Annotated in this window: 54 protein-coding genes and 3 pseudogenes (1 of these 57 cut by a window edge); 29 read left to right on the top strand and 28 right to left on the bottom strand. The window is 69.0% G+C overall.

The genetic code is table 11. The features are described from left to right. Positions 1-619, bottom strand: the 5' portion of a protein-coding gene (locus tag I8N67_RS24915) for a DUF433 domain-containing protein (protein WP_200305677.1). It extends 38 nt beyond the left edge of the window; 619 of the gene's 657 nt are visible here — the first part of the coding sequence; it begins with the start codon at positions 617-619; its stop codon lies off the left edge, out of view. A 314-nt stretch (positions 620-933) separates the two neighbouring features. Between I8N67_RS24915 and I8N67_RS24910 the strand changes: the two genes are divergently transcribed. From I8N67_RS24910 to I8N67_RS24900, 3 genes are all read left to right on the top strand, one after another. Further along, complete coding sequence (locus I8N67_RS24910; RefSeq protein ID WP_200305675.1) at positions 934-3,408, top strand: AAA family ATPase; 2,475 nt, start codon at positions 934-936, stop codon at positions 3,406-3,408. Continuing rightward, positions 3,405-3,785: a hypothetical protein gene (locus I8N67_RS24905; protein WP_200305673.1), complete on the top strand. Its 381-nt coding sequence runs from the start codon at positions 3,405-3,407 to the stop codon at positions 3,783-3,785. The genes I8N67_RS24910 and I8N67_RS24905 overlap by 4 nt, the downstream gene beginning before the upstream one ends. A gap of 109 nt (positions 3,786-3,894) precedes the next feature. Then, complete coding sequence (locus I8N67_RS24900) at positions 3,895-5,580, top strand: TIGR04141 family sporadically distributed protein (RefSeq protein WP_234046236.1); 1,686 nt, start codon at positions 3,895-3,897, stop codon at positions 5,578-5,580. Positions 5,581-5,698: 118 nt separating this feature from the next. Here I8N67_RS24900 and I8N67_RS24895 read toward each other — a convergent pair whose 3' ends face one another. After that, positions 5,699-6,181 carry an NUDIX domain-containing protein gene (locus I8N67_RS24895; RefSeq protein ID WP_307835367.1) on the bottom strand — a complete coding sequence of 161 codons (483 nt, stop codon included), beginning with the start codon at positions 6,179-6,181 and terminating at the stop codon, positions 5,699-5,701. 10 nt (positions 6,182-6,191) lie between these two features. Further along, positions 6,192-7,412, bottom strand: a complete 1,221-nt coding sequence (locus I8N67_RS24890; RefSeq protein WP_200305711.1) for a helix-turn-helix domain-containing protein — start codon at positions 7,410-7,412, stop codon at positions 6,192-6,194. 215 nt (positions 7,413-7,627) lie between these two features. Here I8N67_RS24890 and I8N67_RS24885 point away from each other — a divergent pair, with 215 nt between their 5' ends. The 10 genes from I8N67_RS24885 (at position 7,628) to I8N67_RS24840 (ending at position 17,499) form a co-directional block, all read left to right on the top strand. Beyond that, a complete protein-coding gene (locus I8N67_RS24885) occupies positions 7,628-8,521 on the top strand; it encodes an aminoglycoside phosphotransferase family protein (RefSeq protein ID WP_200305670.1) in 894 nt (297 codons plus the stop codon). Positions 8,522-8,601: 80 nt separating this feature from the next. Further along, the gene (locus I8N67_RS24880) at positions 8,602-9,852 is read left to right on the top strand and encodes a methionine adenosyltransferase (RefSeq protein ID WP_200305668.1); all 1,251 of its coding nucleotides are present in this window, start codon (positions 8,602-8,604) and stop codon (positions 9,850-9,852) included. Further along, positions 9,852-10,778: a phosphotransferase gene (locus I8N67_RS24875; RefSeq protein WP_200305666.1), complete on the top strand. Its 927-nt coding sequence runs from the start codon at positions 9,852-9,854 to the stop codon at positions 10,776-10,778. The genes I8N67_RS24880 and I8N67_RS24875 overlap by 1 nt, the downstream gene beginning before the upstream one ends. Further along, positions 10,775-11,485 carry a histidine phosphatase family protein gene (locus tag I8N67_RS24870; RefSeq protein WP_200305664.1) on the top strand — a complete coding sequence of 237 codons (711 nt, stop codon included), beginning with the start codon at positions 10,775-10,777 and terminating at the stop codon, positions 11,483-11,485. The genes I8N67_RS24875 and I8N67_RS24870 overlap by 4 nt, the downstream gene beginning before the upstream one ends. Beyond that, entirely contained in the window at positions 11,478-12,770 is a 1,293-nt protein-coding gene (gene serS, locus I8N67_RS24865; protein ID WP_200305662.1) for a serine--tRNA ligase, read from the top strand. Before I8N67_RS24870 ends, serS begins: the two co-directional genes overlap by 8 nt. A 1-nt stretch (position 12,771) precedes the next feature. Continuing rightward, positions 12,772-13,794 (top strand): glycosyltransferase, encoded by a 1,023-nt coding sequence (locus I8N67_RS24860; protein ID WP_200305661.1) that lies wholly within the window; start codon positions 12,772-12,774, stop codon positions 13,792-13,794. A gap of 83 nt (positions 13,795-13,877) precedes the next feature. Beyond that, complete coding sequence (locus tag I8N67_RS24855; RefSeq protein WP_307835366.1) at positions 13,878-14,795, top strand: hypothetical protein; 918 nt, start codon at positions 13,878-13,880, stop codon at positions 14,793-14,795. A 116-nt stretch (positions 14,796-14,911) separates the two neighbouring features. After that, complete coding sequence (locus tag I8N67_RS24850) at positions 14,912-15,703, top strand: SPDY domain-containing protein (RefSeq protein ID WP_200305659.1); 792 nt, start codon at positions 14,912-14,914, stop codon at positions 15,701-15,703. 402 nt (positions 15,704-16,105) lie between these two features. Next, complete coding sequence (locus I8N67_RS24845; RefSeq protein ID WP_200305657.1) at positions 16,106-17,083, top strand: hypothetical protein; 978 nt, start codon at positions 16,106-16,108, stop codon at positions 17,081-17,083. After that, the gene (locus tag I8N67_RS24840; RefSeq protein ID WP_200305655.1) at positions 17,080-17,499 is read left to right on the top strand and encodes a hypothetical protein; all 420 of its coding nucleotides are present in this window, start codon (positions 17,080-17,082) and stop codon (positions 17,497-17,499) included. The genes I8N67_RS24845 and I8N67_RS24840 overlap by 4 nt, the downstream gene beginning before the upstream one ends. 81 nt (positions 17,500-17,580) lie before the next feature. Here I8N67_RS24840 and I8N67_RS24835 read toward each other — a convergent pair whose 3' ends face one another. From I8N67_RS24835 to I8N67_RS44305, 7 genes are all read right to left on the bottom strand, one after another. Then, positions 17,581-19,305, bottom strand: coding sequence for a relaxase/mobilization nuclease domain-containing protein (locus I8N67_RS24835; protein ID WP_200305653.1), 1,725 nt, complete (start codon positions 19,303-19,305; stop codon positions 17,581-17,583). Continuing rightward, positions 19,302-19,802, bottom strand: a complete 501-nt coding sequence (locus I8N67_RS24830) for a plasmid mobilization protein (RefSeq protein ID WP_200305651.1) — start codon at positions 19,800-19,802, stop codon at positions 19,302-19,304. Before I8N67_RS24830 ends, I8N67_RS24835 begins: the two co-directional genes overlap by 4 nt. Positions 19,803-20,099: 297 nt before the next feature. After that, positions 20,100-21,362: a hypothetical protein gene (locus I8N67_RS24825; protein ID WP_200305649.1), complete on the bottom strand. Its 1,263-nt coding sequence runs from the start codon at positions 21,360-21,362 to the stop codon at positions 20,100-20,102. Then, positions 21,362-21,796: a DUF2637 domain-containing protein gene (locus tag I8N67_RS24820; RefSeq protein WP_200305647.1), complete on the bottom strand. Its 435-nt coding sequence runs from the start codon at positions 21,794-21,796 to the stop codon at positions 21,362-21,364. The genes I8N67_RS24825 and I8N67_RS24820 overlap by 1 nt, the downstream gene beginning before the upstream one ends. Positions 21,797-21,968: 172 nt before the next feature. After that, complete coding sequence (locus I8N67_RS24815; protein WP_200305707.1) at positions 21,969-22,658, bottom strand: zinc finger domain-containing protein; 690 nt, start codon at positions 22,656-22,658, stop codon at positions 21,969-21,971. 6 nt (positions 22,659-22,664) lie between these two features. After that, positions 22,665-23,507: a helix-turn-helix domain-containing protein gene (locus I8N67_RS24810; protein WP_200305645.1), complete on the bottom strand. Its 843-nt coding sequence runs from the start codon at positions 23,505-23,507 to the stop codon at positions 22,665-22,667. A 1,109-nt stretch (positions 23,508-24,616) separates the two neighbouring features. Continuing rightward, on the bottom strand, positions 24,617-26,059 hold the full coding sequence (locus I8N67_RS44305) for a recombinase family protein (protein WP_200305643.1): 1,443 nt from the start codon (positions 26,057-26,059) through the stop codon (positions 24,617-24,619). A 23-nt stretch (positions 26,060-26,082) separates the two neighbouring features. On the opposite strand from I8N67_RS44305, the pseudogene I8N67_RS24800 reads away from it, so the two are divergent. Beyond that, positions 26,083-26,520: pseudogene (locus I8N67_RS24800) on the top strand (aminotransferase class I/II-fold pyridoxal phosphate-dependent enzyme); the annotation flags it as partial. A gap of 81 nt (positions 26,521-26,601) precedes the next feature. On the opposite strand, the gene I8N67_RS24795 reads toward I8N67_RS24800, so the two are convergent. Both I8N67_RS24795 and I8N67_RS24790 read right to left on the bottom strand, forming a co-directional pair. After that, positions 26,602-26,952, bottom strand: coding sequence for a hypothetical protein (locus I8N67_RS24795; protein WP_200305641.1), 351 nt, complete (start codon positions 26,950-26,952; stop codon positions 26,602-26,604). Further along, positions 26,949-27,434, bottom strand: a complete 486-nt coding sequence (locus I8N67_RS24790; RefSeq protein WP_234046233.1) for a prevent-host-death family protein — start codon at positions 27,432-27,434, stop codon at positions 26,949-26,951. Before I8N67_RS24790 ends, I8N67_RS24795 begins: the two co-directional genes overlap by 4 nt. Before the next feature lie 129 nt (positions 27,435-27,563). Here I8N67_RS24790 and I8N67_RS24785 point away from each other — a divergent pair. After that, positions 27,564-28,001: pseudogene (locus tag I8N67_RS24785) on the top strand (aminotransferase class I/II-fold pyridoxal phosphate-dependent enzyme); the annotation flags it as partial. A 132-nt stretch (positions 28,002-28,133) separates the two neighbouring features. Here I8N67_RS24785 and I8N67_RS24780 read toward each other — a convergent pair. From I8N67_RS24780 to I8N67_RS24770, 3 genes are all read right to left on the bottom strand, one after another. After that, a complete protein-coding gene (locus I8N67_RS24780; RefSeq protein WP_307835365.1) occupies positions 28,134-28,880 on the bottom strand; it encodes a UPF0158 family protein in 747 nt (248 codons plus the stop codon). 109 nt (positions 28,881-28,989) lie between these two features. After that, on the bottom strand, positions 28,990-31,083 hold the full coding sequence (locus tag I8N67_RS24775) for a hypothetical protein (RefSeq protein WP_234046232.1): 2,094 nt from the start codon (positions 31,081-31,083) through the stop codon (positions 28,990-28,992). A gap of 213 nt (positions 31,084-31,296) precedes the next feature. Next, the gene (locus I8N67_RS24770; RefSeq protein ID WP_200305639.1) at positions 31,297-31,851 is read right to left on the bottom strand and encodes a Uma2 family endonuclease; all 555 of its coding nucleotides are present in this window, start codon (positions 31,849-31,851) and stop codon (positions 31,297-31,299) included. A gap of 173 nt (positions 31,852-32,024) precedes the next feature. On the opposite strand from I8N67_RS24770, the pseudogene I8N67_RS24765 reads away from it, so the two are divergent. Continuing rightward, positions 32,025-32,462: pseudogene (locus I8N67_RS24765) on the top strand (aminotransferase class I/II-fold pyridoxal phosphate-dependent enzyme); the annotation flags it as partial. Between the two features lie 212 nt (positions 32,463-32,674). Then, positions 32,675-33,418 (top strand): hypothetical protein, encoded by a 744-nt coding sequence (locus I8N67_RS24760; protein WP_200305637.1) that lies wholly within the window; start codon positions 32,675-32,677, stop codon positions 33,416-33,418. 9 nt (positions 33,419-33,427) lie between these two features. Here I8N67_RS24760 and I8N67_RS24755 read toward each other — a convergent pair whose 3' ends face one another. Together I8N67_RS24755 and I8N67_RS24750 are read right to left on the bottom strand one after the other, a co-directional pair. Further along, positions 33,428-33,808, bottom strand: coding sequence for a hypothetical protein (locus tag I8N67_RS24755; protein ID WP_200305636.1), 381 nt, complete (start codon positions 33,806-33,808; stop codon positions 33,428-33,430). A gap of 680 nt (positions 33,809-34,488) precedes the next feature. Continuing rightward, on the bottom strand, positions 34,489-34,962 hold the full coding sequence (locus tag I8N67_RS24750) for a hypothetical protein (RefSeq protein WP_200305634.1): 474 nt from the start codon (positions 34,960-34,962) through the stop codon (positions 34,489-34,491). 405 nt (positions 34,963-35,367) lie between these two features. Between I8N67_RS24750 and I8N67_RS24745 the strand changes: the two genes are divergently transcribed. Continuing rightward, the gene (locus I8N67_RS24745) at positions 35,368-35,598 is read left to right on the top strand and encodes a hypothetical protein (RefSeq protein WP_200305632.1); all 231 of its coding nucleotides are present in this window, start codon (positions 35,368-35,370) and stop codon (positions 35,596-35,598) included. A gap of 289 nt (positions 35,599-35,887) precedes the next feature. On the opposite strand, the gene I8N67_RS24740 is transcribed toward I8N67_RS24745, so the two are convergent. Further along, positions 35,888-37,063: a DUF3500 domain-containing protein gene (locus I8N67_RS24740; RefSeq protein ID WP_307835364.1), complete on the bottom strand. Its 1,176-nt coding sequence runs from the start codon at positions 37,061-37,063 to the stop codon at positions 35,888-35,890. Then, the gene (locus tag I8N67_RS24735; protein WP_200305630.1) at positions 37,053-38,156 is read right to left on the bottom strand and encodes a zinc-dependent alcohol dehydrogenase; all 1,104 of its coding nucleotides are present in this window, start codon (positions 38,154-38,156) and stop codon (positions 37,053-37,055) included. The genes I8N67_RS24740 and I8N67_RS24735 overlap by 11 nt, the downstream gene beginning before the upstream one ends. Before the next feature lie 254 nt (positions 38,157-38,410). Between I8N67_RS24735 and I8N67_RS24730 the strand changes: the two genes are divergently transcribed. From I8N67_RS24730 to I8N67_RS24720, 3 genes are all read left to right on the top strand, one after another. Further along, positions 38,411-39,196 (top strand): SDR family oxidoreductase, encoded by a 786-nt coding sequence (locus I8N67_RS24730; RefSeq protein ID WP_200305628.1) that lies wholly within the window; start codon positions 38,411-38,413, stop codon positions 39,194-39,196. 29 nt (positions 39,197-39,225) lie between these two features. Next, positions 39,226-40,167 carry a dihydrodipicolinate synthase family protein gene (locus I8N67_RS24725; protein ID WP_200305626.1) on the top strand — a complete coding sequence of 314 codons (942 nt, stop codon included), beginning with the start codon at positions 39,226-39,228 and terminating at the stop codon, positions 40,165-40,167. Between the two features lie 125 nt (positions 40,168-40,292). After that, positions 40,293-41,198 carry a LysR family transcriptional regulator gene (locus I8N67_RS24720; protein ID WP_200305624.1) on the top strand — a complete coding sequence of 302 codons (906 nt, stop codon included), beginning with the start codon at positions 40,293-40,295 and terminating at the stop codon, positions 41,196-41,198. On the opposite strand, the gene I8N67_RS24715 is transcribed toward I8N67_RS24720, so the two are convergent. The 3 genes from I8N67_RS24715 to I8N67_RS24710 are packed head-to-tail and all read right to left on the bottom strand — an operon-like array spanning position 41,199 to position 42,476. Beyond that, positions 41,199-41,426, bottom strand: coding sequence for a hypothetical protein (locus I8N67_RS24715; RefSeq protein WP_200305622.1), 228 nt, complete (start codon positions 41,424-41,426; stop codon positions 41,199-41,201). It lies immediately after the preceding gene. 38 nt (positions 41,427-41,464) lie between these two features. Then, entirely contained in the window at positions 41,465-41,599 is a 135-nt protein-coding gene (locus tag I8N67_RS42885) for a DUF397 domain-containing protein (RefSeq protein WP_307835363.1), read from the bottom strand. Beyond that, positions 41,559-42,476 (bottom strand): helix-turn-helix domain-containing protein, encoded by a 918-nt coding sequence (locus tag I8N67_RS24710; RefSeq protein WP_200305697.1) that lies wholly within the window; start codon positions 42,474-42,476, stop codon positions 41,559-41,561. The genes I8N67_RS42885 and I8N67_RS24710 overlap by 41 nt, the downstream gene beginning before the upstream one ends. A gap of 176 nt (positions 42,477-42,652) precedes the next feature. Between I8N67_RS24710 and I8N67_RS24705 the strand changes: the two genes are divergently transcribed. After that, positions 42,653-43,222 carry an ATP-binding protein gene (locus I8N67_RS24705; RefSeq protein WP_200305620.1) on the top strand — a complete coding sequence of 190 codons (570 nt, stop codon included), beginning with the start codon at positions 42,653-42,655 and terminating at the stop codon, positions 43,220-43,222. Positions 43,223-43,499: 277 nt separating this feature from the next. Here I8N67_RS24705 and I8N67_RS24700 read toward each other — a convergent pair whose 3' ends face one another. Next, positions 43,500-44,045, bottom strand: coding sequence for a YbjN domain-containing protein (locus tag I8N67_RS24700; RefSeq protein WP_200305618.1), 546 nt, complete (start codon positions 44,043-44,045; stop codon positions 43,500-43,502). 209 nt (positions 44,046-44,254) lie between these two features. Next, positions 44,255-46,903, bottom strand: a complete 2,649-nt coding sequence (gene clpB / locus I8N67_RS24695; RefSeq protein WP_200305616.1) for an ATP-dependent chaperone ClpB — start codon at positions 46,901-46,903, stop codon at positions 44,255-44,257. 150 nt (positions 46,904-47,053) lie between these two features. Between clpB and I8N67_RS24690 the strand changes: the two genes are divergently transcribed. Then, positions 47,054-47,467 (top strand): pyridoxamine 5'-phosphate oxidase family protein, encoded by a 414-nt coding sequence (locus I8N67_RS24690; protein WP_200305614.1) that lies wholly within the window; start codon positions 47,054-47,056, stop codon positions 47,465-47,467. Positions 47,468-47,664: 197 nt separating this feature from the next. Here I8N67_RS24690 and I8N67_RS24685 read toward each other — a convergent pair whose 3' ends face one another. Both I8N67_RS24685 and I8N67_RS24680 read right to left on the bottom strand, forming a co-directional pair. After that, the gene (locus tag I8N67_RS24685; protein WP_200305611.1) at positions 47,665-48,000 is read right to left on the bottom strand and encodes a Rieske (2Fe-2S) protein; all 336 of its coding nucleotides are present in this window, start codon (positions 47,998-48,000) and stop codon (positions 47,665-47,667) included. 6 nt (positions 48,001-48,006) lie between these two features. Then, the gene (locus I8N67_RS24680; protein WP_200305695.1) at positions 48,007-48,189 is read right to left on the bottom strand and encodes a hypothetical protein; all 183 of its coding nucleotides are present in this window, start codon (positions 48,187-48,189) and stop codon (positions 48,007-48,009) included. Positions 48,190-48,305: 116 nt separating this feature from the next. On the opposite strand from I8N67_RS24680, the gene I8N67_RS24675 reads away from it, so the two are divergent. Then, positions 48,306-49,319 (top strand): helix-turn-helix transcriptional regulator, encoded by a 1,014-nt coding sequence (locus I8N67_RS24675; protein ID WP_372443795.1) that lies wholly within the window; start codon positions 48,306-48,308, stop codon positions 49,317-49,319. A gap of 27 nt (positions 49,320-49,346) precedes the next feature. Here I8N67_RS24675 and I8N67_RS24670 read toward each other — a convergent pair whose 3' ends face one another. Further along, complete coding sequence (locus I8N67_RS24670) at positions 49,347-50,426, bottom strand: helix-turn-helix transcriptional regulator (protein ID WP_200305609.1); 1,080 nt, start codon at positions 50,424-50,426, stop codon at positions 49,347-49,349. Positions 50,427-50,815: 389 nt separating this feature from the next. Here I8N67_RS24670 and I8N67_RS24665 point away from each other — a divergent pair, with 389 nt between their 5' ends. Genes I8N67_RS24665 through I8N67_RS24655 form a run of 3 tightly spaced genes read left to right on the top strand, consistent with a single transcriptional unit; the run spans position 50,816 to position 54,176 of the window. After that, positions 50,816-52,360 carry a circularly permuted type 2 ATP-grasp protein gene (locus tag I8N67_RS24665; protein ID WP_200305608.1) on the top strand — a complete coding sequence of 515 codons (1,545 nt, stop codon included), beginning with the start codon at positions 50,816-50,818 and terminating at the stop codon, positions 52,358-52,360. Further along, a complete protein-coding gene (locus I8N67_RS24660; RefSeq protein ID WP_200305606.1) occupies positions 52,357-53,292 on the top strand; it encodes an alpha-E domain-containing protein in 936 nt (311 codons plus the stop codon). Before I8N67_RS24665 ends, I8N67_RS24660 begins: the two co-directional genes overlap by 4 nt. 8 nt (positions 53,293-53,300) lie before the next feature. Continuing rightward, entirely contained in the window at positions 53,301-54,176 is an 876-nt protein-coding gene (locus tag I8N67_RS24655; RefSeq protein WP_200305691.1) for a transglutaminase family protein, read from the top strand. Between the two features lie 55 nt (positions 54,177-54,231). Here I8N67_RS24655 and I8N67_RS24650 read toward each other — a convergent pair whose 3' ends face one another. Further along, positions 54,232-55,386, bottom strand: coding sequence for a sugar ABC transporter substrate-binding protein (locus I8N67_RS24650; protein ID WP_307835362.1), 1,155 nt, complete (start codon positions 55,384-55,386; stop codon positions 54,232-54,234). A gap of 346 nt (positions 55,387-55,732) precedes the next feature. Between I8N67_RS24650 and I8N67_RS24645 the strand changes: the two genes are divergently transcribed. Beyond that, positions 55,733-56,389 (top strand): formylglycine-generating enzyme family protein, encoded by a 657-nt coding sequence (locus tag I8N67_RS24645; protein ID WP_234046230.1) that lies wholly within the window; start codon positions 55,733-55,735, stop codon positions 56,387-56,389. A gap of 260 nt (positions 56,390-56,649) precedes the next feature. Further along, positions 56,650-56,872 (top strand): hypothetical protein (locus tag I8N67_RS24640; protein WP_200305600.1); only part of this gene is annotated, 223 nt, incomplete at its 3' end.

Here is a 56,872-nt window from a genome sequence, read left to right as displayed (position 1 = left end):
CCACCTGCGCGGGTGTCATGTCGTAGTCGTACGCGATGTCCTCGACGGTCTCCCCGGCCTCCCACAGGTCGGTGATGGCCTGGACCGTGACGCGGTTGGCGGCCACCACAGGGAGACCGTGACCGAACCTCGGATCGATCACGACGGGCACGGAATCCGGGTACTGCCTCAGCCGCAGGCTGGAGGGGAAGTCCTCGCCCGGCTCCCAAGTGAGGTATCGGAGATAGTCGGAGACCACTTCGTGGATGGGGACCTGGCCGTCGCGGGCTCTGCGGAGATCGCCCCAACCGTGCTCGATGAAGATGTCCACGCCGTCCGTGGCGATCCGCTTCGACACGAGCCCGTAGGGGGTGTCGAAGGCGTCCCGTACGGCGGCGGCGGCCTCCCTGATCTCGCTCATGCGAAGCCCCAGGGAACGCAGAGAACGAAGAACGTGCGCCTCGGCCACCGCGATGAACGGCACCGAAGGCTGCCCCCTCCGAACCGGCTCGACCTGGTGGACCAGTGGCGCTCCGGCCGCCCTGCCCTTCAGCCACGACGTGAGGGTCGACTGCGGGATCTCAAGGCAGGAGGCCGTTTCCGAGGGCGTCAGCAGCCCGTCATTGAACCTGTCGACCATGCCCCACCTCCTCTTGGCACCAGATTTCGCATCGTGCCACATCAAACATCCCACCTGCAGGTGGACCGCACACCAAGTCATCGGCTCAGCCAGCCGCAGGGAGTCAGTCTTTGGCTTGGCAGCCCCGGCAGCACTCAGGCAATTGAGAGTGCAATTCTCGATAACCAGGGTTATCACCCAAATCTTGGATTCAAGAACTTTGCCGCCTCTACCGTCGGTTCTGTCACACCGGGCTCACGCAAAGCGAGAGGTTCACCCCTCTCGCCCACCGCAGAGCCCGGCCCCTGAACCAACCACGGAGGGCGGGGAGCACCATGACGGAACACCCCACACAGAACGAGCCGAACGAATCCGATCATCAGGTCGATCACCGCCGAGGCGCCTCCTCGACGCTCTCCCGCCTGACCGCCCGCCTCGAAAGCTCGGCGCTCGCCGAGGCACCCCGGGAACTCCTGCGAGAGGCACTGAGCGCCACCGCGACAGAGTCCTCCAGCACCCCCGCCGCTCCGCACCCAGACCAGCGGGTGTTCCTGGACTCCATCAGCGTCAACGGCTTTCGCGGCATCGGCCGCAAGGCTCGTCTGCCGCTGACCGCGAGGCCCGGCGTCACCCTCGTCGTGGGACGCAACGGCTCGGGGAAGTCCAGCTTCGCCGAGGGCGCCGAGACGGCGCTCACGGGCCGGACCGCCCGCCTGGACAAGCAGCGGGGCGAGGTGTGGCGCCGGCACTGGCGCAACCTCCACGACGGGGCCGACCCGAAGGTCGAGGTCCGCCTCGCCATCGCGGGCGACCCCCGGCTGTCCACTCTGACGTGCACCTGGCCCGGCGACGACGTCACCGCCCCCGAGGTCGAGTTCAGAAGGCCGGGCCACGGCCGTCGGTCCTTCGCCGACATCGGTTGGGAGCGGGCCCTGAACGACTACAGCCCCTTTCTGTCGTACGCGGACCTCGACAAGGTCCTCAACGGCAGGCCCAGCGAGCAGTACGACTCGGTCGCCGCCATCCTCGGACTCCGCGAACTGACCGACGCGGACGAGCGGCTCCAGGGCATCGAGAAGGCGCTCGACTCCGCGTTGAAGCAGGCCGAGGCTGAACGGCCCGTACTCGTCGAGGCGTTGTCCACGCTGGACGACCCGCGGGCGGTACGCGCGCTCGCGGTCGTCGGCAAGGCGGGCGACCCCGACTTCGTCGAGCTCGATGCCCTCGTGACCGCGCTGCCCGACGCGGACGAGGGCCGTCTGCGGGAACTGCGGACGACCGCCGCGCTGGCTGGACCGGACCTCCGAGTGGTCGGCGCGGCCGTGGACCGGCTACGCGAGGCCGTCGCCGTACTCGACGACGTACGTGCGTCGGGCGCCGAGGACGCCCACCAGCGCGCGGAACTGCTGGCCAAGGCCCTGGAGCACAGCCGCCGGCACGAGGACGAGGACACCTGCCCGGTGTGCGGGTCTGACCGGGCGCTCGACGAGGCGTGGGCCGAGCGGGCATCCGAGCAGGTGGCGAGCCTGCGGCAGGAGGCCGCGACCGCGCGGGAGGCCCGCACCGGGCTGCGGGACGCGGTGGACGCCGTCCGCTACCTCGTCACGCCGGTCCCCGCGTGGCTGCCCGCCCCGCTTGTCGACCCGTGGGAGGAGTGGCAGGCGTGCCGGGCAATCGACGACGCCGAGCGGCTCGCCTCCCGCGCCGAGACCGCCGCGCTCGTCCTCGCCGACGCCTGCGCCGCGCTGCGCGAGGAGGCGCTGCGGGAGCTGGAGAAGCTCGACGAGGAGTGGCGTTCCTGTGTCACCCGCCTCGCGGGCTGGCTCGACCGGGCCCGGCCCGCGTACGCCGGGAGGTCCCGGCTGTGCCAGGTCAGGGCGGCCCGCAAGTGGCTGAAGGAGGCGCGTGCCGAGCTGCGCGAGGAGCGGCTGCGGCCGTTCGAGGACCACTCGCAGCGGATCTGGGAGGAACTGCGCCAGCAGAGCAGCGTGGACCTGCGTTCCGTACGCCTGACCGGCAGCGAGAAGGCCACTGTGCGCAAGCTCGTGATGGACGTGTCCGTCGACGGCACCGAGGCGGCGGCCCTCGGCGTCATGAGCCAGGGCGAACTGCACTCCCTCGCGCTCTCGCTCTTCCTGCCGCGCGCCGCCGCGCCGGACAGCCCCTTCGGGTTCGTCATCATCGACGACCCGGTGCAGTCCATGGATCCCGCCAAGGTCCACGGCCTCGCGAAGGTGCTTCACGACCTCGGGGAGACCCGGCAGGTCGTGGTCTTCACCCACGACACGCGACTCCAGCGGGCCTTCACCAACCAGGAACTCCCGGTGACCGTACTGGAGGTCGAGCGGGCGAGCCGGTCCGTGGTGACCGTGAACCGGGTGACCGATCCGGTCGGTCAGGCACTGGCCGACGCACGCGCCCTCATCCGCACGCGAAACCTCCCGCCGGTCTCGATGACCCATGTGCTGCCCAGCCTCTGCCGCGCCGTCCTGGAACGGGCCTTCTCCGAGGCCGCGTGGCTGCGGCTGCACCGGGCGGGGATGGCCGAACACGAGGCGGAGAAGACCGTAGCGGGGGCCGTCACGCTGATGGACATCGCCGCCCTCGGGCTCTTCGGAGACCCGTCGAAGAGGGCCAGTGACGTCTACCGCGAGCTGCGCAGGCGGTGCGGACCCGAGGCGGTAGACCTCATCCGGCAGTGTCAGGAGGGTGCCCACCCGTCGGGCACTTCGATGCCGGACCCTCACCGGTTCGTGGACGACATCAAGGCCGTCGCCCTGACGGTACGCAAGCCCGAGGAGGGGCCGTGAACCAGACGATTCGCCAGCTGCTCGACACCGCCGACCTGCTGCTCACGGACACCGGCGAACCCGCCACGTCCACTGCCGCCACGGCGAGCCGGTGTCGAGGTGCAGCGTTCGCCCTCCGGGTCGCGCTGGAGAGCGCGGTCGCCGACCGCCTCACCGCCCACCGGGCGCCCCGCGCGATCCGGGAGGGCACCCAGCGGGCCGCGTTCCTCTGGCTCCGCGGTTGCGCCGAAGCCGGAACGGCCCGTCGCACGAAGGCCGTGTGGACCCAGCTCTGTCTGGGATGCCATTACCACCAGTACGAGATCGGTCCGACGGAGGACCAGGCCCGCGCGTGGCACACCGAAGTCGCGGCGCTCGTCGCCCTGTTGACCCGCTGATCAGCAACGGCGCCAGGAGAGGCACTGCCGGGAGGAGACACGCATGAGAACGAAACCACGAGGGCGGTTATCGCCACGGTCCACAAAGATCGGAACGAGGAGCAGCACCATGACGGCCCGTACATCCAAGCGAACCCTGTACCGACTCAGGGGCGTGCCTCCCACTGCCGACGCGATGTTCTACGCCTTGGACGCGGACCAGTTGGAAAGGGTCCACGCGGACTTCGACGTCCCCGAGAACCTCGGTGTACCGGCGGTCCTGGTCACCGGCAGCTTCGAGCAGCCCGTCGCGAGCTGGTGCGACGAGATCTTCCGTACGACAGCCATCGAAGTGTCGCGGCCGGTCAACCGCTCGGCCGGCCTGCTGATGCTGGCCGTCGACGGTGAGGTGTACGCGATCGGTTACGACCAGGGCTTCCGCCTGGTGCCCGACCGCCTGAAGGACCACCGCTTCGGCCTGAGCTTCGCGTCCCGCCGGGTGGACCCCGCGAAGATCCGGGACCTGGTGTCGCACACCCCGGGCGGAGGGCGCACCGACATCACCCTGATCCCGAGCGGGGCCTCGGTGTGGAGCCTGGGCATCGTCGAACACGCCCAGATCGTGCGCCGCCTCGGCGGCCACCTGGACAACATCCCGCTCACCATCTCCCGGGACAACCCGGGGAAGATCTCCAGTGCCGAGGGCGGCGCCGGCCTGCGCATGCGGCTCGGTGTGGAGGGCGCCGACCTGATCGCCGACATCCGTGCGATCGACCGCGTGCTGCGCGAGGAGAAGCCGAGTCCGGAGCTGGAGTTCGTCGAACACGTCGTGCCCATCGACGATCCCAGCCTTGTCACCCGCCTGGAGGCCGCCCTCGACGATCTTCTGGGACAGGAGCCTGACGGGAGAATCAGCGTCGCCGTCCCCGCCGACCATTGGGACGACTACATGGCCGCCCGGGCGTTCAGGGCCAGGATCAACAGCGACGCGGCCGGCCGGTCGACCGACGACTTCGACCTTGAGTACGTCCTCTGCCGTGCGCGCATCCAGCGTGCGGGCAGCCGCGTGGCCGCGCTCCGGGAAGGAACAGTCACACTCTATCGGCACGACCGCGCCGACCGGGCCGACGAAATCTGGACGTCCAGCGCTCTCCGGTGGATCGAGGCGGAAGTGTTTCTCGACTCTCGCCGGTTCTTCCTGATGGACGAGCACTGGTACGAGATCGACCAGGAGTATCTGAAAGCGATCCGCTCGCACGCCGAGCGGCTGATCTCCGACACCCCGTCCGTCGACCTGCCCCCGTGGGTCCTCGGGGAGAAGGAGCGCACCTACAACGCGTCCGTGCCGGACCAGCGGCCCGGGTACGTCTGCTTCGACCGCGACAACGTCCAGACCGCGCTGCACCGCGGGAACGGCGTGGAGATCTGCGACCTGCTGAGCCCCGACAACGCCCTGGTCATGGTGAAGCGCGCCAAGGGCTCCGACACGCTGAGCCATCTCTTCAGCCAGGCGCTCGTCGCCGTACAGACTCTGCGGAACTCCCCGGAGGGACGGGAACGGTTCGCTGAGAAGGTGGTCGCGGCCCGGAACGGACGCGGCCTGCCGGAAGGCTTCCGGCCGTCGAATCTCGTCTTCGCGATCTTGCTGAAGGACGGCACCGACCTCACCGCAGACACCCTGTTCGCGTTCTCGCAGGTCACTCTGGTTCAGACGGCCAGGACACTCGAAGCGTGGGGTGTTGAGGTCGAGGTCGTCGGCATCGCCTCCACTCCGCCGACCGTCACCCCGACCGGGTTCCGGCGGATTGCGGCGTAGCCGCCGCGCGTAGTCTCAGCCGAGCTCAGGGACATCTCGAAGCCGCGGCTGATCTCACCTGGAGGCATCCAGTCTGAGCGCTCACCGTTTGCCGACCAACATCATGTTTGCTCGCTTGTCAGCCTTCGGCTTCTAGGCACTTCCCGTGTTCCAGGTACGCAGTTGTACCGTCGGCGCGTGCCTCGATCCCGGCGGTGATTCGGCGCATGAGGCGCGGGATGGTGAGTTCTGGTAGCTGCTCGGCGCGATGGAAGTCGTAGCTGCGGAGCTCGTCGGCTTGCAGCGCGATCTCATGACGCTGGTCCTTGCTGAGACGGCCGCCGTCGAAGAGGTAGAGGACCTTGTCTCCCTCTCCCGGATTCGGTGCCCAGTCCACGACGAGCAGGCGGCCGATGTGGGGGTTGATGCCCAGCTCCTCTTCGACTTCGCGCACGCAGGCTTGTCGGGGGGACTCCCCTTGCTCGACGTATCCGCCGGGGATGTCGTGGTAGTCCTTGTACGAGGGTTCGACGAGCAGGACCCGGTCGGCGTCGTCGAAGAAGAGTGCGCCGGCTGCCATGCGCGGGTGGGCCATCTTCGCTTCGTGCTCGTTCTCGCTCACGGGACGGACTCTAACCGCCGACGACGCCGAGCCTGCGTGCCAGGTCTGCCACCGGCTGGGACGGGCGGCCTCGGGTACCTCGAATCCAGCCGATGACCAGTTCCCGGCTCAGGTAGTGGTGGCGCACCTGCTCGGGGGCAGCCTGTTCGGCGTCCAGCAGGGTGGCCAGGGCTTCGTCGGTCCGGTTCCAGGCGCTGAGGGCTCGGGCGACTTCCAGGCTGTGCCTCACACGTCGTTCCACCGGCAGGTCGCTGGTGTCGATGCGTTGCCCGAGGTCGGCGGCTATCTGGACGTCTCCGAGCTCTCCGGCGGTGGCGACGCAGTGGATGGCCACGTTGGTCGGGCCGAAGGCCGTCCACAGGTGGTTGGCGTCGGCGCCCAACCGCTGCGCGGCTTCCTCGGCTTCTCGGAGGAAGGTCCGCGTCGTCGCCCGGTCCTCCGCTCGGGCCGCCGCCATGGCACCGGCGAGGAAGAGAGTGCCGTAGACCGAGAGGTATTCGTCGTTCGCGGTGCCCAAGCCGGGCTGCATCACGGCCGCCGCATCGTTCACCAGCTGGACCGCCGGGGTGAAGCGCCCGGTGGCCAGCAGGCAGTGTGTGACCGCCCGGAAGAGCGACCCCGTCACCGCGCTCTGGCCGCTGTGCTGCGCGGCCGCCAGGCCGCGGTCGGCGGCGATCCATGCCAGCTCTGACTCCCCGACCTTGCCCAGCACCATGGCCGCGCCTTGGTAGGTCAGGGCGAGTAGGGCATGAGCCTCCTCCCTCTCGCGCCCCGAGTACCCGCGGGATGCGGCGAGGGCATCGGCCAGTACGAAGGGAAGGCGTCGTGTGGCGAAGCCGTAGCGAGACGCCTGATAGGCATCGAGGATCTCCTTCACGTTGGCCCGAAGGTCCTTCAAGCCGGGCGGTTCGTCATCGGGCGGAGGCCCCAGCAGCGGCGTGAGCTGCTTGTAGTCCATAAGGGCTTCGCGCAGGGCGGGGACCGTGCGGCGGCCGCTGTCGTTCGACCACTCCATGAGGGTCGGCTCGGCGAGTAGGTCTCCGAGGGAGACGTCGAGGGCCTCGGCGAGTGAGGTGATCACCGAGAGCCGGTCGAGCTCGATCCGATTGTTCTCCGCCTTGCTCAGCCAGTCCGTGGTCCGCCCGACAAGGCCGGCCAGGACTTCTTGGGAAAGGCCGCGTCGGCGCCGGTACCAGGCGACGCGCTCGCCGATGGTCAGGTTCTCTGTCATCCCTCGCATGTCCTGAGCATCACCTCGTGGCCGGAATCGACCCCGGAAGGATTTTCCGGGGTGCTGCGGGGTGCCGTACCTACTGTCGCAGTAGATCGAAAAAGCCGCCGGGCAATGTGGTCAACTCCTCCCGCTTCGGCTGGCTTTGGCGATCGGCCCTGCTTCTCAGGTGGGAGCAGGGCACGGCTCGCTGATACGTACTGGAGGTGTGGAGGGTGCGCAGCACGAAGACGGTGGAGCCGTGGACTGAGCAGGGTCTCGGCCCGTTCGGACCGGCAGCTCTCAAGCCGTACTCCAGAACGCGGTTCGCCACGGACGGCAGTGCCTTGCTGAAGATCTACGTCGGCATCGACCCCGAAGGTCGGCGTCGGCGTGAGGTCGCGACGGTCGAGCGCGCTGTCCTGTGGGGTATCTCGGTCCCGGCCGTCCTGGCCACGGGAAACGATGAGCCCGGGTCTTGGACGGTATTCCGGACGGTGGATGGGACGCCGTGCTCGGTAAGCACGCACTCAGCGATTGAGGAGTACATCGGTCACGTCGTGGCTGTGAGCGGCAGGCTGCACCAGCCTACCGCTGGCGCCACTCCCGGCTCCGGCTGGGAAGCACGGCAAGCAAGTGTCGCTTCCTCGCACCGGTTCCTGCTCGATCAGTTCTCTCCTCGCTGCCGGTCGCTGCCCTGGTGGACGGTGCTGAGTGAGGCGCTCCAGCCGATCGATTCCCATCCGGTCGTTCACCTGCATGGCGATATCAAGCCCGAGCACCTCCTCGTGGACGGCGAGCGCCTGCACGTCGTCGACTGGGAGGCGAGCGCCTGCGGACCGGCCGTACTCGACTACACCGACGTGGTGTTCCACCTCGTACGCGACCTGCTGTACCGGGGCGTGCCGCCCGGACGTATCCCGGTCGATCTCCTGACCCGGTTGCCGTTCAGCGGGCCGGTCCTGGCCTGGCGCCTCCTCCTCTGGCTCGATCGCCGTCGGACGCGGGACATCGACCTCATCACCGCCCACGACGTCTATCGACTCGCTGCCGAGGAACAGGCTGCCTCCGCGTACCGATCACTCGCTCAGACGGTCGCGCTCCTCCGCGCTGCTGGCGTTCCTCGCTGAATCCTCCACTCCAGCGCTCGTCCAGGCGTGCTGACGCCTGCGCTCATCCCCTTCTACCCACCCCTGAACGGGAGTTCGTGATGCCTCGTACGAGCACGACCATCGACAACAGTCACATCGTCATCGACACCGGCATGGCTCAGCCGGACGCGACGAGCATCGTGGAACGCAAGGGCCTCGGCCATCCGGACACCCTGGCCGACCATCTCGCCGAGCGGTTGTCCCGCGCCTATAGCCGCTACACCGTTCAGCGCTTCGGCGCCGTACTGCACCACAACTTCGACAAGCTCGCCCTCCTCGGTGGAGCCAGCGAAGTGCGGTACGGGGCCGGCCGGATGACATCGCCGGTGCGGGTCCTGGTCAATGGGAGGGCCGCGCCAATGTGCGGCGGCGAGCTGATCCCGGTCGAGGACATAGTGGAGGCCGAGGTCCGGGCGTTCTTCGCCGAGCGACTGCCCGAGGTCTCGGCCCACCTCGACATCGTCTTCAACATCACCAGCAATTCGAGCCCGGGTGCGGTCCTCACCGGCGACGGGGTGCCCGACCGCACCCGCTGGTTCAACCCGCGCTCCGTCGAGGATCTCCGCGAGCGGCGGGTACGGCTCTCCAACGACACGTCTCTCGGCACCGGCTGGGCGCCGGAGAACCCGTTCGAGTCGTTCGTACGGGAGCTGGTGGACCACTTCTCCGGGAGGAGCGAGTTCACGCTCGCCCACGCCTGGTGCGGCTCGGACGTCAAACTCATGGGCTACTGGGACGGAGCCCAGGCCGACATCGTGTTGTGCGTCCCCCAGAAGTCGCGTCACGTCGCCAGCCGGGCGGAGTACGTCCGCAACGCGGAGACCGTCCTCGCCGAGTGCTACCGCCTCGTCGGCCTCTGGCTGCCTGGAGCGGAGGCGCGCTTTCGGCTGAATGCTCGCGACGTTCCGGAGAAGGACGAGCTGTACCTCACCTACACCGGCAGTTCGATCGAGTCCGGTGACGAAGGCGTTGTGGGGCGAGGAAACCGGGTCAACGGGCTGATCACACCGTTGCGGCCGATGAACCTTGAGGGCGCCAACGGCAAGAACCCCGTCTACCACGTCGGCAAGCTGTACAACGTTGCCGCGCAGCGGCTCGCCAACCGGCTCCACGAGGCGACCGAGGGGCACGCCGAGGTTCACCTGGTGAGCACGACCGGGCAGCGACTCGATCAGCCCTGGCGCATACTCGTCCGCCTGTCTTCTCCCGACGCCGAGGTGGACAAGGTACAGGCCCTGATCGCCGAGGCTCTCGGCGAGTTCCCGGCGCTGACGGACGAGTTGGTCTCCGAAGGGATCGTGCTGAGCTGATGGCGACGCGGACGCTCGGAGAAGTTCCCGCAGGGTGCCAGCAGCGACTACTCGCGCACTACGGGCCGGAAGCACAGGCGTGGCTGGACGCCGCACCAGATCTGCTGGAACAGGCCGCCGAACGCTGGAAGTTGTCCCTCGGCGATTACCACGACGCCGGACACGCCTCGGTGATCGCGACAGCGACCGCCCTCGACGGGCGTCCGCTACTCCTCAAGGCATGGACCGACCGCGCCCGGCATCGCCACGAAGTCAGTGCACTGCGGCTGTGGGCCCGCGGACCGACGGCGGACGTCGTCGAGGCCGCTGACGACCTGGCGGTGGCCGCCCTGGAGCTGGTGGGAGGGCGCCCTGGCGGCGCTGAACGGCCAGAGCGCGAGGTTCAGATGGTGGCGGCCGCCCTCCAAGGGTTGCACACTCTCGGTCAGCGCCGATTGCGACCCAACAGCTTCCCCCCGCTCGCCAGCCACATTCGTACGGAGATGCTGCCGAGGATCCGGCGACGGATGGAGACGCTCGACCTCGACGCATGGCATCTCCTCGTCGACGCCACGCTCCCGGCGCTCGCCGGACTGCAGGAAGACATAGGCAGGACGACTGTCCTGCACGCGGACTTGTATCGGGAGAACGTGCCATTCGACTGGCTGGGGCACCCTCGGCTACTCGATCCGCTACCCATGCTGGGTGACGCGGCATTCGACTGGGCTTTCTGGACCGTCTACTACGACCTTGGACACGGGACCGACGGACGGCTGGCCGCTGCCGCCCGGATCTCGCGGATCCCCATTCCCGTACTCGCGCCGTGGTGCAGAGCGCTGGCCCTCGACGGACTCCTCTACTACCTGGAAGCCGGGGACTCGAGAGCACCGCAGATGGCGGAAGTGCTCGCCGGCCTTTCCGCGTCGACCCCGAGGAGAGGCTCGTGACCACCTACATTCTCCGTCACGGCCAGACGGACTACAGCAAGCGGTACCTCGTCAACGGCGACCCGGCCCAACCCATCCACCTGACCAAGGAGGGTCGGCAATCGCTGAGTCTGGGCTGGTCCACTCTCCCCCTCCACGCGGTGCGGACGTGGCTGACCAGTGAATTCCCGCGCTCCCAGCAGACAGCTTCTCTGCTGATGGGTGTGCCGACAGAGGACCTCGTCATCGACCCTCGGCTGAACGAACTCGACTATGGGGAGTTCGAGGGCCGCCCGTTCCTGGAGTACGCGGTCTGGCTTGACGGCCACGGTTCGGGCGAGAGGCCGACGGGTGGCACCGAGTCACAGCGCGACGGCATTCGGAGGATGCTCGCGGGAGTACTGGCCGCCGTGGAGCGCCCAGGTCCCCGTGTTCTGGTAGGGCACGGCCTTTTGGCCTCCGTGCTCCTCTGGCATCAGAGCCGATCGCCGAAGGAGGTCATGCCGCTGTTCTTCCCGGAGGCACCGTACGTCGAGCCGATCGCCGTACCTGACGACAAGTTGCCGGACTGGATCACGGCGCTGATGAGTGATCTCGACAAAGACGTTCCCGAAGGTCGCGCCGACCGCGGAGGCGCGGACATATTCCGGATCGGCGAGGGCTCGGCGGTTGCTACCGTCGATTCTGTATCCCACTCGCCGGATCAGAAGGATCTTCCTGATGCATGATGCCCGCGCCCTAATCGAAATGGGTGCCGAAGCGGTTCGTCGGCTCGCTCGTCGCGGCTACTCTCTGGACCTGTCCGAGCTGGAGTCCCTCCAGTCCCGGCGCAACCAGAACATCCGCTCGGCAGACGAGCTGCGGGCAGAGTCCAAGCGGACGGCGAGTGAGGTCCAGCAGACGGCCAAGCAGGGCGGCGACATCTCCAAGCTGAAGGAGCGCGCCCGCGAACTGAAGGACCAGATCCGGGACATCGAGGCCGGGCAGGTGCTGGTCGAGGAGCAGCTCCGCGACCTCCTCCTCAGCATCCCGAACCTGCCGGACGACGCGGCCCCGGACGGCGACTCCGAGGACTTCGCGGTCGAGATCCGGCGGGTCGGCACTCCGCCGGCCTTCCCGTTCGAGCCGAAGGACCACGTCGACCTCGGTGAGGCCACCGGCATCCTCGACTTCGCTCGGGCGACGAAGCTGTCCGGCCCGCGCTTCGCGGTCTCGCGCGGCGCCGGAGCAGCACTGGAGCGCGCTCTGGCCACGCTCTTCCTCGACCTGCACACCCGTCGGCACGGGTACGTCGAGCACGCGGTCCCGTTCCTGGTCACCCGTAAGACGATGACGGGCACGGGGCAGCTGCCGAAGTTCGAGGAGGATCTGTTCAAGACCGGCGTCGCCGACCGCGAGCTGTTCCTGATCCCGACGGCCGAGGTGCCGCTGACCAACCTCTACGCCGACGAGATCATCCCGCCCGCCGAGCTGCCGATGGCACTCACCGCGCACACGCCGTGCTTCCGCTCCGAAGCCGGCTCGTACGGCCGCGACACCCGGGGCCTGATCCGGCAGCACCAGTTCGCCAAGGTCGAGATCGTCCAGATGGTCGACCCGGCGGACGCCGACGCCACACTGGAGACGATGGTCGGCCATGCCGAGGCATGTCTGAAGGAACTCGGCCTCGCCTACCGCGTCGTCAAGCTGGCCGCCGGTGACACGGGCTTCTCCGCCCAGCTCACCTACGACATCGAGGTCTGGATCCCGAGCCAGAACACGTACCGCGAGATCTCCTCGGTCTCCAACTTCGGCACCTTCCAGGCCCGCCGGGCCAACATCCGGACCCGCGGCGAGGACGGCAAGCCCAAGCTCGTCGCCACCCTCAACGGCTCCGGCCTCCCCGTCGGCCGCACCCTGGCCGCTCTCCTCGAGCAGGGCCAGCAGCAGGACGGATCCATCGTCCTGCCCGAATCTCTCGTCCCGTACCTCGGCTTCCGCCGTATCTCGGCGGACGGAACACCGGAGGCATAACGTGCTCGTCGGCGTCTGCGACTTCCCTGGTAGCTACGCCTTTCCACCTGCCGGCTACGGCGGGATCGAACGATGGCTGTGGGCGGTCGCCGTAGGCGCCCGAGCCGCAGGCGCCGACGTACACCTCCTGGGGCCGGGCTGGCTCACGGACCTGCAGAACGACTGGGTCCGACGGCCGGTCCGCCTGGAGGACCTCACCACCGGATCGCTCGCCGAGCGCGAGTTCCGCAGCACCGGATACGACCTCCTGGTCGTGGGGCACGAATACCCGTCGCTTCCGGCCTGGACCCGCACGTGGAGTGAGCTGGACTGCGACGTCGCCACATTCCAGCACTCGCCCGTCTTCCAGCACGCCGACGCGGCCTTCGACGGCAAACGGTCACGGCTCTACTGCTATTCGCCCGAGATGATCGAGCGTTACGCAGACCACCATCCGATCCCTGAACTCGCGGTACACCTCGGTCTGGACGAGGACGAACCGCCGGCCGTCGCCGGTGACGACCTCGTGTGGCTCGGCCGCATAGATGAGGAAAAGGCCCCGCACATCGCGGTCCGAGCCGCCCAGATCCTCGGCCGCCGGATACAGATCGTCGGCCCCGTCTTCGACGAGACATACGTGCGACGCCACGAGCGTCTCTTCAGCGCAGGCCACGTGAAGCGGGCCGGCGAACTCGGCGGCCCCGCCAAGACCGCTGCCATCCGCGACGCCTCCGTCTTCGTCTACACCTACGCCCGTACCTACGTGGAGGCCGGTGCCGCCGTCTTCGGCGAGTCCCTCCGCGCCGGCACCCCCATGGCCGCGCTCACGTGGCGCGAGGGAACCTGCGCCGAGGCGGCCCTGTGCGATCAGACAGGCGTGATCACGGTGGCCGACCCCGACGAGGACGACGAGGCAGCAGCGGAGCTTCTCGCCCTTGCGATCGAGCAGGCCGAGGGCCTCAAGCACACGGAGGTCCAAGAGGTCGGGATGCATCGCTTCGATCCGGCACGCCACTTCACCGCGATGTCGACTCGGTCATGCTGACGAGCAGTTCCAGAGAGCTCGTACTCGGGCCGTCGGCCTGTTCGGAGGTCCGCCTACCTGCGGTCCTCCGTCAAGTCCTCGGAGTGCAATGGGAGTTCACCGTTTCCGACGGACGGATCGCGATCGAGCATGCGCACAGAGGATCGCCGTACTGTCCACCTCGTCGGACCCCGTCATGGGAAGAGCTACTGGCAGGGCTCAAGGCGGGCTTCGCGGCCCAGGGGGTCCCGCAGGACGCCTGCTTGCCGATTCGGTGGGGCCGCGAGACCGAGCTGACGATCTCGGCCGTCCAAGCCCTTGACCCCCTCCTCAAGGACGGGCGTCCGCTGACCTACCGCAGCGGCTTCCTGCCCCAGCCTGTTGTCCGTTTCACCGGGCAGCGTGACGCTTCGGGCGACCTCCGGGAAGGATTCCTGACCTCGTTCGTCAACGTTTCCCGTGTCCAGCCGATTCAACGCATTGACGAATACGGTGTGATCTTGGACGGCTGGCTCAGCGTGCTGTCGCGATTGGGTTTCCATGCGCGCCACATCAGCGTCCAGGGCAAACTGACAACATGGCGACGCCGTCAAGTCGAAGGCATCACCCTTCGCTTCAGCCACCTCGACCTGACTCTCGGCGACATCGTCCTCCTCTGGAACGCCGACAACCCTGAGCGCATGGCGGTAGACCTCGGCACCGGACTGGAACGGCTGGCCTGGGCACGTACGCAACTGGGGTGGAGAGACCTCGTCTTCGGCAGGTTCGCGACCCTGGCTCCCCCATCAACCCTGGACGCCGTCCGAACCGCCACTCTCCTCCTTGGACATGGCATCCGGCCCGCCGCGCGGGGAGCCGGCGGAATCACACGCCGGGTGATCGGAACGATCGACCCTGATTCGGCGAGGCTGGGTGTCAGCTCTCTGGTCCGCGCCTCGTATCGCTATTGGCGACTGTTCGACGAACCGAATGTCCCATGGCCAGCCGTGGCCATGGCGATCGAGAAGGAACTGGGCATCTGAAGGCGAATTCTGGCGAGATCGAGCTCGCTTGCCGGGACAAATATGTCCACTTTTGCGCCAGTTCGCCGGAGGCAGACGGGAAAGATCCAGAAGGGACTGGTGCTATGCGGAGAAGGATGCGAACGTACAACGCCCTGCCGGAAAAACACCCTGAGTCCACGGAGGCGCCCCTGCACCCGCACCACCTCAACGACCCTGCCCGTCCCGACTCGCCGGACCCGGTGTACTGGGTCACCCCTCGCCATCTCGCCGGTGACGACGGTGCTCTCGCCGAGCGGATCGGCGACACCCTGGCCGGCCTCGGCTGGCGCATGTGGCCCACGGCCCGCCACACCCTGCTGTACGTGAGCCCGGACGGGCTGTGCGGCGCCGAGTGGATCCTGGCGGCCTACCCGTTCGAGCTGGGCGGACTGCCCGTTGCCTGGCAGCTGAGTGCCCGCCCGCATGCCACCTCCGCGCTCGCGGAGTGGAACGCGTACTTCACCGCCGGCGTCCCGTACGAGGCGCTCGCCGATCTCCTCGTCGCGCTCGACGCCCGTGAGGCGCCGGACGTCGGCTGTACGGGGCCCGACACGGTCGTCAACGCCCTCAGCGCACGGGGCTGGGTCCGCGACGTGGACCGGCCCCACACCACCGCCATCGACCCCGGGTTCTCCTCCAGCGTCTCCCTGGAGATGCTGCCGCCGCTGATCGAGGACGCAGATCCGCGTCCCGACCTGGTGGGTTGGCAGGCATGGGCGCAACCCGTTCTCCGCGCCCCGTATTTGTGGTGCGCCAACTTCAGCGCCAGCGTCCCGCATGACCTGGTCGCTGACTTCGCCTCCTCACTCGCCTCACCCGACCCGGTGCCCCGCCGCACGCTGCCCGAGAGCGCCGAGGGCCGACTCAGCGTCGTCCGCCGCGACTGACGCCTCTCAGCCTGCAACCGGCTATCTCGTATCCCGCGCGACGTCACCCACGTCGGTGCTCCTGCGCTGTGCAGGACCGGATGAAGGATGCACCTTCTGGCAGTGGTCGTACGTAGATGCCCCTGCCGCCATCCCTTCGGGGACGGCGGCAGGGGCATCTTTGCTGTGCGGCTGAGTACGCGGACTGCTTGTCGCCGCCCAGTCCGTGCGTTGAAGAGCGCGAATTGTAGTGCCGCGTAAGGGTTCTCGGGCTGGATGCCTTCGAAGGGAGAAGGGACGCGTGGACCGCACCTGACGCTGGGACTACGACGACAGAACAGCAGCACGAGAGTCTCGAAGCCGGTGGGTGGAGCCGTCGGCCGAGGCGTTCAACCCCACGTCATGCCGATCAAGGGAGAACCCGTGAACACCGCAACCGAGTCGACCATCGATGAGCAGTCGGCTGCTCCTGCGACCGAGTCCTTGCCTGCCCCAAGCGACAGGCGCCCCAACACCGCTTCCCGTACGAACGTGGACCCTGACAGCCTCATCGTTGCCGATGGCAAGCTCACCGAGGCCGGGGAGGCACTCGTAACGGAGCTGACCGCTGAGATCTCGCCCCTGATCAATCGCGCGCCCGACCCCGCCGCCGCGCTCGCCCTGTTCGGGCAGCTCTTCCAGAAAGAGCTCGCGTGTATCGCCGCCACCCGCTCAGCCGCAGAAGGCCGTTGCACCGTACATGGGTGGTGCGTCGAGACCGGCTACCACTTCGACCACACCAGCTCCGATCACGTAGTCACCAGCATTTCCCGGGAAGAGCCCCTCGTATACGCGCACCTGTTCCACCTCTCTACCTCGAAACCGGCCATCGGCCTGCAGGGCGATGACCTCGACGCCGGGCAGGCCCGGGCAAAGGCGGCCGAGTTGCGCAAGCTGGCGGAAGCGATCGACGAGATGGCTGGCCTCCTCACGGAAGGCAGGGCGGCAGCCGAGTCCGGCCACTGGTCGTGGTGCCAGCCCGACGAGTGCGTCACCCGCCAATACGACGATGGCGAGACGTACATCGAGCACTACGGGCGCAAGGCCACCGCGGTCATAGTCGACACAGACGGCTCCGACACGGTCCGGCTCCATGCCCATCTCGGCTTCGACGAGGGCACAACCAAGGAATACCCAGACGTCTTTCTAGAGGACCCCGACGGCCCCGGTGTGTTCCTCGACGCGCCCTCCCTCGACGCCACGATCTCCCGGCTTTCGGACTTCACAGACACCCTGCGCGTCATGCGTCTACAGATGACCGAACGGCCGGTCGAGGGCCCGACCTCGCAGGAACGTGTCGAGCGGGCGGTTGACCGGATCATGGCCGCGATCTCCGAGCCGCGGCCGGAGGTAGGGGTATGACGACAATCGACAGGCAAGCAGCTTTCGACAACTTCCGCGAGCGCATGTGCGACCACCTCGCCGCCGTGTCCGAGCGACCGCAGCGCCGCCTTCACGTCGAGCAGGCTCTTCTCGACGATTGCACCGTCTTCACCCACCGGCTCGACGGCGACGACCATCACGTCGTCTACGACCCCAAGCAAATCAGCCCACTCAACGTCCGCCAGTTCCTCGGCATCTACGTGTCGTACACCGAGGGTCGCATCCTCGACCAGATCCGCGAGGCCGCCTACCGGTTCGACACCGACGGGTGGAGGCAGTTTCACGAGGGGGTCATCAGCTGGATCGATCGCACCCAGGACCCCGAGGGCGTCATAGATCGGATACTGGATCTCATCTCCAGCGAGCAGACCGAGAAATCGGAAGCGCGGCCGTGAGCGCCGAACCCACGGTGCCTCGGGCCACACTCCGTGTGGCCCGAGGCACCTGACCTGCCGCCAGGTCCCGAATTCCATAGATCATCTGGCCTTGCGGCGCGGGTCGGTCTGGCTCGTGGAAGGCCCGGTGGTGCGCCCGGCCGACGGCGCCGTGGGGCTGCTGTTGGGCTGAGATATTGCGGAGGCGTCGGCGGGCAGGTCGGCCATGCGGCGCAGTCGCCACACCAGCACGTCGCTGACCGACTCCGCGGTCTGAAGCTCCCGCCGCCCAGCCGCCTCCGTCAGCAGTGCGGTCGGATCGTGTCCGGCCGCCTCGGTGTCAGCGAGGGTGGCGGCCAGCGCATACCAGCCAGGTTCGGCCAGGACCTGTTCCGCCAGCTCCGGCACCCCCTGACGTAGGTGGGAAGCCTGCATCTGGCGGAGGGGCTGGGACAGGCGCCGGCCTCGTTGGTACAGCGCGGCCAGTGGGATGTCGGCCGCGGCCCGGTAGGCGGCACGCAAGTGCTCGGCCGACTGGTGGGCGGCGGCGGCCTGCTGCGCGTGCTCCTTCTTCGCGTGCCAGTGGGCGGCGGCGGTGACGAGGAAGAACGCCATGTCGATCAGCATCGCCGTGGTCGCCCCGTCCTCTCCGCGGCCAAGCGCGGGGCCGCCGTAGACGAGGTCGCGGGCGGCCTGGCGCAGGGCACGGTCGTGTCCGCGCTCAGCCTTGATGTGGGAGCGGGTGGCCCGCTCGAACGCGAAGGCCGCCTCGCCCAGTTCGGTCCGGGTGTGGGCGGCGGAGGTCTTGGCGAGCGCGTCCAGGATCTCCCCGGCCGCCGCGATATGTGCGGCCACCTGGGCGTCCTCACCACCGTCGATGACCAACACCGCCTGCCACGCGGCCGTGGCCGCCCGCCGCCGTGCCGCCGCGGGGCTGCTGGGTGCCGGGCCTGTGGGCTGCTCCGAGAGTGTGTCGGTGCTCTGGGGCGGGGTGTCGCCGGACCAACGTTCGCAGATACGGGGCAGGGAAAGGTCGGGAGAGAGCGTGGAGCCCGCGTAGAACACTGGTTCCTGGTCGTCGTTACGGTCATCGGGCAGCGCAACCTTGTACCCGAGCAGATCGCCGGAGGGTGCGACGCGCTGCCGGATCAACACGCCGGCGGCAGCCAGGCGGTCGAAGAACTCCTTCTCGCTGGTGGCGCCGGCCACCGCACGGCGGACGGTTTCGCGCAGTTCGTCGCGCGCCGCACGCTCCTTGCCCAGGCGTTCGGCCTTGTGCAGTTCGGCGCTGGTGGTGCGCTTCGCGGCGGTGCCGTCGCCGGGGGTGACGCGGTGGAGGCCGTAGTCGGCTTCGATGAGGCGGGCTTCGGCCTGGGCGCGATTGCCGGAGCGATGGTGGTCGGGGCGGCGGCCGTCTTCGCGTACGAGGGTGGCGATGATGTGGATGTGGTCGTCGGCGTGGCGGACGGCGGCCCAGCGGCAGCCCGCACCGTCGCCGGGGTCGATGCCGGTGGCCGCGACGATGCGGCGGGCGATGTCGGCCCACTGGCCGTCGGTCAGGATCGGGTCGTCGGGGGCGGCGCGCACCGAACAGTGCCACACGTGCTTCTCGGGCCGCTGGTCTGCGTCGAGCAGATGGAGGGGCTGGTCGAGGAGCTGCTTGAGGTCCTCCGTCGTGGCCGAGGGGTCGCGGCCGGGGTCGGGCGCCATGTGGTCGAAGGAGGCGACCAGGTGCGGGTCGGTGTGCTCCTCGTGGGTGCCCTTGCCGTAGAGGTAGCGGAGCAGGCCGAGGGTGCGGCTGCCCTGCTTGTGGATGCTGGGGATCAAGCCGCCTCACCTTCTTCCTCTTGGCGGTTGGTGACCCGGTCGGCGGCCTTCTTCACGGAGTGGGCCGCGCGGTGAATGTCGGCGAGCACCTCCTTGAGGTGGGGCACACCGCTACCGGAGTTGAGGGCCTTGGCCACCTGGTTGAGGTTGCTGCCGGCCCAGCCGAGCTGACGGCGCATGGCGAACAGCTCTGTGAGCACATCGCGTTCGGTGGCAATGGTGGCGGCGGTGCGGGACTGGTCGCGGGCGGCTGCCAGCGCGGAGTGGGCGAGGAAGCCGGCCAGACTCATGCCGACGGCATCGGCGCCGACCTGGATGATGGCGTGCTCGTGATCGCTGAGGCGGACACTCTGGGCGGGACGCTGCTTCTTGTCGCGCGGACGCGCCTTCCCCTTGATCTTGGTCCGGCGCTCGCGGCCGACCTTTCCTGGCTGCGATCCGCCCTCGGTCGCAGCCTTCCCGTCCGGCGCCCCCTGGCGCCGGACGGACCCCGCCACCCCCGGGGCGGGGCCGGGTTCGGGCGCTCCCCCTGCGGGGGAGTGTCCGGACCTCCAACTTGCTGGCGTTGTAGGGCTGGTGGGGCTCTCGTGCCGTTCGTGGTGGTGGGTGGGGACTTCGTGGTGCCGGTGGTGCATAGAGTGCTCCTCCATGGTGCGTGCGGTCGTGGGGTGCGGTGGGTCGCGCAGGAGAGGGTTGGCCGGGCCCGTGTGCGCACGGCGGAGTGGCAGCCAGGAATGCCGGAATGGGGGTACCGGAATGACTTCCGGCGCCCCTGCCGGTTGAGGTTCGTGGCGCTACCCGCCGCTGCCACCGACTGCTTCCGGGACGCCGGTCTCGACCTTGACGGTGTCGAGGATCTGCGCGATCCGGGTGTTGGCAGCTTTGCGTTCGAGCTTGCGGAGCTCTGCGCGGATCGCATTGTGGGAGACCGTTCCGGTGCGGTCGACGATGTCCCGTGCGAGGGCCAGCAACTCGTCAACGGACATGTTGGGCGGGCGACCTGTACGGCCGGGCTTCGGTTCCGGCACGCCTTGTTCCGGAACGGCGGATGACGGTCCCGGTTTGGGCAGGGCTGCGGTCTTGTTCCGCCGACTCCTGGGGGTAGCCACTTCCGGCTCACCGGCCCGTGAGGGATGCCGTCGGTCATGGGAACGTGGACCGGTACCGGAAGTCCGTAGTGCCGAGGGCTCGATCGCCGTGCGCTGGTGGGTGCTTCGCGCCCAGGGAGAGTTCAGGTCGGCGTCGAGTAGCGCCGCAGCGTGCCGGCGGGCCGCGAACCGGGCCACGAGTTGCTCGTGCTGCTGCGGGTCGGTAGCCACTTGGGCCCGGTCGATGGCATCGGACAGGCGGCGCATGATACGTCGGCCCCGCCAGGTCACACGGTGGGCCTTGGGTTTCTCGGCAAGCCGCGCGGCCAGGGCGACGGCCTTGGTGATGGCGCGGTCACGGGCGATCTGTTGGGCGTCACGGCTGCGATCGGCGATGCCGAGGCGGGACAGGAGCCGTTCGCGTACCTCCCGGCCGATGCGGGCGACGAGGCTGTTGGAGGCGGCCTGCGAGATGCGGTGGCGCAGCTCGATGCCCATGGCGAGGTGCCAGAGCACGGCAGCCATGACCGGCCCGAGGAAGGCCCTCACGGTGCCGCCGACCAGACCCGATTCGGCGTACGCGGGGATGATCTGTACCGCGGTGATGACCCAGACCAGGACGCCTGGCAGGCCCGGCGCCCTCTTGGCGCTGTGCAGGTTCTGCCTGGCCAGCAGTGCGGTGGCGAAGAGAGCGAGCTCTCCGGCGGCGAACATCGCGATCCGCTCCGCCGTGCTGTACATGCCGAGGTAGTGGCCCGCGAACCGCCAACTGGTGTCGGCGCTGTAGCCGGTGCAGACGGCCGCGGCCACAGCAGCCAGCCGGAGCGCGAATGGTCCTCGTCGCTCTTGCTGATGGCCGTTGTTGCCGCGTCGGCCTCGTCGGATCAGCCACGTGGCGAGCACCCCGGCGACGAAGGACAGCGCGACGAGCACGAGGGAGCCGGCGTCCCAACGTGGCAGAGGCGGCATCAGCCGTCACCGTCCCGAGTTGGCTCCTGGCCGTTGGCCAGCACGTCATAGGGGATCACCTTCGGGGCGTGGCGGGTGACGAGGACGTACAGGTGGACGGTGCCAGCGAGGACGAGCGGCGCGAGGCCGCACATGGTTACGGCGATCACGTCGCCCACGTGCCAGTCGACTTCGGGTCTCTGTTGGCCCACCAGGACGCCGAGCACGGCGACCGCCGAAGCGCGGATACCGATCGCGATGCCGGTCAGCGTCCACGCGTAGGCCCGAACCCTGAGTGGGGCCGCGCGCAACCGAACCAGCACGTAGACGGCGAGGGCGATGAACCCGTCGATGGCGAGAGGAAAGGCGTAGGTCAGGTATCCGGGGACCCGCATCGCGGCGGCGAGCGACTGCAGGGGATCGAAGATGATCAGATATTCAAGCGCGACAAGCACGGCGACTGCGGTGCCCTGCCACGGGGGCGTCCGGCGCTGGAGAGGAAGTGGTGTCGGGGCGGGAGATGTTGCGGTGGGGGGCATGGGGTTCTCCAAAGGATCCACCGGGCATACGGCGTCGCGCCGTCGACCGAGAGTGAAACGGCTTTCAGGGACAGGGAGTTGGTGCGAGTCACGCCGCTTCTTGCCGGGCGAGCTCCACCGCAGCAAGGTCCACGCGGGTCGGGTGTGGCGTCGCGCGGGGTGCATTGCCCCGGGCCCGACCGTCAAGGCCCACACGCCGGTTGCGGCACGGCTCGCCTTGGGCGGCGTGGCACCACTGGCACGGAACGCTGAGGGCGTCGGGCTGTCCTGCGGCGACGGCCGCCTCTCGTGCGGCGCGGGCCGGCCGGTAGGGGGCCAGCTCGGCGCGGACGGTCGACGGGATGCACGATCCGATGGCGGCGAGGCGGGCCTCGATGTCCGAGTGCGGGGCAGCGCTGGTGATCTGCCGGTGCGTCGAGGGCGCGGCCGTCCCGGCGGCGACAGCACGCCGGGTGCCGAGCAACTCGGCACGCCAGGACGCCGGATCGTCCGGATCGGCGGACGGCGTGGGATCGGTGTGCCGGTCGAGGCGGTCGCGTCGGTACGCGCGCCACTTGCGGGCGACATCCACGGGCAGGATCGGGTACGGGGAGTCGAGGACGTGTGCTCGTATCGCCTCGCGGACGTCCCAGCCGTGTTCCGTCGCGAGGGGCACGTCGCTCAACAGCTCGTGCCACTGGGCGATCTGGTCGCGGGCCTCACCGGCGTCGGTCCTGATGGTGCGGGGGTCGAGGCGGCCGATGTAGGCCAGGACGGCTGCGACTTCGCGGCGTTCCAGGGCGAGTTACTCCATTTCGTTCGGTTCTTCGAGGGCGGCGAGCAGGGCGGCGGTATGCGCCTCGGCGCGGGTCATGCCGCCCCCGGGGGCGGGGTTTCCGCCGGGCAGGGCGTAGAGGTTCGGCCGCCCCGGAGTGGGGGTGTGTTCTCGGGCGATCCACGCACGCCAGTCGGCACCCCAGGCGGCGGCGGAGCGGGGTGCCCACGCCGCCCGGTAGGCGCGCCACTTCTCGTCGGCTGCCCGCAGGGCGTGCTCGCCGAGCCGGGCGAGGTGTCCCTGGTGCTCCAGCCAGGCCCGCGTGTCGTCGTCGATCCGCCAATCGGTGGCGGAGATGAGCGGGGAAGAGCTGCTGCTCTTACCGTTTACCTTCGGTTCACTACTGTTCTGGGGGTCGGAATCCGTGCCCCCAGAGGGCCGAAATCCGGTCCTCCCGGGGGTCAGATCCCGTTCCCTTGGGTCGGATTCCGGTCCCCCCTCGAAGGGGTCGACAGGGTCGGATTCCGCTCCCCCAAGGGTCGGATTCCGATCCCCCGGGAGGGGCGGATCCTGGTCCCCCTCGGTAGCCTGTTCGGCGAGGAGCCGGGCGGCCACAGGGAGCTGGTAGTACGTCTCTCCCCGTGGCCCCTTGCGGCCGTCGAGCTGCACCAGCTCGCCGTCGGCGATCAGCTTGGCCAGCGCGCTGCGCACCGCCGTACGGGAGGCGTTCGCGCGCTTCATGAGGGTGGGCAGGGACGCGTACGCGACGCAGCGCCGGTCGCGGCAGCGGTCGGCGATCAGGGCGAGGACCATTCGGGCGGTGCCCTTGCTGTGGCTGTGATCCCACACCCACTCGCGGGCGTCGTAACTCATTCGGTGGCAGCTCCTGGATCAGGGCGGGAAGGTGCACGCGGGCCTCTGCGGGCGGTGCTCAGGAAGGGTGGCGGCGAGGAAATCCCGGCACGGACATGCCGGCCAGGACCGCAGGCGTATGTAGGCGTCGCCTTGGCCCCTGTAGTGGCGTGCCGGGGTTTTCATGGCTCCGGAACCAGCGTCCCGGCGCCTGACCAACACAGCCACACCCGCCCGGCACAAGTCCAGCATTCCGCCGAGAAAGTAAACAGCTCACGGCGAACGCACCCTGCGCGGCATTTCCCAGAACGGTAGATCCGAATCCGCGGCTGACGAGTCAACGGCACAAACGGGGCAACTCGCAACCCAGCCTCAGGGGGATCTCTCCTGCTCCGCGGCGGGTTGGCTTCGACTGCAGACCAGGTCAGGGCGGGCAGCGACCAAAGTACGGCGACGTATTGAGACGCTTTCTCACAGAGAATTCGCCAACCGATAATCCCGTGCCATGTTCCGCCGTTTTTCGCCTACAGGGCAGGACCTGACAACAAGGAAGCGGAATTCAGCAGCGAATCCCCGGTTACCGAAACCGGCATGGTCACGCTGCCTGAACGTAACTCGCGGTGGAGAGCAGGTCCGCGAGCCGGGCGGCACTCTGCGGGCTGATCGTCGTGGTGAATCCGTCGCACACACGGTGGAGAGCGGCCTCTCGGGCGGCATCCGGCTTCCGGTGGTGGTCACGGTCACACTCGGGGGCAAGGCCGAGGTCGGGCTGGATCGCGACGGGCTCTGGCTGTCGTTGGCGCATGGACGTCCTCAGGGCGGGTTTCGGTCGGCGGGCCACCTGCCGCGACGCTGGGCGAACGGACGAGTGGCGAGTGACGTCAATGGTCCGGAGGATCCCCGGTTTCGCTAACCGGCGATCGTCGGCTATGTTGCGGCGCTCCGCACAAGGCCAGCGCTCTGATCTGGTCACGATCTCAGGCGCCAACTGCGGCCCCCTCGCTCACACTTGGCAGGACTACACAGCCGGCGGCCCCGGCGCCGGGGTGCCCGCACAGGGCCTGAAGACGGCGCACGGCCCACAACCCGGCGGCGCGGCCGAATCCTCGGCGAGTCGGCCGCCAGCCGCGCTACAGCGGGTTCTGCTCGATACCGATCCGGTCCCAGTCCATGTACCGGCCGAACTTCTTCGGCTCGTCGATGACCACCCCGGAGAACAGGAACCGCAGCACGGCGTTGCGCCGCTCATCCGTCATGTCGTCGGCGTCCCAGGCGGCCTGCGCGCCCGCGCCCGTGAGGCCGTCGAGGAGCACCATCGGCCGGATGACGACCCTGCGTTGTGCCTTGGCGATGCGGTCGGTGATCTCCTTGCGCATCTTGCGGTACTCCGCCGTGGAGATCTCCTTCGCGGTCCACATCTGGTTCAGTTCGGCAAGCTGCCGCTGGTCGTCCTCCAGTTCCTCGGTCACGCTCTCGGAGAGATTGGTGCTGGCGAGTCGGCCGTCCACCAGCAGCTTGCCAAGCAGCTCCACTGCGGCGTCGGCGACGAAGTCCTCCAACGTCTGGGCCATGATCGACCGGGTGCACTTCTTCTCGTCGTTCCGGCCCCGGCGGTTGCACTGGTAGACCGGCCCGGTGCCCTTGGCGGTGCCGGACATAAGCGTCCCGCACCGCCCGCACATCACCAGGCCGCGGAGCAGGTAGTAGCGCTGCGGCGGCTTGCTGAGCGCCTCCTGGTACACCGCCGACCGGTACTCGCGCCGCGTCCGCACCTCCGCCCACACGCCCGCGTCGATGATCGCGGGCCAGGTGCCGGAGCCGACCTCATCGCCCTGGTGCATGCGGATTCCGGCGACGTGCCGGGAGTCGAGCAGTGCACGGACGGTGCCGCTGTTCCAGACCTTGCCGCTGGCCGTGCGGATGCCCCGACTGTGCAAGTCCTTCGCGATGGGTGCCGCCCCCTCGCCTTTGAGGTAGCGGTCGAAGACCTCCCGGACGATCTCGGCCTCCTCCTCGACGATGGTCATCCCGTCCTTGGTGTAGCCGAACCGCCTCACGCCACCCTGCGGCTTGCCTTCCCGCGCCCGGTCCTGCATCGCGGACTTCAACCGCCGTGAGGTGTCGTCCGAGGAACGGCAGGCGTGCGCGACCTCGATGCGGAGGATGAAGCGGTCGTCGGGGTCGGAGAGATCCCGCCGGTTCGCCTCACCGTGGAGCGTGATGGCGTGGTCGTCGGAGACCTGAAGCAGTTCCTCCAGGTCCCGGGGCTGCCTCATGAGCCGGTCAGGATGGTAAGCGATGATGTGCCGGAAGCTGCGGTTCCGGGCGTCTTCCAGCAGGCGATCCCAGCCGGGCCGCTTCCGCTTGCGGCTCCAGGCAGAGCGGCTGTTGTCCACGAAGATGTGGGCGGGGTCGATAACGAGGCCGCGCCGTTCGGCGACGTCACGGCAGATGCGCTCCTGGCGGTCGACGCCCGTCTGGTCGTCATCGTCCGCCTGGGATATTCGGCAGTAGACGGCGGCCGGCTCACCGGCGGTGCTGGTGTTGCCCCTGGTGGGCTTGTTGCGCGTCACGCGAATGAGTGTACGAACGAGGCGTCGCCTGGGTGACGGCCGCGCCCGCGCTGGTGACGGCGGTGCGCTCGGCCAAGCAGTACCTCACATACGTGGCCTCCGGGCCCTTCCAGTACGCCGTCGCCGAGGCGCTGCGTCTGCCGGACAGCTACTTCGCGGAGTTCCGCGCCGACATGCGGGGCAAGAGGGAGTTGCTCGCGGACGGGCTGGAGCAGGCGGGCTTCAAGGTGTTCCGGCCAGCCGGGACATACTTCGTCACCACCGACATCCGCCCCCTCGGCGAGAGCGACGGCTTCGCCTTCTGCCGCGCCCTCCCCGAGCGGGCGGGTGTCGTCGCCATCCCGAACGCGGTCTTCTACGACCACCGCGAGGAGGGCGCACCATTCGTCCGGTTCGCGTTCTGCAAGCAGACCTCGGTGCTGGAGGAGGCGGTGGGACGCCTCAAGCGGCTCGCTGCCTGAGAGCATGCTGAACGATCACTTCGGACGAAAGACCCGGCATCCGCTCACGAAGGGAAGCCGGGCCATTCGCCAAAGGACTGGCTACTCGGTGTCTTTGGGATGCCTGGTCGATGCGTAGACCAGGATGACAGTCGAGGTCTCCGGGCTGACCAGGTATCGCACCCTGCCACCACTCGTGATTTCGTACTCCCACTGTTCCAGGGCGGAGCCCTTCCAATCCCTGGTGGCATGCCTGCCGCGAAGCTGGTGCTGACGGTTCCAGTTGGCCCGCGACAGCGGGTCCGTGCGAAGGGCTTCCAGGCGGCGATGCGCGTTCGGCAACGCCACCCGACATAGCTCCTCCCAACCGGTCGCGGCCTCCGTCGTTCCGTGGACGACGTTCCAGCCACTTAGCGGGGGGACGCTGACCCGGTCGCCTTTCTTCGGGCTCACCCGTGCACCTCGACCGGGCCGAGGTCGAGGTCACCAAGCGGACGGAGTGCCTCCCTGAGCTGGTCAGGGTCAGCGTTGATGCGGGCGGTTGCCCGCCACGAGACGATCGCCCGGTGCACAGCCTCCCTGGCGCCCAGCTCAGCGGCGTCGGACAGCGCATCAAGGAGCTCGACGGTGAATTCCCGGACTTCCTCGTCATCCAGGTGACGCACCCACGGGAACACCTCAGGCAGCGCGAGCAGAAGCGACCTGGCACCACCGTCCTGCTTCATCAGGGCAAGGAACAATCGGGACGCGGTGGTCAGGTTCTCCTCGCTGCGCTCTGCGTGTATGGCCGTGGTCAGCACCATGTCGGGCGCGTCTCGGTGCGTGACACGCAGGCATCCCAGGGCGGCGGCCCTCGCGGCGACCGCCTTCGGGTTCCGGGACAGATCGGTGAACGAGACGGATTCCGATTCGGATGTCGAGTGCACGATGCTCATACTCAGACCGTACTCTGATTGTGCTCTGATTTCTATCGCGAAGGGTGAGATGGCGGCTCAAGGCCACGCCTCTGTGACGACCCACCCGACCTGACCCACACCGCACGCACATAGGTGTGCGAACAGGGAGTCGGCTGGGTGACGGCCGCGCCCGCGCTGGTGACGGCGGTGCGCTCGGCCAAGCAGTACCTCACCTACGTGGCGTCCGGGCCGTTCCAGTACGCCGTCGCCGAGGCCCTGCGCCTGCCCGACTCGTACTTCGAGGAGTTCCGCGCCGACATGCGCGCCAAGCGGGACCTGCTCGCAGACGGCCTGGAGCAGGTGGGTTTCACGGTCTTCCGCCCGGTCGGCACGTACTTCATCACCACCGACATCCGTCCCCTCGGCGAGAGCGACGGCTTCGCCTTCTGCCGTTCACTGCCGGAGCGCTGTGGGGTGGTCGCGATCCCCAACGCGGTCTTCTACGACCACCGCGAGCAGGGCGCACCCTTTGTCCGCTTCGCGTTCTGCAAGCGGACAGGCGTGCTGGAGGAGGCGGCCTCCCGACTCAAGACGCTGGCCGCCTGACAGCCGCAGACGTACCAGCATATGTACCGGCCACACGGCCTGGTTGCTCCGAGCCTGCGCGCACCCGCACTCGACTGCCGCCAGGGCCCGCTGACAGCGCCCCGGATCATGCAGGACAGGGGCAGGAAAGAGTCATACCGGCCCCGAAGGATACGAACCCGAGCTGGGCTCTACGAAGAAGGTGGAGTGCGGGCAGTAGCCCTCCTCGGCCAGCCAGGCGCGGGCCCGGCCGCGCTGTCGCTCATCGCGGAACCGGTGGTACCGGCTCCAGGAGCGCTCGTCACCAGCGAGGACGCCCTTGAAGCGCCGGAAGGTGCCCCGCCCACCGATGGCGATCCGCAGCCTGTCGGCAAGGGCGGCGTCCTCGACCTCTTCGATGAACAGCTCCGTGTCCCGGTAACCGGCCCGGGACCCCAGAGCCGGAACGTACAGCCATCGCTCGGGATCGTCGTCCTCCTCAGCGTCGGGCCCAGGCCCCAGCTCATCGGTGAACGCGGGCCAGCACTCCCCGGTGGACAGATCGATCCGGCCACCGGACTCAGCCGGGTCACCCTCCAGCAGCATGGCGAGCATCTCCAGATCGACCGCGAGCGGACGCGGCACGGGGATCGCCGCGTCTCCCGTGGCCGCGCGCAACCGATCCGCCAGTTCCTCATCGCCCCGGAAGCCGCGCTCCTGGAGCGCGCCGAGAAACAGGGCCGCCATCTCCGCAGCCCCCGGCAGGCCCTGTGCCGCGGCCCCGGCCACACCATCGCCGGCCAGCTGCAACACCTCACGCACGGGCCCACGACGCAACGCCGCAAGCAGCGCCACCCCGTCCTGCGCGTAGAGCGCGCCACGCAGCGCACGCAGTCCGTCCTCGTCCCATCCCTCAACCACGACCCCGACGGTAACGCGCCACCAGACGCCGGGACCATCGGTTTCCGTCCACCCGGCTCCGTGCCAGTGCCGGCGCACCCGGCGCCTGGGGGCAGGCGGAGTTGCCCGGTCAGCGGCGCCGCTTGCGGACGCTCTTGCCTGAGGGGCTTCGTGCCTCCCGGGTGATGCCGAGGCGGGCGCCGTGGGTACCCAGTGCCCGTGCCGCCACCTGCCTGAACTCCTCAAGCCCGGCCCGGTCCGGATGGGCCGAGTCCAACGCGGCGGCGATCGCGTCCCTGACCTCGGGACGCTGGGCGCGCAGCGCCTCCTCGGCACCGCCGGAGCCGCCTGCCAGCTCCACAAGCTGGAGCAGGTTCTCGGCAAGCGCCAGCAGATGCTCGGCATCGGTCATGTCCTCTGGGGCCAGCAACTCGCGCTGCGCCAGAGCGTTCAGCGCCAAGGGCGCCAGCTGGGTGTCGCGACGCAGCGCACGCAGCAGTCGCTCGCCCTCACCGTCCGGCAACGCCGCCAGCAGCACGTCGAGCATCGCTTGCGCACGCGTGCGGAAGGTCATGGTCCTCACGGCGTCGGTCAGTTGCCGCAGGGCACCTTCCCGCTCGCCACGGGCCGTGATCCAGCCGGCCAGCTCCGTGCGGGCGGCGTCCGGGTCGTAGTCCTCGGCCAGCACCCCCAGCAGGCCGGCCGCCGGCGCCTGGGCCAGTTCACCGACCACCGGTGCGTCCCTGCCGACCGCCAGCAACCGCTGTCGTACGGCCCGGGTACCGAGCTCGGTGAGATGGATGAGCTCGACCGGCCCTGTGGTCAGCTCCTCACGCCGGGCATCGGCACGCTCCCGCGCCGCCGGGTCCGTTGCCGCCCCCGCGACGCCCAGCAGCTCCGCGACCTCCGGCGGCATCTCCGCGAGCAGCCCGGGCCCGGCATCGGAGAGGTCGACATCCAGGAACACCGGGTCGGCCATCCCCTGCTCTCGCTCGATCGCGCCCAGGTCATCCAGCAGGCCGAGTACCGTGCGCAGGTCCCGGTCTGCGTGCTCGAACCACATCCGGTGCCGGAGATCCGACCCGCCGTCCAGCTGGAAGCGGGCCCGATAGGCCAGGTGTACGGAGTCACGCAGCCGTGGCCAGGGCATCGGGTACGGCAGGCTGTAGAGCGTGTTCAGCACGTCGTCCAGAACGTCCTCGTAGACGTCGAAGAGCATCGACTCGACGTGCCAGCCGCTGCGCGCCCCGATCAGAGCCTGCCGCAGTTCGAAGCACGCGTCGAAGGCGCGCAGCCACAGCTGGAGCGGGTCGGCCAGCACCGGCCGGGCCTTGGCCACCACGTACAAACGCCCCTTGACCACCCGGACCAGCCGCGCCTTCTTCGCCCACTCCAACAGCAGTCCCAGCCGCGGCAGGTCGGCCGAAGAGCGCACCCCGTCGACCTTGTCCCCGGTGTCCAGTACGTCCACCAGCTCGCGGGCATCTGCCATCCGCAGCCGCCCCGCCGCCGTCACCGCGCGGCCGTCGCGCCCCGCCCACTCGGCGAGTCCGCGCAACTGCGCAAAAATCGCCGATGCCTCTGCCCGTCGACGCAGCTCGCCGTCCGGGGGGAGCACCACAGGCAGCTGCGGCTCGGCCCGCGCCACACCGGACAGTGTGTTGCCGGTCAGCCGCCGTTCCATGATGGCATCGAGGACCTGCTGGTCGTAGACGACCTCCCCACGCCGCGCCCGCTCCGCGAAGCGCTGCAACGCCGCCCCGTCCAAGACGTCCACGCCCTGCTCGGCGGCTGTCATAGCCCAGAACTTCGCCATCCCCCAGCGAGTGTGGTCCGCCATCGCCGCCGGATACTGCCCCGCCGTCGCGTCGACCGCCGCGAGGGAGTCCTCAAGGGCGGGGCCGCGCGGGTCCGCCAACTGCGTGGCGTTCAGATAGCGCAGCAGCGTGCGCAGTGTGCCTGGGGCGTCGACGCGTTCCTCCCCGGGAAGCACGGTGACCCGCTGGGGAAGCCAGGAGAGGAGTAGCTCCTCCACATGGCGCGACTCCCACAGCCCCAGTCGGCCGTCGGCAGTCGCCCGGTGCCGGTAGTCCAGTGCCGTCTCAGCCGTGAACCCGTCCACCGGCAGCCCCTGCTCCCCGGCCCACCGTACAAGGCGGTCAACCAGCAGCCCGCACGCTGCCTCGAACTCTTCCTCGGCCTCGGGTTCGAAGCGCATCCGCATGAAATTCGTCCACCCTGTCAGCAGCAGTCCTGGCCGCCCCACGCTATCGCCCATCAGGGGCCGGCACTCGGCTGAGGGCGAGCGGCCGGCCACCGCAAGGGCCGTACATGATGGTTGTCACCCACAGCAACCGCGGCTTCGAACCTCCTTGCGACGAACCGGGCTTCGCCGTACGGACTCACGGCACGGGACTGGCCGCACCGGGAGTCTTCGTCAGCGGGCGTCCGTCTCGGGCTCCGGACGCGGGAGCTCGTCGAGGTCGAGGGTGAAGGTGCGGCCGTCGGCCAGGGGGATGGGGAGCTTGCCCGTGCCGTACTTGTGGGTGTGTGCCGCGATGTAACCGGTGGCGGTCGGCTGGGTGTGAAGGACGACTTCCTGGGCGTAGGGGTCGACGACCAGGTAGATCGGGATTCCATAGCGGCCGTACTTCGCGGTGCAGTCGTCGTAGTCCTTGCGTGCGGAGGAGGTCGAGACGACCTCGGAAATCAGCAGGACGTCCTCGAAGCTGTAGCGCTTGCCCTCCCGGCGTGCGTCCTCGCGAAGGATCGCCAGATCGGGCGCGGAGTTCTCGTCGGCGGGGAAGTCGATGTAGACGTCGGAGGCGGTCTTCGCATGGCGTCCGAGGGACACGACCGTGTCGTACTGCATCGACTTGATCGTGCTGGAGTGCTCGAAGCTCTGCGGAGTCATGATCACCTTTCCGTCGGCCCCGAACAGGACCGTGTACCCCTTGGGGAACTCGGTGTGCACGATCGCATCGACACTCATGGACGGCTCCTTCCCGTGTGTGGTCAGGATACGACGGACAGTGCCGCGTCACCGAGCCCAGCGATGCGGCCCGAAGACCGGTCCGGACAGGTCGTGCGGCCGGTTCACCGGCGGTGCCGGAGATCCGCAGCGGGGTAGGTCGCGCGACAAACGAATAGGTAGGCCGACGAGGCGTCGGCTGGGTCACGGCGAACGGCCCGCTCGTCTTTGCCGTCCGGACGGCAAAGCAGTACCTGACGTACGTCAGCGCGGGCCCGTTCCAGCACGCGATCGCCGAGGCGCTGCGCTTGCCGGACTCGTACTTCGACGGATTCCGCGCCGGCCTCCGCCGCAAGCGCGACCTGCTGGGCGACGGCCTACGGGCGGCCGGGTTCGAGGCCTACCAGCCCCAGGGCACCTACTTCATCACCACCGACATCACCCCCTTCGGTGAGAAGGACGCCTACGCTTTCTGCCGCGCCCTCCCCGAACGCTGCGGCGTGGTCGCGATCCCCAACTCCGTCTTCTACGACGATCCGGACGCCGGCCGCAGCCAGGTCCGCTTCACTTTCTGCAAGAAGGACGACGTTCTCCAAGAGGCAGCCGGCCGCTTGCGGCGCCTGGCTTCCTGAACTCGCTCCCCCTTCACCCCGAATGAGACCGAGGCAGACAGTCACCGGCGTGAGCGGGTCGGCTCCCAGACCCGGTGCTTACGCAAGTTCCCGGCGTACGTGGGTAGTCCGGGGGCTCGAACTCGCCAGGTGTTGATCCCAGCTGAGCCGGAGCGGCGGCGCCTGCCGGCCCCTTTCGCCCGCTGCTTCAACCACTCGACCTGGCCGGCACCGTGGTCATCTTCGACGCCCTCCACGGCGTCAAGGACCAGGTGTGCCGGCTGGTGCAGGAGAAGAAGGCCCACTGCGTCGCGGTGATCAAGGGGAACCAGCCGACCGCGCCGGCCCAGCTCAAAGCCCTGCCGTGGGAGCAGATACCCGTGGCGTACACCGTCTCGGGGACCGGGCACGGGCGGCAGAAGTCCCGCTCGGCCAAAACCATGGCCATCGCGGCGAACCTGGGCGGGGTCGCCTTCCCACAAGCACGGCTGGCCCTGCGCATCCACCGGCGCCGCCAAGAGAGCGGCAAGCAGCAGACCAGGGAGACGGTCTACGCCGTCACCAGCCTCGACACCCGCCAGGCCAGCCGGCTGACCTGGCGGGATACGTGTGTGAGCACTGGGGAATCGGAGATTTTAGCCACCATGTCAGAGATGTGGTGTTCGCCGAGGACGCCTCCAGCGTCCACACCGGCAGCGCGCCGCGGGCGATGGCCGCTGTGCGGAACCTGGCCGTCGGCAGGCTGGGCTACTGGGAGCGGACGACATCGCCAAGACCACCTGAGTGATCCGGGACGCACCCGAACACGCCGTCTGGAACTGGGGCATCACCGACTGCGCGGGTCCTGCCGGGAAGTTGAAGCCGCCCTGCCTCGGCATCACCCCGTGACCAGCGGCAGCGCCAAGATCAACACCCTCGCGAATTCTGCCCGTACTCAGCACAAAGGGTCCGTCAGCAAGCTGACGGACCCTTTATGAACGTCGAGGCTAACCGATCGCGCCCGCCGAAGGCCTCACGCCGCAGGTAGTGGTGATCCAGGCGGTGGTCGAACCGTCAGAGTTCGTGCGGTATTCGTACTTGGCCCCCTCGTCAAAGGTTTGTCCGGCATACCCCGAAGCGCACTGGCCGCTGGCGTTCTGCCAGGCCAGAGAGCCCGCCTTCGTATCACTCATGTGCGAACCGGCTCCCTTTACCACCGCACCGTTCGGCAGGCTGCCGGCAGCGAACGCAGTGGCGCCAGTTCCGAACACCGCTGCGCCGAGGAAAACGGTTGCGGCAAGGGCCTTCATGGTCAGATTCTTCAACGAAGTTCCATTCAATTCGTTCATACCTCTTTGATCCGAGGTACGCCTGTTCAGCTTCGTCATGATTCATCCGAGCGCTCAGAGGCATGTGTCACGAGTTTTGCCTCGACCGTTCGGGACGGCCTGCCGGTGGAACCGGTGGACCGTTTCGTTCTCCGTTTGACCGCGTCACGCTCCCGTCGGCCGGCCGGACGGACCGGGTCTCTGGCGATCAAGCCAACTCTTCTTGATGCTTGATGGATCGACCCGGGGTTCAAGGGAGCGTGAGGAGCGATCTGAACCATACAAGACTCAATACAGGCTTTCAGGTCGGCAACCTGAACAACCACACTTGCCACACACTTGCCACACTCTCCGAGCACCCGCCCCTTATGCCTCAACGACCCCAGAACTAGGACACGGCGAATTCCCGGCCTCCTCTCGCGGTATTCCCAGCTTCGGCAGCGCGATCTCGAGTCCAGGACGGGCCGGAAGCGTCCGCGTACGCGTTACTCACCTCGCCTTGCTGCTGGAGTCGCGAGGGATGGTGACGCAGTTCCTCCCCTCCTTGGAAACGCCGCACCCCGTGCCACTGAACGCCGCAAGCTCGCCGAAGAAGCCCCCGGTGGACACGGACAGCCCCCGTTGGCACGGATGCTGTACCGCTTCTGAATCCACCGGACGCAGTGGTCCAGCGCCACGGCAGGCAAACATGCGCGGGGACTGGAAACGGAGGGAAGCCACCGCGCCAGTCCCGCGCATGTTTACAGGTAGTACCAGGTCACGTTCACATCCTGGCCACCGAGGCCGTACGACTCGATGGCCACGGTCATGACCGGATTGCCCTTGGACTTCCCGCCGACGTAGTAGCACCTGACGTACTGGAAGCCGTCCTTGTCCGGGCAGGACCGGTCCGAGCGGTAGGCGACCTTCTTGCCTTCGATGCCGTGGTAGTCGGCGGCGTGAAGGCGGACGCCGTCCCAGTATGAATTTGAACCCGCGGAGTTGCAGTCGGTGATCTGACCGCCCGAATTGCCGGTGTTGTACCACTCGGTCGCGGAGCAGTTCGCCAGCCGCTTCACCTCCGTCACGCGCCAGCTGAAGTCGCCGCTCCACGACATGGAGGCCGCCTGGACCATTCCGGCGTTGACGCCGACCAGCAGGACCGCCGCGGTCGCCACTGTGCCGAGGCGGGCCGCGGCCTTCATGGCCCACGAGCGCTGAGAATTCTGTGTCACGGTCGCCCCTCTTTCGATGCACGGGAACAGTCGATGACAGTGAATGGGCGGACAGTGTCACTACTCGGAAGTACACATGGCGCAACCCTGCCGGCATCCTTAAATCCGAGATCGCGCTGCGCCAAGCTGGGAATACTGCGAGAAAAAGCTGGGAGTTTGCCGAGAGTTCACCGAGTCCTCCATCATTCACCTTCAATACCCTCCGGTAGCCTCCACACCATGAACGGATCTCGATAACAACTTCACAAGAAGATGGTTTGCGGCAGGTGAGTCTCGATGGGAATATGGGCAGCCACCGACAGAGAACTGCCTGTCCGGCATCACGGCCCTGCCGTCAATCTGTCGAGCTATTCATCTGGCGGACTGTCGACATCGGAGACGGTGCGCCACAGAAAGGAACGTTTCATGCGTAAGCGACTTGCGATGGTTGCCGCGAGCGCCCTGGCGGCCGTTGGCATCGGGTTGGCCATGGCTTCCCCTGCCAGTGCCGCCTCCCTCGGCGTCTACCAGACCAAGGAAGACTGCCAGGCGGCGATGGCAGCCGCCGGGGGCGGCGGGACCCTCAGCTGCAGCTACCACTCCGGCGAGGGCGATCAGGCGGCTGGATGGCAGCTGGCCGACACCTTCGGTGGCTGACAGCGGAACCACGACCCCTGCGAGCGGGTAGCTGGTCGCAGCCGGCCGTGCCGAATCGCCGATGGGCAGGTGGAGCAGAACCGAGGGGGCACCGGCCGCGACCGTGCCCCCTCGTGCACGCCCACCGCACCGGCAGCCTGCCCAGGCCGGCGCCAACCACGACGCCCTGTGATACCGCTCGTTCGGCAGACCCTTCCGATGTCCCCGGACGGCTGCGCCAGGTCCTTCTGCGGTTCCTACGGAACGGCGAGCGATTCGACGGCCTCCTCATCGCGAGCCCGAAGACGCCTCACTCGTGTGCGATGTGTGCCCGGTGTTCGACCAGCACGTCCAGTCCGAAGTCGGAGGTCAGGTCACGCCACACCGAGTGGGCGTGGTTCGCGTACCGTTGCGTGTTGTCGTATTCGATCAGTATGCGGGGGTCCTGCACCCGGTAGTAGTGCGGCTCCCCGGCGTCCGTAGCGCCTGCCCAGCCGAAGTGCACCATGTCGAGGACGGTGTCGCAGGCGTAGTGGGTGTCGTAGGCGTCGGCGAGGGACTCGGGTGCCCGTCCGGTGTAGACGGCGACGAGACGGCGCAGCAGGTGCCGCTGCTCTTCGTTCAGGTCGCGCCCGCTGATGCCTTTGGGGGGAACGGTGATGGCCAGGCGTGCGTGGTCACTCTCGGTGTATCCGCTGCCCGCTTCCGCCCGGCGGTCGATGTCGTTGACGAGCCGGTCGAGCTCAGGGTCCGCGAACCGACCCCGCCACAGGTCCTGCATGTGCATCATCGTGTCGCCGTGTTCGACGTGTGGCCGGTTGCCGGAGACGATGTCGGACACTGCGGACGGGTGGAGCAGAGCGTGCCGGAACTGGTCCGCGTCGAGGGTGCGGGCCAGTTGGCGCGCCGTGTCCTCGGGGCCCTGGAGGGGGCGCAGGGTGCCTCCGACCAGCTCCGTCGTGGCCGGGTCGGCTCCGATGAAGCAGGGGGTTGTGGAGACGAGGCGGCCGGCGACGACGAGGTTGTTCAGGGAGATGTGGTGGCCGCCGAGTCTCCATGCCCAGATGCGATCGCCGGGGCGGCCGAAGATCCTGAGCCAGTACAATCCGGGGTCCCGTCCGCGCTGTCGGCCCCAGTGAACGGTCCACCCTTCCAGCTGGTCCAGTACGTTTTCCAGGCCCATGACGGTGGTGACCGTGGCGTAGCCCGCGAGGGACAGTCCGGTGGCCACCAGTCGCATGGCCAGGCTCTGTTGGCGGGCGCTCTGGTCTCGGATGGCGAGCCCGCCGTGTTCCGTGGGCGTGTAGAACCAGCGCAGCCGCTCGGCCTCCGCATCCGGGTGGAGCGGAGAGTCGTAGGCGGCGAGCGGGAGTTGGTTCTCGCCCAGGCTGTCGAGCCAGGCGGTGGCAGCATCGGCCATGGCGGTCGCCGCCTTCTCCCGCCCGGCTGCCGGGACGTCCACCGGGCCCGGTCCGTCACTGGGCACGGGCGGGCTCCGGGTCCTCGGAGATGTCCAGCATGACCTTGATGGCGTTGCCCCGGCGCTCGGCATAGGTGTCGAACGCCTCTGCGACATCGGTCAACGCGAAGTGGTGGGTGACCAGTTCCGCGGTGCGCAGCCGGCCGCGGGCCGCGAGGCCCACGGCACGGGCCAACGAACCTGTGCCCTCCCCGCGGACCGTCTGGATGGAGATGCCGTTCATCACGGCGTGGTTCAGGTCGGCCCGCACGGGCTGGTCGAAGAAGCCGACGAGGACGACCTTCCCGGACCGCTTGACCATGTGCAGGGCGTCGTCCACCGCACTCGGGGCGCCCGAGCATTCCAGGACGATGTCGGCGCCGATCCCGTCGGTCGCCTTCCGGACCGCGGCAACGGCGTCCTCTTCGCGGGAGTTGACGACCAGGTCCGCGCCGAAGGCCTTGCCGATGTCCAGCCTCGCCTCCCGAGTGCCGACCAGGGCGACGGTCCTGGCCCCGAGTTCACGCGCGACCTGCGTCGCGAGCAGACCTATCGGTCCGGGGCCGAGCACGGCGACGGTAGATCCCACGAGAAGGGTGTCCAGCACGTCGAACGCGTGCATCACGGTACCCACGGTGGTGAGGACGACCGCCGCGTCGAAGTCGACGGTGTCCGGCAGCCGGTGGAGAGTCGCCACGTGATTGAGCGCGTACTGCGCGAAGCCGCCGTTGACGGTCATCCCCTGCACTCGGTGTCCGGTGTGCCGCAGGCCGTAGTTGAGGCAGTCCGTGTAGGCCCCGGCCAGGCAGTTGGCGCAGCGCATGCAGCCGCGGTGAGCCTCCGTCACGACACGGTCCCCGACCTGGAACTCGTCCACCGCGCTGCCCACCGCGGCAACGACGCCCGCGTACTCGTGGCCCGGGACGAACTCGCCCGCCGCCGGGCCGCCGTCCTTGAAGAAATGCCGGCTCCGGATCTTCAGGTCCGTTCCGCACAGGGACGCCCTGCGGACCTCCACCAGGACATCTTCCGGCCCCACCTGCGGCACGGGCAGCGTCGTGACGGCAAGGGTCCCGGGTTCTCCCAGCACCGCGGCCTGCATGGTTTCGGGCAAGGACATAGAGGCCTCCGTTAATGCCATGAGCATGCGTCGGGAATCGGCGGACCGAAACACTCATTTCCCCACCCATCTTCACGTGGGCAACGCCCATTTCCCATCATCGGCGCATAGGCATCCCTTATGCGTCTCGCGAGGAATTCCTATTGGAGGGCCACGACAGCCCCATGGCAGAGTAGTCCGGAAACGGTGGACGCCGCCGCCCGTACGGCCTCCGTACGGCCGAGGAACAGCGCCCTCACCCTAGGAGTGAAGCTGTGGATCTGGGAATTTCAGGCAGGACCGCACTGGTACTGGGCGGAGGTGGGGGTCTCGGCGGCGCCATCGCGCAGGCTCTTGCCGCGGAGGGCGCCGGTGTCGCCGTGGCGGACATCAGTCCACAGGCCGCTGAGCGCACCGCCGAAGCGGTGGCCGGCACCGGTGGAAAGGCCATGTCCCTGGAATGGGACCTCGGAAACCTGGGCGCGATCGACCAGCACATCAGCGCGGTCGAGGAAGTCCTCGGCCCCGTGGACATCCTGGTCAACAACACGGGAGGGCCGCCGCCCTCGCTGGTTGGCGGGCAGGATCCGGAGATCTGGCTGAAGCACTTCCAGTCCATGGTGCTGTCGGTGATCGCGATCACCGACAGGGTCGCGCCGCTGATGCGGAGCCGCGGCTGGGGAAGGATCATCACCAGCGCCAGTTCCGGCGTGATCGCCCCCATCCCCAACCTCGGGCTGTCGAACGCCCTGCGTAGCAGCCTGCTCGGCTGGTCCAAGACGCTGGCCCGGGAAGTGGCGGCCGACGGCGTCACCTGCAACGTGGTCGTTCCCGGCCGGATCGGCACCCAGCGGATCAAGTTCCTCGACCAGGCCCGGGCCGAGCGGGAGGGCAGGTCCGTCGAGGCGACCTCCGCCGAGAGCCTCGCTTCGATCCCCGTGGGCCGCTACGGCGAACCGCATGAATACGCCGCCGCCGTCGCCTTTCTCGCAAGCAACCAGGCCTCTTACATCACGGGCTCGGTCATGCGCGTCGACGGCGGCCTCATCGCAAGCCTCTGAAAAAGAAATCAGAACTCAAGGAGGCAACAATGGCACCGCTGACCCGCGACACCAATGGCGTCTACGCCATCGCGCCGACACCCTTCGACGAATCGGGTGCGATCGACTTCGATTCACTCAGCCGACTGATCGATTTCTACGGATCCACCGGGGTCACCGGATTGACCCTGCTGGGCCAGATGGGTGAAGCCCCCAAGCTGTCCCACGAGGAAAGCGTGCACATCGTCCAGCACGTCATCAAGCGCACCGATCTGCCGATCATCGTGGGCGTCTCCGCACCCGGCTACGCCGCCATGCGCGCCCTGACCGTGGACGTCATGTCAGCCGGCGCCGACGGTGTCATGATCGCTCCGCCGAACACACTCCGGTCCGACGACCAGATCGTGAGCTACTACGAGGGAGCGTCCAACGCCATCGGCGAGGACGTGCCGTTCGTGATCCAGGACTACCCGCTTTCCTTCTCCGTCGTCATGTCCCCCGCCGTCATCGCTCGCATCGCCGGCCTCGCGCCCGGATGCGTGATGCTGAAACACGAGGACTGGCCGGGCCTGGAAAAGATCAGCGCACTCCGGCGACTACAGGCCGACGGAGCGATGCCCCGGCTGTCGATCCTGTGCGGAAACGGCGGCCTCTTCCTGGACTTCGAGACAGAGCGCGGAGCGGACGGTGCCATGACGGGCTACTGCGTGCCCGAACTCCTCGTCGACGTGGTACGCCACACCGCCGCCGGCGATCGTGACGCCGCCCATGACGTCTTCGACACCCACCTGCCCCTGCTGCGCTACGAACAGCAACCGGGCGTCGGCCTGGCCGTGCGCAAGTACGTCATGAAGCGTCGCGGCATCCTGGCCTCCGACACCCAGCGCAAGCCCGGGGCGGCGTTGTCCGCACGTGCCCGCACCGAGGTCGACTACCTGCTGACGCGACTGGCCCGCAAGGACAACAGGGTCGCAGTGGCAACACCTCGCTGACCTGCGCGGACTTGCGGCACAACGGCGGCAGGATCGCCGAGGAGAACCGGTTGCGGGTGTGTGCCGACCGGTATCGGCTCACCGCATGCGGGACGAGGGACGTCCCGCTCGAGTAACTTGACCAGATGCAGCTACGTCAGCTCGAGTACTTCCTCGCGGTGTGGGAGGCGGGCTCCTTCAGCGGAGCGGCTGCGCGGCTCTATGTCACGCAGCCCTCGCTCTCCCAACAGATCGCGGCTCTGGAGAAGGAGCTGGGCGCGGTTCTGCTGGAACGTGGCAGGCAGGGAGTGACCCTGACCCCCGCCGGCCGGGTCTTCCTGCCGCGGGCGCAGGACGCCCTCCGCGCCGTTCAGGACGCCCAGGACTCGGTACGCGAGGTGGTGGAGGGCCGCAAGGGTGACGTCCATGTCCTGACCGTACGGTCCGTCGCCTCGGGCATCCTGCCGCCCTCCGCGGCGCGCTGGCACTCGACGTACCCCGAGACAGTGCTGCGGCTGCACGACTACTCACACCGTCGGGACCTCGAAGAGGCCATGCGCGGCGGCCAGGGCGACATCGCGGTCGGTCCACGACCCGACACGTGGGAAGGGCCGGTCTGTTCCCTCGGGTACGAGGAGATGGTGGTGACCGGCTCCGCCGAGTACCCGTCGGACACATCGGCGGACCCGGCCGAACTGGCCGCTGCCGACTGGGTGCTCTACGAGCCCGAACAGGGCATGAGCGAAGTGGTGAACCGCCTGGCGGACCACTTCGGGTTCACTCCGCGTACCGTGGCGCGCACCGGCCAGGTCTCGGCGGCGCTCCTGTTCGCGGTCGAGGGGATCGGTGTGACGGTGACACCGGAGAACGCGCTGCCACTTCGCTGGTCGCGTCACGCCCGGCGGATAGGGTCCGGCTGCTTCCGGGAATTGGTGGTGTTCAGCAGAAAGCTCCCTTCCCAACTGGCGGAACGCTACCGGGACATGCTCACCGCTCTGGAGCTGCCGCTGACCGCAGAACGGGACCTGCCCGAAGAAGCGCTCCGCTTGTGATCACGCGCCACCCGATTGCTTGTGGGTCCTGGCGATGGTCAGTTCGCCGGCAGTGCCCTCGCCTCGGTCCGCCTTCGCCCTGCGGTACCAGCCGCGCGGGGACCCGGAGCTGATGCCGAGTTCCCGGGCCACCGCCGTGACCGTCCTGCCCGAGGAGTCGACGAGCGCGATCGCGTCCCTCCCCGGTTCCTTGAGAAGGTCAGCGGCCCGCCGGACCCTCGCGGACAAGGGCCCGGAAGACGGACAGCGACCGGAGCCCGGTCGGCTCAGCGACGGTGGTCCCCGGCCTTCAGCTCGCCTATGAAGACGGCCCAGGAGGCGGCTTCGAAGCACAGGGCCGGACCGTGCGGGACCTTGCTGTCACGGACCGGGACGACGGCCGCCTGGAATCCGTCGGCCACCTCCACGCAGTTGCCGCCCTCCTGATTGCTGTAGCTGCTCTTGCGCCAGGCGACGCCGTTCAGATCGGGACGGGACCTTCGCTCCACGGTGGTTGTCCTCCATCACGGATCGGATCATGTCGAGCGACATGAGCGGGGGCAGAGCTGCCGCCCGCAGCCGATCGTAGGTCAGCGCGAAGCTCCTGACCTCGTCCGGATCCTCGATGAGTTGGCCGTAGTGCGCGCCCTCCGTGTAGGCGATCTCCGAGCCGTCCGGCATGGTGAGTACCGTGAGCGAGCCGCCCATGACATCGTGCTCGCCCTGGTCGAAGGGCAGTACCTGCACAGTGATGTGACGCTCCGCCGAGGTCCTGAGCAGCCGCGCCAACTGCTCACGCATCACCACCTGGCCTCCGACCGGACGCCTGAGCACCGCCTCGTCCAGAACCACCCACAGCTCGGGGCGATCGGGCCTGACGAGGCGCTCCTGCCGTCCCATGCGAAGGGCGACCCGCTCTTCCAACTGCTCCTTGCTGCCGAGTGTTCGACCGACTCGCAGCACCGCCCGTGCGTAGTCCTCCGTCTGCAACAAGCCAGGCACCACATGAGCCGCGCACTCGCGGATCGCCACCGCCCGCTCCGAGTACTCCATGAACTTCCGCGACCAGTCCGGAAACGCCTCCCGGTACACGTACGGCCACAACTCGACCAGCAGGTCGTCCGCGCCGAGGGCCGCGTCCAGCGCACGCGCCAGGTCCAGCGTCGGTTTCGCCCCGGACGCCCGCTCGATCTGTGTGATCCGCGTGCTCACGACGTGCGTTCTGTCGCCGAGCTCGGCCTGGGTCAGTCCGGCCGCCGTACGGAGCCTGCGCACCCGCGCGCCGAACAGCGCCGCCATCGACACGCTGGGGTCAATTCCGTTGGCCAAAGCGTCACTTCCGTTCCTTACGGCCTAAAAAATAAGGCTGTGTCACCTGTCGAGCGTAGGGCGATCGGACGACCCTTGGACACGGAACGTGACGATTGGTGTACGTCGCGGGACGCCTCAGCCCGACAGACAAGGACGGACAAGCCGTGCTGACAGGAACGATCAACCCGGGAGACGAGCCGCGGCCGGGCGCCGCGCCCCTTGTGGCGGAACCCGCCGCGCTCGCCGACAGGGGACGCGAACTCCCCGCACTCGCGGAGCAGTTCGTCTCCTCGCCGCGAGGTGCGCGGTTCGCGCGGCGGCTCGCCGTCCGGCGTATGGAGGAGTGGGGCTACCCGGCGGCGTCCGACGCGTCGTGCACGGTCGCCCTCGTCGTCGGCGAGCTCGCCGCGAACGCCGTGCGGCACGGACGGGTTCCCGGACGGGACTTCGGCCTCCGGCTCGCCCTCGACGCGGCCGCGGGCCTGGTTCGTGTCGAGGTCGCGGACGCCGCCTCCGGGAAGCGACCGCCCACGGCTCCGCCCTCGTCGCACCCCGAGGGCGAGTCCGGTCGCGGACTGCTCCTGGTGGACGCCCTGGCCGTGCGCTGGGGGGCGGGGCCTCGTCGACCCGTGGGCAAGACGGTATGGGCGGAGGTGCTGGTGCCCATCGAGCCACCTCGATGGCGGACCAGCGGCCCGGGTACGTCTGCTTCGACCGCGACAACGTCCGGATGACGCCGCACGGCCCGGCGGCCGGTACCGCGCTCGTCCCGCTGTGGAGGCCGCCACCCATTGCGTCGTGCTGTCGACGGCCCGGGCGCCGGGGGTGGCCGGGTGGCCTGGCCGGTCTCGCGAGGCTCTCCCGGTCGCACGGGCCGACGGTGGCGGTGCTCGCTGGTGCTGCCGGTCGCAGCGCCGCTCGCGTGGACGGCGAGAGCCCGGCCGTGGGGCGCCGGCGTGGTGGTCGGCGCCCTGGCCGGGCTCTCGTGCGTCTACGGGGACGACTGCTCGTCTACTCGTCGTCGCTGTCGGGCTTGTCGGTCTTCTCGTCCGCCTCGTCGACTTCCTCGGCCAGGCCGAGCTGCTCGACGAGCCACTTGTCGAACTCGATGGCGGCCCGCACCCAGCTGACCGTCGACGAGACGAAGTGCTCCAGGCTGACGCCCGTGCCGATCAGCAGCTGGGCCTCGCCGATGAGACGGACCGTACCGTCGTCGTGGGTGTGGCTGTAGACCTTGGGCCACAGGGTGCGACGGTTCCAGTCGTCGATGGACTCCAGCAGGGCCGGCTTCTCATCGATCTGGTGCGGGCGGTCGTAGAACGTGCGTACCGAGAAGACCTGCTGGTCACCCTCGCCACGGAACATGAAGTACGTACGGAATTCCTCCCACGGCGCCGCGAGGTCACCCTCGTCGTCGACGACGTACTTCAGCTCCATCTGGTCCAGGAGCTGCTTCACAAGGTCCTGATCCGGGACGACGGGGCCCGCCGGTCCACCCTGGGGCTGCGGCTCGGGCTGGCCCCCGAAGTTCGGAATCGAGGACGGGTCGATGGACATATCTGGAGACTCCTGCGGTCGTCTGGCTCGTCCGGCCATCGCTGGGACCAGACGCATACGTCCCACCCTCTCTCTCTTCGCCCCTGAGCGGCAACCTCCGCCACGGACAGGCTTCGCGCTGTGTGACGGATCAGCGACAAAGCGCCGTAATCCCGGCGCGGCCCCGGGGCACCTGCCCCAGGGGCCGCGACCAGGATGATCGCTCCGGGCTACAGCGTCTTGGCCGGAGGCTCCGGCGGGACGGGCGGGACGGGCGGGACCGGCCCCACGATCAGCCCCTCGCCCTCGCCGGACGTGTCGACGCGGACCGTGTCGCCGTCCTTCACCTCGCCGGAGAGGATCTTCTTGGCGAGGCGGTCGCCGATGGCGGTCTGGACGAGGCGGCGCAGGGGGCGGGCGCCGTAGGCCGGGTCGTTGCCCTCGTCGGCCAGCCAGGTGAGGGCCTCGGGGGTGACGTCGAGGGTCAGGCGGCGGTCGGCGAGGCGCTTGGCCAGGCGGTCGAGCTGGAGGCGGGCGATGCGCTCCAGCTCCGCCTTGTCCAGCGCGGAGAAGACGACGAGGTCGTCCAGGCGGTTGAGGAACTCCGGCTTGAAGGAGGCCCGGACCACTTCGAGGACCTGCTGCTTCTTCTCCGTCTCACTGGTGACCGGGTCCACCAGATACTGGCTGCCCAGGTTCGACGTGAGAATCAGGATCGTGTTGCGGAAGTCGACCGTCCGGCCCTGACCGTCGGTGAGTCGGCCGTCGTCCAGGACCTGGAGGAGGATGTCGAAGACCTCCGGGTGGGCCTTCTCCACCTCGTCCAGGAGCACCACGCTGTACGGCCTGCGCCGTACGGACTCGGTGAGCTGGCCGCCCTCCTCGTAGCCGATGTAGCCCGGCGGGGCACCGACCAGCCGGGCCACGCTGTGCTTCTCGCCGTACTCCGACATGTCGATGCGGATCATGGCCCGCTCGTCGTCGAAGAGGAAGTCGGCCAGCGCCTTCGCGAGTTCCGTCTTGCCGACGCCCGTCGGGCCGAGGAAGAGGAAGGAGCCGGTGGGGCGGTCGGGGTCGGAGATGCCGGCGCGGGAGCGTCGTACGGCGTCGGAGACGGCCCGCACGGCCTCGCTCTGGCCGATCAGACGGCGGCCCAGCTCGTCCTCCATACGGAGCAGCTTCTGGGTCTCGCCCTCCAGGAGGCGGCCCGCCGGGATGCCGGTCCAGGAGGCGACGACGTCCGCGATGTCGTCGGCGCCGACCTCGTCCTTGACCATGGTGTTCTTGGACGCCGCGGCCTCCTCCTCGGCCTCGGAGGCCTCCTCCAACGCCCGCTCCAGCGTGGGGATCTCGCCGTAGAGGAGCTTGGAGGCAGTGTCGAAGTCGCCGTCGCGCTGGGCGCGTTCGGCCTGGCCGCGCAACTCGTCGAGCTTCTCCTTCAGTTCACCGACGGCGTTGAGGGACTGCTTCTCCTTCTCCCAGCGGGCGGTGAGGCCCCGCAGCTCCTCCTCCTTGTTGGCGAGGTCGCGGCGCAGCTTCTCCAGGCGATCGCGGGAGGCGGCGTCGGTCTCCTTGTCGAGGGCCATCTCCTCCATGCGGAGCCGGTCCACGGACCGCTGGAGCTCGTCGATCTCGACGGGCGAGGAGTCGATCTCCATGCGCAGCCGGGAGGCCGACTCGTCGACGAGGTCGATGGCCTTGTCGGGCAGGAAGCGGGAGGTGATGTACCGGTCGGAGAGGGTGGCGGCGGCGACCAGCGCCGCGTCCGCGATCACGACCTTGTGGTGGGCCTCGTAGCGGCCCTTGAGGCCGCGCAGGATGGCGATGGTGTCCTCGACGGTCGGCTCGGCGACCAGCACCTGCTGGAAGCGGCGCTCCAGCGCCGGGTCCTTCTCGATGCGCTCGCGGTACTCGTCGAGGGTGGTGGCGCCGACCATGCGCAGCTCACCGCGGGCCAGCATCGGCTTCAGCATGTTGCCGGCGTCCATGGCGGAGTCGCCGCCCGCGCCCGCGCCGACGACGGTGTGCAGCTCGTCGATGAAGGTGACGATCTGCCCGTCGGAGTTCTTGATCTCCGCGAGGACCGTCTTCAGCCGCTCCTCGAACTCGCCCCGGTACTTGGCCCCGGCGACCATGGCGCCGAGGTCCAGCGCGACGAGCCGCTTGTTCTTCAGGGACTCGGGCACGTCACCCTTGATGATCCGCTGGGCGAGGCCCTCGACGACGGCGGTCTTGCCGACGCCGGGCTCGCCGATGAGGACCGGGTTGTTCTTCGTACGGCGGGACAGCACCTGCACGACGCGCCGGATCTCCTGGTCCCGGCCGATGACCGGGTCGAGCTTGCCCTCGCGCGCGGCGGCGGTGAAGTCGGTGCCGAACTTCTCCAGGGCCTTGTACGACCCCTCCGGATCGGCTGTGGTCACCCGACGTCCTCCCCTGGCCTTCTGGAACGCCTCCTGCAACTTCCTGGCGTCCGCCCCCTGCCGGGAGAGTACGTCCCCGGCCTGTCCGCCCTTCGCGGCGATCCCGATGAGGAGGTGCTCGGTGGAGACGTACTCGTCCCCGAGCTCCTTCGCCTTGGCCTGGGCCTCGGCGACCACGCTCAGCAGTTCGCGGTTGGGCTGGGGCGGCGACACGGTGGACCCGGTCACGCTGGGCAGCGCGGCCACGATCTTCTCGGCGCCGAGGCGTACGGCCGCCTGGTCGGCGTCGACCGCGGCGAGCAGGTCGGTGATGTTCTCGCTCGCCTCCCCGGCCTGCCCCTGGAGCAGAGCCAGCAGCAGGTGGGCAGGGGTGAAGTCCGGGTTCCCCTCGGACACGGCCCGGGTGCTGGCCGCGTTGATCGCGTCCCGGCTCCTGTTGGTCAGCTCGGCGTCCACGTTCGCGCTTCCCTCCTTGCGTCAGTCGTCGGTCATGGTGACTTGGGCAACGTGCATAAAGTTGAGTCTATTCCACTCAAGATGGAGTGGGGAGGCATACCGGGAACCGCGTTGACCGCGTACGTGGCATCACCGCTAGATTCCAGGACCGTGAGCACACACCGAGTGGACCCGGGTGACCCGGACGCCGAGTATCTCCGCTTCTGGCAGGAGCGCCATCTCTGCACACTGACCACCCTCCGCGCCGACGGCAGCCCCCATGTGGTGCCGGTCGGGGTTACATACGATCCCGGGGCGCGGCTCGCTCGGGTGATCACCTTCACGACGAGCCTGAAGGCACGGAATGTGCGCGCGGCCGGGGCGGAGGGCGCCCGGGTCGCCGTATGTCAGGTGGAGGGCGGGCGCTGGGCGACGCTGGAGGGGCGCGCGTTCGTCCACGAGGACCGGGAGCGGGTCGCGGAGGCGGAGCGGCGGTACGCGGAGCGGTACGGCAGGGAGCCTCGGCCGAACCCGGCCCGGGTGGTCATAGAGATCGGACTGACGGCGGCGCTGGGACGCGGCTGACGGTCACCGACCGCTTCCGGTTGGCCTTTTTTCGGACAGAGGAGAGGGCGGGAGGGGGCAGGTCGGCCTATGCCCATACCGGTGGCCATCCTGAAATGTCCCCCAAAGCCTGCAGCGGCGTCACCGTGTTCAGGTCACGGTGACGCCGCTGCTGGGGGGGAAGCGCCTGAGCGATTTGAAACGACGGGGGAATCGCTTCAGGCACTGCGGGGGGTGGCTGAGACGGCCCTGGAGGCCTGGGTCTCCGGCTCGGGGAGCCGGTGGTCGCGCTGGTCGAGATTGACGAAGACCATCCCGTACCGAACGGCACACCGCACTGGCTGCGGCGCGCCGCGCGGACGCCGCAGACACCGGTACGCCCGGATGTCCTCGTCCTCGTCCCGGGTCACCACCACCGGCTCACCGAACACGGTCACCATCAACGAGTCACCGCTGTGGGGGATGGCGGTGGCCAGGTCGATGAAGTGCCAACCGGAGCGGTAGGCGGTGGCCATTTCGCGTCGGAAGGATCGGTCGTCGGGAGGAGTCGTCATGTCAGTTCAGTCCCAGACGCTGTCTTGTTCGCCGGTCTCCCCGGTGCCACTGGCATCCGCTGCCGCGATGGCCGTCGTCACCTCGTCACCGTTCGCCGGGCGATCACCGCTCTCCGCACCGGAAAGGCCGCTCAGCGCCCCGAGAGCCACAACGGTGGAGAAGGCGGCGACAAGCACCGAGCGAAGCATTCTGTTACGCATAGTCGGCTTCGTCCTCACTTGAAGGTCCCCTCTTCCCCCGTCGGGTATGACGATGACTCATTCGGGCACGTCATGGCCACATAATCGATGCATCATGTTCCTGCATGTTCAGGACCCTGGGGGGTAGAGATTTGGTGACAAACCGAACTAAAGCGACGCATCCCCATCCAGTGACCGAGCTGTGCGAGGAAGGCGGACGCCTCTACGCGAACGCCCTGCGGACGGGACGTATAGCTCGCACGGACGTGGAGTCCGTGCCCTGCCTGATGGAGTTCGCGCTCCTTCATCCCGACCCTGACGACACCGGCTGGCTGCGCCCCGTCGCCCCCCTGGTCGCCCTGGCTCAGCGGCTCACCCCCATAGAGCGCGAGATCAGCGAGCGCCGACGGCTGTCGGTCGAGCTCTCCGATGCCTTCGAACCCTTCATGGCACTCACCGCCCAGGGGTCGTCGCCCACCCACTCGATCACAGTCCTGGAAGGCCTGGACCGCATCAACACGGCACTCGATCTGGCCACGGCCGAGTGCCAGACCGAGATGCTCACCGTCCAGCCGAGCGGCCGCCGCCGCCCCGACCAGCGGCTCATCGAGGGACTGGAGCGCGACCGGCCGCTGATCGAACGCGGGGTGCGGCTGCGCACCCTGTACCAGCACACCGCCCGGTACAGCCCGGAGCGACTGGCGTACATCGACCAGATCGGCGACGGCAAGGTGGAGATCCGCACGATCGACGAGCTCGTCGAGCGGCTGATCATCTGCGACGAGACCGTCGCCTTCATCCCCGTCCGGGACGACCGGCAAGTCGCTCTGGAGCTGCGCCACCCCGGCCTCGTCCGTTACCTGGTCAAGGTCTTCGAGTTCATGTGGGGCCGGTCGGTCCCGCTGAACGCCGGCGCCCCCTACGAAACCGCCCCCGACGGCATCACCGACATCCAGCACTCCATCGCCAAGCTCCTCATCGAGGGCCACGTAGACGAGGCCATCGCCCGTCGCCTCGGCATGAACGTACGCACCTGCCGCGCCCACATAGCCAAGCTGGCGACGTCGCTCGGCAGCGGTAGCAGGGCCCAACTCGGCTACCTCATAGCCCAGTCGGGGATTCTGAACCAGGAGGAATGACGCGGAGGCGGGCGCGGCTCGGTTGTCTCATCGGGGGGTCGGGGATTCCGGAGCGCGAACCGGAGCCGGAGCCGGAGCGGTAGGCGCCGGGGAGGACAGGGCGGCCAGGTCGTCCGGGGTCGACGGGCGGGGTGGGCCGTCGAGGCCGGCCTGGGCTATGCGGACGCCCAGCTGCGTACGGCTGGCGGCGCCGAGGCGCTCGGAGAGGCGGGCGATGTGGGCCCGGCAGGTGCGGACGCTGATGCCGAGCCGTTCGGCGACCACCGCGTCCTGATGGCCCTCGGCGAGCATCGCGGCGATGGAACGCTCCCGATGGGTGATGCCGGTGATGCCGGTCGACGGGAGGGGCGCGGCCAGCGGGATGCCGAGGCGCCAGAGCCGTTCGAAGACGGTGACCAGGTAGTCGACGAGGGCCGGGTGGCGGATCTCCAGGGCCATGGTCCGGTCGCTGTTGGCGGGGATGAAGGCCACCGTGCGGTCGAAGACGATGAGGCGTTCGACGACCTCGTCCAGGGTGCGGGCCTGCGTCGCGCCGCCCATCAGCTCCATGTAGTTGTGCAGGCCCTGCCCGTGGCGGGCCACATGCGTGTACAGGTCCCGCATGCGCACCCCCCGGCGGCACATCGCCATCGCCCGGTGCAGCCCCTCGCGCAGCTCGTCCTCGCGCCGGATGCCGCCGGGCTGGACGGTCAGTACCTCCGTGGTGCAGCGGTCGGTGGCCTCGTCGATCGCCGCCCGGATGCGGGACAGCCCGTCGAGCACCCGGATCGCCGTGCTGTCCGTCGGCTTCAGGGCCCGGGAGCCGCCGAGGCCCGCGTACCACTCGACGGCGTCGACCGCCGCGCCCATCCGGGCCTGACTGGCGCTGACCTCCGCGTGGACGCCGCGCAGCAGCCGGGTCATGACCTCCTGCGGGGAGGTGGGCACCAGCCAGCCCATGTCGTCGGGGTCGGGGTGCAGCAGGGCGAGTTCGACCAGGCAGGGCACGGTGTCGGCGTCCTCGCGCGGGACGCGGCCCCGCCGTACGGCTCTGGAGTACAAGCGGTCCCCGGCCGCGCAGAGCCGGTCGGCGCCATGCGGATGCTCCTCGGTCACGTGCCCGGCCATCACCCAATTCACCCCCGGTTCCAGCCTGTTCGCAGCGCAACTATGCGCGGCCCGCACCGGCTCCGCAACACGACCGCACCATCTCTTCGTCCCTGTTCGACCCGTTGTGATCGGATACCTTCACCCCTCAGGCAGTTCGCTTTGCAACAAGCTGAAGATGGCGGCGGAACGCGGGTCCTGTGCAGGGTGGGTGAAGCTGATCGGGGTCGATCACCGGGTGGAGTACAGGGCCGAAGTGCGCGGATCGGCCGAACCGCTGAGCGGACCCCTCCGCTCCCCCGCCGGGCCGTACTTCAAACCCTCCGTTTCCCCAGGTCGCCGCCGTCCCCGCAAGCTGCCGGAAATGCCGTCGTGACCAGGCCGTTACGGGTCGCGCTTACCGTCGGGCCATGGCGGACATATTTGACGCGTACGCGTTGGCCGACGCGTGGGACGAGATGTTTGAGCGGCCGGGGGAGGTCAGGGCCGCCTATGAGCCGGTCCTGGCGGCTCTCCAGCCCATCGAGCCCGCCGAACTGCGGTTCAGGGCGGACCAGATGGCGCGGGCCTTCACCGACCGGGGCGTGACGTACGCGTTCGCGGGCGAGGAGAGACCATGGCCGCTGGACCTGGTGCCACGGATTCTGGACGCGCTGGAGTGGGACCTCATCCAGCGCGGGGTCGCCCAGCGCGTACGGGCGCTGGAGGCGTACCTCGCCGACGCCTACGGGCCGTGCCGGGCGTTCGAGGACGGGGTCGTGCCGTGGCGGCTGCTGCTCAACTCCCCGCACTTCCACCGGGCCGCGCACGGGGTGGAGCCTCCCGGCGGGGTCCGTATCCATGTCGCCGGCATCGATCTGGTCCGGGACGAGGCGGGCGACTTCCGGGTGCTGGAGGACAACGTCCGGGTGCCGTCCGGGGTCTCGTACGTCATCGAGAACCGGCGGGCGATGACGCGGGTGCTCCCGTCGCTCTTCGCGGAGCAGCACGTCGTGCCCGTCGACGGCTACGCGCAGAAGCTGCTGGCCGCGCTCAGGGCCGCCGCGCCCGGCTCCATCGGTGACCCGCGCGTCGTCGTCCTCACCCCGGGCCCCAGCAACGCCGCCTACTTCGAACACGCCCTGCTGGCCCGTCTGATGGGCGTCCAGCTGGTCGAGGGCCACGACCTGGTCTGCCGGGGCAACCGGGTGTGGATGCGGACCACACGCGGGGAGATGCCGGTCCATGTCGTATACCGGCGGCTCGACGACGACTTCCTCGATCCGCTCCACTTCCGGCCCGACTCGGTGATCGGCTGCCCGGGCATCATGGGCGCCGCCATGGCCGGCAACGTCACGCTGGCGAACGCCGTGGGCAACGGCATCGCGGACGACAAGCTCCTCTACACGTACGTCCCGGATCTCATCCGCTACTACCTCTCCGAGGAACCGATTCTGCCGAACGTCGAGTCCTTCCGGCCGGACGAGCCCGGACAGTTGGAGGCCGTGCTCGACCAGATCGACCAGCTGGTGATCAAACCGGTCGACGGGGCCGGCGGGCAGGGCATCGTCATCGGGCCGAAGGCCGACCGGGAGACACTGGAGCGCACCCGGCAGGCCGTGGCCGCCGACCCGCGCGGCTGGATCGCGCAGCGGCCGGTCGCCCTGTCCACCTCCCCCACCCTCGCGGGCGAACGCATGGCCCCGCGCCACATCGACCTGCGGCCCTTCGCCGTGAACGACGGCGACGAGGTGTGGGTCCTGCCCGGCGGACTGACCCGGGTCGCCCTCCAGGAGGGCAACCTCATCGTCAACTCCAGCCAGGGCGGCGGCTCCAAGGACACCTGGGTGCTCGCCGAGGGACCCGCCGAGCAGCCGTCCGAGGAGGTCGGCGGCCCCTTGCTGGAGAAGGCGCCGCGCCAGCTCGGGCCCGACGGCGCCGGCACCGTCGTACAGGAAGGGGCGCAACAACAGTGAACGACGTGATCCTCTCCCGGATAGCCGAGGCCCTGACCTGGACGGGGCGGTACGTGGAGCGGGCCGACGCCACCGGCCGCATCCTCGACGCCTACCTCCACCGCCTCCTCGAAGACCCCTGGCGCGACGAGGACGTGGCCTGCCGCTCGCTGTACGCGATCCTCGGCGTGGACGCGCCCGACCAGCACTGCGACATGCAGCAGGTGCTGGACCAGCTGGCCTTCGACGCCCGCTCGACGGGCTCCATCGAGGGCGCGCTCGGGGCGGCCCGCCTCAACGCCCGCAGCGCCCGCGAGGCCGTCTCCTCCGAGATGTGGGAGTGCCTGAACTCCACCTGGCACGCCCTCGCCGACCAGCGGACGGCCGCCCGCCGCACCGGCGGCCCGTACGCCTATCTGGAGCTGGTACGACGCCGGGCGGCGCTTTTCTTCGGCCTCGCCGACTCGACGATGAGCCGCGACGACAGCTGGCGTTTCGTCGTCCTCGGCCGCAGCCTGGAGCGCGTGGACATGACCGTACGGCTGCTGTCCGTGCGCGTCCTCGACGCGGCGCACGCGCCCGACTGGCCGACCCTGCTGAGCGCCAGCGGCGCCGACGAGGCGTACGCGCGCGTGCACGGCGGCTTCGGCGACAGTCCGAAGGTGGCCGAGTTCCTGCTGCTCGACCGGGCCTTCCCGCGCTCGGCGCTGCACGCGCTGACCACGGCCGAGGAGTGCCTGGCCGCGCTCGGCCGCCCCCGCCAGGACCCGGCCCGCCGCCCGATCGGTGCCCTGCGCACCCACCTCGAATATCTCGACTCCGAGGCCCTGGAAGCCGGACTGCCCGTACTGCTGCGGGACCTGCAGCAGGCGTGCATGGCCTCGGCGGAGGCGGTGGCCGAGAAGTTCTTCCCGTACCAGGGCCCCGTCGAGTGGGCCCAGGAAGGCGCGTGAGCAGCACCATGACATCCCCGACCCCGACCCCGGCCACGAGGGCGACCCGGCGCCTGCGCATCCGGCACATCACCCGCGTCGCCTACGCCCAGCCCGCGGCCTCCTCGCACAACGAGGTCCGCATGACCCCGCTGACCCTCCCCCACCAGACCACGCTGGACGCCCGCGTGCTGGTGAACCCCTCGACGCCGACCTGGTCGTACTGGGACTACTGGGGCACCCAGGTCACCGGCTTCGACCTCATCGACCCCCACTCCGACCTGACGATCACCGCGTCCAGCCTGGTGGAGACATCACCGCCGGAGCCGCTGCCGCACGCGCCCGCCTGGGCGGAGGTCACCTCGGCGACCGCCGGCTCCCGCCTCCTGGAGTACCTGACCGCGACCGGCCGTACGGCGGTCCCGGCCGAGCTGGTCGAGCGGGCGCGGGCGGTGGCCGCCGGGCTCGACCTGCACGAGACGGCGGTCGCGGTGTCGTCGATGGTCGCCGACCATGTGGCGTACGTGCCGGGCGCCACCGGCGTGCACACCAGCGCGACCGAGGCGTGGGAGCAGGGGGCGGGCGTCTGCCAGGACATCGCCCACCTCACCCTCGGCATGCTGCGCGCCCTCGGCCTGCCCACCCGCTACGTCTCCGGCTACCTCCACCCCGAGCGCGAGGCCGAACTCCACCGGCCCGTCGCCGGGCAGAGCCACGCGTGGATCGAGTACTGGGCGGGCGACTGGACCGGCTACGACCCCACCAACCGCGTCCCCGCCGACGAGTCCCACGTCGTCGTGGGCCGCGGCCGCGACTACGACGACGTGACCCCGCACAAGGGCATCTACCGGGGGGTGGCCGGGGGGCCGCCGGAGGTGACGATCGAGTTCACGCGGGTGGCGTGAGGGGGCCGAAGCCGGGGGCCGGCCGAGCCGGCCCGGACCGGTCCCGCCGGACCCGCTAGTTCAGGTCGATCGCGTCGCAGTCCGCCTTGAAGTCGCTCGTGCAGATCTGCTTGACGGTGTAGATGCCGTCCTGGATGACCGTGTCCTCGATGTTCTTCCTGGTCAGCGCGATCGGGGGCACCAACTGGGCGGGGATGTTCTTGGTGGTCGGGGAGTCGATGCTGTCGGTGGTGAGGGCGTCGAACTCGATGGAGCGGCCCTGGACCTTGGCGACGGCCATCTCGGCGGCGGCGCTCGCCTGCAGCGGGAAGGACTTGTACACCGTCATGTACTGGTCGCCCGAGACGATCCGCTGCACCGCGTCCAGGTCGGCGTCCTGCCCGGTGACCGGCGGCACCTTGGCGACCCCGGCGGTCTTCAGCACGTCGATGACGGCACCGGCGATGCCGTCGTTGGCGGCGTAGACGGCGTCGATGTTGTCGATGCCGAGCTTGGCGACGGCCTTCTCCATGTTGACCTTGGCGACGGCCGGGTCCCAGTCCTTGGTGTCGTACGTCTCGGAGATCGTCACCTTGTCCTGGAGCTCGGAGAGGGCGCCCTCCTTGAACATGGCGGCGTTCGGGTCGGTGGTCGACCCGTTCATCATGACGATCTTGTTGGCGGCGCTGTCACCCAGGTCCTCGACCAGCGAGCGGCCCTGCACCTGCCCCACGAGCTGGTTGTCGAAGGAGACATAGCCGTCGATCGGGCCCTGGGCCAGCCGGTCGTAGGCGATGACGGGGACGCCCGCGTCGTGCGCCGTCTGCACGGCGGGCTCGATGGTCTTGGAGTCGACGGCGTCGACGATGATGATGTCGACCTTGTCCTCCACCATCTGCTCCATCTGGCGGTTCTGGGTCTCCTGGTCCTTCTCCGCGTTGGCGTACTCGGTGACACCCTTGTTGTCGGTCAGCTCGGCGATCTTCTTCTTGATGTTGGGGTAGTCGAACTGCTCGTACCGCTTGGTGTCCTTGTCGGGGAACAGCACACCCACCGTGATGTCGTCACCCTTCGTGGGGCTCGCCTCGACGCTGTCCCCGACGTCCACGACCCCGCAGGCGGCGAGGGAGACCGCCGCGGCGGAGGCGGCGAGGGAGACGGCGGTGCGACGCAGTGCGGTGTGACGACGTATACGGATGCTGGGGGTGTAGCCGGTGGTACGGGGGTTCACATCAAGGGCCTTCCGGGCGTGGGTGCAGGCACTGCGACCCAGGTGGCTGAAAGCCAACGCGGTGACCACCTCAGCGTCAAGGAGTAATCACTTAACGAGATGACAACAGCCTGGTGTGGTCTCGGTCTGAAGAGGGTAGAGCAACGGCCCCTCTGTGTCGCCGCGCGACCGTCACGTGACACGAGTCGACGGCTGCCGCCGGGAGCCCCCCAGGGCGAACGGCCGCCGTACGGCCGCCAGTTGGGGCAGTTGAGGCAGTTGTGCCGCACGCCACCCGTGGCCGGGTTCCTCGTGTACGGCGTGCCAGGTCAGCGGGGTGGCTAGGCTCCCTCGGATGGACGCGGACATGACGACAGCGACCGGGATGATCAACGTTCCCGGGGGTTCGGTGACCCTTTCCGACCGACGGACCGACCACAGGTGGGTGGTGGACCTCACTCCGTACCGCCTCGCCGCCCAGACGGTCACCCGCGAGGCGTACGACCGCGTACTGGGCCTGCCGCCGCCCTCCGACCGGTTACCCAGCGTGAACATTTCATGGTGGGACGCGGTCCGCTTCTGCAACGCGCTCTCGGCGTCGGCGGGGCTGACCCCCGTATACGAACTGAACGGTGAGGAGACGGCCGAACGCCTCCCCGGCGCCGACGGCTACCGCCTGCCCACCGAGGCGGAGTGGGAGCACGCCTGCCGCGCGGGGACGACCGGCCCCCGCTACGGCCCCCTCGACGACATCGCCTGGCACCGCGCCAACTCCGCCGACCGCCTCCACGAGTCCGGCACCAGACGCCCCAACCCCTGGGGCCTGCACGACATGCTCGGCAACGTCTGGGAGTGGTGCTGGGACCTCTACGACCCCGACGTCTACGGCACCTACCGGGTCCTGCGCGGCGGGGGCTGGTTCGACGAGCACTGGAGCTGCCGGGCGTCGGTACGGCGCCGTAGCCATCCGACGTTCCGGGTGGACGACGTGGGGTTCAGGGTGGCGCGGTCGGGGGCGGGGTGAGGGGGACGACTGCGGGGACGGATGAGGGAGCGGCTGAGGGGGCGGCTGAGGGGGCCGGCTGAGGGGGCCGGCTGAGGGGGCCTATCTGCCGCGCCGGTTGGGGTCCGGGCCGGCGCTCGGCCCTTGCTGCGGGGCCGGGCGGGCGGGGCCCGTGCGGCGTGCCTGGCCGGGGGCTTGGGGGGTGGCTTGGGGGGTGGTGGGGGTGCCGCCGGGGTTGGGGGTGCTGCGGGAACGGGCGGCGGCGGCTGTGGGGGATGTCGGTGGTGCTGTCTGCGGTGCTGACGGTGGTGCTGTCTGCGGTGCTCTCGGTGGTGCTGACGTCGGCGGCTGTGTGGTCGAGGCCGACGCCGGAGGAGATGTCTGGGGAGCCGCTGAGGGAGCTGCCGAGGGCGATGCGGACGGCGGTGTCGGCGCAGGCGGCACTGGCGACGCTGGCGACGCTGGCGGCACTGGCGGCACTGGCGACGCTGGCGACGCCGTCGG

Origin of the sequence: Streptomyces adelaidensis (assembly GCF_016598475.1) — a bacterium.
GTDB lineage: Bacteria > Actinomycetota > Actinomycetes > Streptomycetales > Streptomycetaceae > Streptomyces > Streptomyces adelaidensis.
The sequence above is the reverse complement of the archived record's forward strand: the minus strand, read 5'-3'. Positions and strand labels throughout refer to the sequence as shown.

Coding starts and splice junctions, on each gene's coding strand:
- I8N67_RS24910 (WP_200305675.1), top strand. CDS start 934: ATGACGGAACACCCCACACAGAACGAGCCGAACGAATCCGATCATCAG.
- I8N67_RS24900 (WP_234046236.1), top strand. CDS start 3,895: ATGACGGCCCGTACATCCAAGCGAACCCTGTACCGACTCAGGGGCGTG.
- I8N67_RS24890 (WP_200305711.1), bottom strand. CDS start 7,412: ATGACAGAGAACCTGACCATCGGCGAGCGCGTCGCCTGGTACCGGCGC.
- I8N67_RS24880 (WP_200305668.1), top strand. CDS start 8,602: ATGCCTCGTACGAGCACGACCATCGACAACAGTCACATCGTCATCGAC.
- I8N67_RS24875 (WP_200305666.1), top strand. CDS start 9,852: ATGGCGACGCGGACGCTCGGAGAAGTTCCCGCAGGGTGCCAGCAGCGA.
- serS (WP_200305662.1), top strand. CDS start 11,478: ATGCATGATGCCCGCGCCCTAATCGAAATGGGTGCCGAAGCGGTTCGT.
- I8N67_RS24850 (WP_200305659.1), top strand. CDS start 14,912: ATGCGAACGTACAACGCCCTGCCGGAAAAACACCCTGAGTCCACGGAG.
- I8N67_RS24840 (WP_200305655.1), top strand. CDS start 17,080: ATGACGACAATCGACAGGCAAGCAGCTTTCGACAACTTCCGCGAGCGC.
- I8N67_RS24825 (WP_200305649.1), bottom strand. CDS start 21,362: ATGCCGCCTCTGCCACGTTGGGACGCCGGCTCCCTCGTGCTCGTCGCG.
- I8N67_RS24810 (WP_200305645.1), bottom strand. CDS start 23,507: ATGAGTTACGACGCCCGCGAGTGGGTGTGGGATCACAGCCACAGCAAG.
- I8N67_RS24790 (WP_234046233.1), bottom strand. CDS start 27,434: ATGAGCATCGTGCACTCGACATCCGAATCGGAATCCGTCTCGTTCACC.
- I8N67_RS24775 (WP_234046232.1), bottom strand. CDS start 31,083: ATGCGGATGCGCTTCGAACCCGAGGCCGAGGAAGAGTTCGAGGCAGCG.
- I8N67_RS24770 (WP_200305639.1), bottom strand. CDS start 31,851: ATGAGTGTCGATGCGATCGTGCACACCGAGTTCCCCAAGGGGTACACG.
- I8N67_RS24755 (WP_200305636.1), bottom strand. CDS start 33,808: ATGACGAAGCTGAACAGGCGTACCTCGGATCAAAGAGGTATGAACGAA.
- I8N67_RS24745 (WP_200305632.1), top strand. CDS start 35,368: ATGCGTAAGCGACTTGCGATGGTTGCCGCGAGCGCCCTGGCGGCCGTT.
- I8N67_RS24735 (WP_200305630.1), bottom strand. CDS start 38,156: ATGTCCTTGCCCGAAACCATGCAGGCCGCGGTGCTGGGAGAACCCGGG.
- I8N67_RS24725 (WP_200305626.1), top strand. CDS start 39,226: ATGGCACCGCTGACCCGCGACACCAATGGCGTCTACGCCATCGCGCCG.
- I8N67_RS24720 (WP_200305624.1), top strand. CDS start 40,293: ATGCAGCTACGTCAGCTCGAGTACTTCCTCGCGGTGTGGGAGGCGGGC.
- I8N67_RS24710 (WP_200305697.1), bottom strand. CDS start 42,476: ATGGCGGCGCTGTTCGGCGCGCGGGTGCGCAGGCTCCGTACGGCGGCC.
- I8N67_RS24700 (WP_200305618.1), bottom strand. CDS start 44,045: ATGTCCATCGACCCGTCCTCGATTCCGAACTTCGGGGGCCAGCCCGAG.
- I8N67_RS24685 (WP_200305611.1), bottom strand. CDS start 48,000: ATGACGACTCCTCCCGACGACCGATCCTTCCGACGCGAAATGGCCACC.
- I8N67_RS24680 (WP_200305695.1), bottom strand. CDS start 48,189: ATGCTTCGCTCGGTGCTTGTCGCCGCCTTCTCCACCGTTGTGGCTCTC.
- I8N67_RS24675 (WP_372443795.1), top strand. CDS start 48,306: ATGTTCAGGACCCTGGGGGGTAGAGATTTGGTGACAAACCGAACTAAA.
- I8N67_RS24670 (WP_200305609.1), bottom strand. CDS start 50,426: ATGGCCGGGCACGTGACCGAGGAGCATCCGCATGGCGCCGACCGGCTC.
- I8N67_RS24665 (WP_200305608.1), top strand. CDS start 50,816: ATGGCGGACATATTTGACGCGTACGCGTTGGCCGACGCGTGGGACGAG.
- I8N67_RS24655 (WP_200305691.1), top strand. CDS start 53,301: ATGACATCCCCGACCCCGACCCCGGCCACGAGGGCGACCCGGCGCCTG.
- I8N67_RS24645 (WP_234046230.1), top strand. CDS start 55,733: ATGACGACAGCGACCGGGATGATCAACGTTCCCGGGGGTTCGGTGACC.